Here is a 53,343-nt window from a genome sequence, read left to right as displayed (position 1 = left end):
CGGTGGTGGCGCCGAAGCGGCGCACCAGCCCCTCGGCGCGGATCGCGTGTGTCATCAGAACTCCGATCGTTATCGCTGGTCGCCCAACGATGCGCGAGGGGTCTGACGTTACGGCGACGGCCGCCCACATTCCGCTGATTTAGCTGCCGACAGAAACGCGACCGCCGACGCCGGTCACCCCGGCGGCGGCGGTCGCGGCGTCCTGGTCAGGCCAGGTTCGACGAGCGGGGGTACGCGTCAGCGGGGTCGGTCAGCACGTTGACCAGGTACGGCACCCCGGCGTCGAAGGCGCGGGACAGGGCCGGGCCGAGGTCGGCGGCCTTGGCCACCGTCTCACCGGCCCCGCCGAGCGCCTCGACCACCTTGTCGTAGCGCAGCTCCGGCTGCAGGTCGGCGGCGACGTCGTAGCCGTACATGGCCCGCATCGGGTGCTTCTCCAGACCCCAGATGCCGTTGTTGCCGACCACGATCACCACCGGCAGCTGCTGGCGGACCAGGGACTCCACGTCCATCAGCGAGAAGCCGGCGGCGCCGTCGCCCATCAGCACGCAGATCTGCCGGTCCGGGTGGCTGACCCGGGCCCCCATCGCGTAGCCCATGCCGGTGCCGAGGCACCCGTACGGGCCGGGGTCGAGCCAGGTGCCGGGCTGCGCCGGCTCCAGGTAGCGGCCGGCGTACGAGACGAAGTCGCCACCGTCGCCGATGGTGATCGCGTCGGGGGCGAGCACCCGGCGCAACTCGCCGTAGACCCGGGCCGGCCGGATCGGGTCGGTGTCGGCGGCCATCTCCTCGGCGTCGCGGGCCTTCGCGGCGTCCTCGGCGGTACGCAGCTGCGCGACCCAGTCGGCGTGGTCGACCCGGTCACCGGTCTGCCCGGCCAGCGCGGAGAGGATCAGCCGCAGGTCGCCGGCGGGGCCGGCGGCGGGCTGGACGTGGGTGGCCCGCTGGCTCGGGGCGTCGACGATGTGCACCACGGCCGCGTCGCCGAAGTCACCGAAGCTGAGCCGGAAGTCCAGCGGGGTGCCGATGACGACGACCACGTCGGCGCCCTTCAGGGCGACCCGGCGGGCCTTGGCGAAGGCGAGCGGGTGCTCCGGCGGCAGCGCCCCGCGCCCCATGCCGTTGGTGAAGACCGGCACCCCGAGCGCCTCGGCGGCCTCGCGGAGGGCGGCCACGGCGTCCCCGGCGTACACGTCGGAGCCGGCGATGAAGACGGGGCGCTGCGCGCCCGCGATCAGCCGGCCGGCGCGGGCCACCTCGTCCGGGTCCGGCTCGACCGGCGCGACGGCGACCGGCGCGGGCAGCTCGGCGTCGCCGACGCTGAAGACCGCCTCCAGCGGGAAGTCCAGGAAGGCCGGGCCCCGGTGCGGGGTGAGCGCGCTGGTCAGGGCGGCGGTGACGGCGCGCGGGATGTCGTCGACGCTGAACACCGTCTCGGCGTGCTTGGTGACCGGGGCGACCAGCGGCAGGTGGTCCATCTCCTGCAGGCTGCCCGAGCCCCAGCGGAACTGCGGTGCCCGCCCGCCCAGCACCAGCACCGGGGAGGCGTTGAAGAACGCGCTGGTCAACCCGGAGACGCCGTTGGTGACGCCGGGGCCGGCGGTGAGCACCGCCAGGCCGGGGCGGCGGTTCAGCTTGGCCACCGCCTCGGCGGCGAAGACGGCCGACTGCTCGTGCCGGACGTCGTAGATCGGGAACCCGTGCTTGTGCGCCGCGTCGTAGAGCGGGAAGACGTGCCCGCCGGAGAGGGTGAACATCTCCCGTACGCCGTTGGCGCGCAGCGCCGCCAGCGCCAGCTCCCCGCCGTGACCCTCGACCCGTTCCGACATCGCCGCTCCCCTCGTCACAGATGCGGTGTCACACGCTACTGGCCGGTACGGAGGATGTGAACAGTCTTCGCGTGACCGGCGACCCGGACGGGCCGCCGGTTTCGCGCGCGGCCTCAGCGGCCGGTGAAGTCCGGCTTGCGCTTCGCCACGAAGGCGGCCATGCCCTCGCGCCGGTCGTCGGTGGCGAAAAGCGCCGCGAAGAGCTGGCTCTCCCACGCCAGGCCGGAGTTGAGGTCCATGTCCAGGCCGCCGTCGACGGCGAGCTTCGCCGCGCGCAGCGCCTGCACCGGGCCGGTCAGGTACGGCGTCACCAGCTCGACGGCCGCCTCGTAGACCTGCCCGGCCGGGACGACCCGGTCGGCCAGGCCGATCCGCAGCGCCTCCTGGGCGTCCACCATCCGGCCCGACATGATCAGGTCCTTGGCGCGGGCCGGGCCGACCAGGCGGGCCAGCCGCTGGGTGCCGCCGGCGCCGGGGATGATGCCCAGCTTGATCTCCGGCTGGCCGAGCTTGGCGTCCTCGGCCACCACCCGCCAGTCGCAGGCCAGGGCCAGCTCGCAGCCACCGCCGAGGGCGTACCCGGTGATCGCGGCGACCACCGGCTTGGGGATCCGGGCGATCGCGCCGAGCGCGCTGGACAGGTCCGCGGCCCGCTCCGCCATGTCCACGTAGGACATGTCGGCCATCTCCTTGATGTCCGCGCCGGCCGCGAAGACCTTCTCCCCGCCGTACACGATGACGGCGCGGACGCTCGCGTCGGCGGTGGCCGCCGTGGCGGCGGCGCGCAACTCCTCCTGCACCTGGGTGTTGAGCGCGTTCATCGGCGGCCGCTCCAGCCGGATGGTGCCGATGCCGTCCCTGGTCTCCAGCCGCACGAACTCGCTCACGCTGCCCTCACTTCCTCGTCGAAGTAGCGTGCCAACCTTAACGGCGCGATCGTTGGGGTACGTAGGCTGGTGTCAGCCCCGCCACCGGGAGTACGCCATGATCACGTACTACGACGACAGATCGGTGCAGGTCACCTCCACCGCGATCCGGGTGGACGGGCGGACCTTCCCGCTCACCGAGATCGACATGGTCTGGCACCACCGGGGCAGCCGCTCGTGGCGGGTGCTCGCCGGGCGCGGCGCCCTCGGCGCGGCCCTGGCCGGTCCGCTGGTCGCCGCGGTGCTGGGCGTGGCGCTGGCCGTCTGGCTGCACCGCTCGCCGACCGTCACGATCGCCATCGTGGGCGTCTCGGTGCTGGTCGGGCTCGCCGTCGGCCCGCTCGCCGACTTCCTCTTCGAGCACCTCGACCGGTCGTACGCCCGGGGCAGCCGGCAGCTGGAGATGTGGGCCCGCTGGCGGGGCCGGCCGGTGCTGCTGCTGAGCATGGGTGACGCGCTGCGCTTCGGGCAGGTCTACCGGGCGGTGCAGCGGGCGATGGAGATCAACCGGCCCGCCCCCGCCCGTCAGAACTCGATCGGACCGTCGGGCAGCATCTCCAGGCCGCGCAGCAGGCCGTAGAGGTCCTGCTCGCCCCAGAACTGGACGATCCGGCCGCCGGCCAGCCGGTACATCTTGCAGGCGCTCTGCACCGCCGTGGCGCCGGTGGCGTCCCGCCGGTACGTCTGCGCCAGCGACACCACCACCCGGTCCCCGGCCGCGAAGAGCTCCCGGATCTCCTGGTCGAGCACGGTCAGCCCCGGCGCGGCCACCGCCTGCTCGACGAAGTGCCGGCCCCGGACCGCCCGGCCCGATCCGTAGATCTCCACGTCCTCGGCGACCACCGCGCGCAGCTCGGCCAGGTCCTTGCTGACGAAGGTCCCCAGGTAGCGGCGGACGATCTCGACGTTGCGCTCGCGGTCGGCCATGCGCCCGCACGCTACGCCGCCCCGGCCTGATGGCGGAATCTGCGGCGGTGGCAGGTGGTAGCCGGACGCTGTGGACCTGATGTCGTAGACGACTCAGCCGCAGCGACGCCCTCCACTCCAGACCGTGGACCGTCCCCGAGCCCCGCCCCCATTCCCCCGGTGCGACCCGCCCGGGCCACCGGTGGAACCACACGGCTGTCACCGACGCCATGTGACAGCCATGGCGTTCCACTCGTCGACGTCGACCATTCGCAGGACGCTTAGTCGTTGACGACATCAGATTCACAGCGTCCAGCACCCACCCCGGACCTGGGCGGCGCGGCGCGCGGATCGGAGGGCCGACCGGCCGCCGGAACGACGAGGACGGGTGCTGTCCACGGATGGTTAGGGTCTAGTGATGACCCTCTATTACCGGGACGACAGTGTCCAGGTGACCTCGGAGTCGATCCGGGCCGGTGGGCACGCGATCCGGATCGCCGACGTGACGTACGTCTGGCACGCGCGGGGGGCGACGACGCTGGCCGTCCGGGGCCGGGTGCTGGGCCGGGGCGTACTCGTGCTGCTGCTGTCCCTGCCGCCGCTGGTGGCGCTGGTCTGCGTGGTCTCGCTGGCCTGGTCGGCGCAGGACCGGGGGAACTGGAAGCTGGCCCTGGTCATCCTGGCCGGTTGCGCGGTCGGCGCGCTGGCCCTGACCCCGTTCCTGGAGCTGCCGCTGAGCTGGCTGGACCGCTCCTACGAGCGCGGCAACCGGGTGCACGAGCTGTGGGTGCAGCACCACGGGCAGGAGGTGATGTTGGTGCGCACCCCGGACGCGCTACGGTTCGGCCAGATCTACCGGGCCGTCCAGCGCGCCGTCGAGCACCAGGGAGAGCACCGATGACCACCCATCGCGGCGAGGCCGCCGCCCTGGCCGGTCTGCTGGCCACCGCCGGCGTCACGCACTTCCTCAGGCCCCGCTTCTACGACGCGATCGTGCCGCGCGCGCTGCCCGGGCCGGCCCGCCTCTGGACGTACGCCAGCGGGGTCGCGGAGCTGGCGGTGGCGGCGGCGGTCGCGCACCCGGCGACCCGTCGGCGCGGCGGGCTGGCCGCTGCCGCGCTCTTCGCCGCGGTGCTGCCGGCCAACGTGCAGATGGCCGCGGACTGGCGGGACCAGGGTCCGGCCCGGCGGGCGGTCGCCTACGGCCGGCTGCCGATGCAGGCGCCGCTGATCTGGTGGGCGCTGCGGGTGGCCCGTAGCCGACCATAACCCGCTGTTATTGACGAACCGGGTGGTGGGCAGCGACGCCGCCGAGTGGTCTCCTCAGTGGACAGTTCCGTCCATCGAGCTGGGGAGGCTGTCATGTTGAGAAGAATGGCCGTCGCGATCGCGACCGCCATCACACTGGTACTGCCCGTAGCCGGCACGACCGCCGCCGTGGCCGCCCCGACCACGGCGTCCGTCGCCGACCCGGCCAACCCCGGCGGGTACGCCGCCGGCTACGTCGACACCACCGTCAGCGCCGCCGGCCGGTCGTTCTCGGCCCGGATCTACTACCCGGCCACCGCCGCGGGCAGCGGCCAACCGGTGGCGGCGGGCCGGTTCCCGGCCGTCGCCTTCGGTCACGGCTTCTTCCAGAGCGTGTCGAAGTACTACTCGACCCTGGGGCACCTCGCTTCGTGGGGCTTCATCGTGCTCGCCCCCACCTCGCAGGGCGGTCTCTCGCCCAGCCACAGCGCCTTCGCCGACGACCTGAACGCGGCGCTGACCTGGGCGGTCGCCCAGGACACCACGGCCGGGTCGCGCTTCGCCGGGCACGTCCGCACCGACAAGCTCGGGCTCTCCGGGCACTCCATGGGCGGCGGCGCCAGCCTCCTCGCCGCGGCCCGCAACCCGAAGGTCGGCGCGGTGGCGAACCTGGCGGCGGCGGAGACCAACCCGTCGGCGAAGGCCGCGGCCGCGACGCTGACCATCCCGGTACGGCTGATCGCCGGTGAGCGGGACACCATCGCCGGGGTCGCCGACCATCAGCGGCCGATCTACACGGCGAAGCCGGCGCCCAAGCAGCTCCGGATCATCAAGGGCGGCTTCCACTGCGGCTTCATGGACAGCTCGTCGATCTTCTGCGACAGCGGCGGGATCACCCGGGCGGCCCAGCTGCCGATCAACAAGCGGCTGCTCACCGAGTGGTTCCTGCTCTACCTCAGCGGTGACACCAGCTACGACAACGCGGTCTGGGGTGCCCCGGCCCAGACCGACCCGCAGGTCACCTTCGAGGGCGTGCGCTGAGCCGGTGCCGGCACGGGACGAAGGGTCCCGTGCCGGCCCCACCGCCCACCGCGACAGGCCGGAGGCGACTCAACTCAGCGGCAGGGTGGTGGCCACCGGCCAGGCCAGCAGCGCCGTACCCACCAGGGCCGGCAGCCACCGCGGCGCACCGGCCCGGCGCAGCACCGCCGCCCAGGCCGCCTGCCAGCCGACCAGCACCGCGAAGAGGGGCACCACCAGCAGCACGAACCCGGGGGCCAGCCCCACCACGGCCGAGGCGGTCAGGGCCAGCACGGCGATCCCGCCGACGGCCGCGTACCGCCCGCTGCGCCGGGCCGACGCCAGCTCCGCGCCGGTGAGGAAGACCAGACAGCCGGCGGCCACCACGGGCAGCAGCCACCACCGGGCGCCCACCGGCAGCGCCGAGGTCAGCCCGAGGTGGATCGGCACGGCGACGGCGGCCAGCGCGTACCCGGTGAGCAGCACGGCGGCGATGGCGGACCGGGCGGTCGCGCGCTGGGCGACCGGCGCGGGCGCCGGGGGCGGCGTGGCGCCCGGCAGTGGCCACCAGCGTGCGGCGGCGCCCAGCAGCACGCCGGTGACCAGCAGGAACCCGGTGACGTGCCCGCCGACCGCGAGGGGGAGCCGGGCGGTCGGCGCGATCGCGCCGACCAGCGCGCCCAGGGCCGCCGCAGACGCCGCCACCGCCAGCACCGCCGGGACCGGGGCGGCCGGCCGGGACGGCCGGGGCCGGCGGCCGAGCAGCAGGGTTGCCAGCGGGACGAAGCCGAGCCCGGACCCGAGCAGCAGCAACCCGGCCGGCACGAGCCGGGCCAGGGGTCGCGGCGGGTCGCCGCCGCCACCCACCCAGGCCGCGACCTCGTCATGGGTACGACCGGCGAAGAGCACCGAGATGTGCTCGAACCCGGGTACGACCACCAGCCGCCGCCCGGCCCCTTGGCGCGACGCCGCCTCGGCGGCCTCCCGGAAGGCGGGAAACTCCGCGCCGCCGACGATCAGCAGCAGCCCCTCCGGGCGCCCGTCGGGCAGGTCGTGGTCGCCCGGCAGCGAGATCGCGACGGTCCGGGCGACGTCCGGGTGCCCGGCGGCGTAGCGGGTGACCGCACGCGCGCCCATCGAGTGTCCGACCAGGACGATCCGCGCCGGGTCGACGTCGGGCCGGGCGCGCAGGTGCCCGACTGCGACGGCCAGGTCGTGCTCCAGGGTGGCGTGCGAGTCGGCGACGTCCCGCCCGGCGCCGGGCAGCCGGGCCGGGTTGGCGCCGTGCCCGGCGAAGTCGAGCAGCAGCGCCACCGCGCCCTCCCGGGCGACCGTGTCGGCGATCGGGCGCATCAGCCGGGCCGAGCCGGCGAACCCGTGGGCGATCACCACCCCGGGCCGGCGGCCGGACAGACCGGTGGCCCGTACCTCGGTCAGCGGCACCCCGTCGACGGTGGTCTGCCGGGTGGTCAGCCCGGAGTCGGCGCGGGCCATCCCGTACCCGCCGAGGGCCAGGGCGAGCGCGGCGACGACCGTGAGGAGCGCGATCCGGCGCACGGCCGGCGGGGCGCCGAGGGGGCGGACCGACATGCCGGGCACCCTACCGCCCGCTCGCCAGGCCGTCGCCTGAGTGCGACGCCCGGCCGGGGACGTGACCGGCGCCGCCCCTCGCCGTCGGGCGCGGGTGGCCGGGCCGACGCACACTGGTCACATGGCTATCCCGCTGCCCCGGCCGACCGCCGTCGTCGGACTCACCCGCTCCGCCCTCGACCAGGCGTTCGGCTCGGCCGCCTCGTTCGCCGCCGTGCCGGCCCGCGCGTTCGCGGTGCTCGACGGCGTGGAGGCGCTGCTGGCCCGGATCAACGGGGTGGTGGACCGGATCGAGGGCACCCTGGACCGCACCGACCGGGTGCTCACCGACGCCGAGACGGCGGTCCGCGAGGTCGCGGTGATCAGCGCGGCGGCGACCACCGCGATCGAGACCGCCACCGAGGTGGCCGCGGCCGCCGCCGTGGTGGTCGGCGAGGCCGAGCAGGTCTCCGCCGCGGCGGCCGTCGTGGTCGGCGAGGCCGAGCAGGTGGCCCGGGCCGCCGGCACGGTGGTCGCCGAGGCGGACGCCGTCGCCGGCCGGGCCGCCGGCACGATCGTCGCCGCCGAGAAGGCCACCGCCACGGCGGCCGGCCTGATGGCGGAGTACGAGCCGGCGCTGCGCCGCGCCGCGCCCATGGCGACCCGGTTCATCGAGCAGCTCAGCCACGAGGAGGTGACTGCGGCGATCCGGCTGGTGGACGAGCTGCCCAAGCTCAAGCAGCACCTGACCGCCGACATCCTGCCGATCCTGGCCACCCTGGACCGGGTCGGCCCGGACCTGCACGACCTGCTCGACGTCACCCGGGACCTCAAGCTCGCCGTCGCCGGCATCCCCGGCCTCGGCATGCTGCGCCGCCGCGGCGAACGCCTCACCGACGACGACCCGACCGGCTGACGGCCCGGGCCGGGGACCGGTCAGCAGTCGCAGCGGGCGGTGGCGCGCGGCGCCGTCAGGTCGTCGACCGGCCGGCGCGTCTCCCCGGCCGGGGTACGCACCGGCAGCCCCTCCCGGACCCAGTACTCGTAGCCGCCCAGCATTTCCTTGACCCGGTAGCCGAGCCGGGCGAACTCCAGCGCCGCCCGGGTGGCGCCGTTGCACCCCGGCCCCCAGCAGTAGGTGACCACCGCCGTGCCGGGCGGCACCAGCTCGGCGGCACGGGTGGCGATCTCGGCCGTCGGCAGGTGCACCGCGCCGGGCAGGTGTCCCTGCCGCCAGGCGTCCGGCCCGCGGGAGTCGACCACCACCAGGCCGGGCATCCGGGCGGTCAGGTCGGCGTGCACGTCGCTGACGTCGGTTTCGAAGGTCAGCCGGTCGAGGAAGTGGGCGGCGGCGACGGCCGGGTCGGCCGCCGGCACGGAGAAGGTGTACGACATGCCTGTAGATCGTCGGCCGGTCGCCGCGTCGCCGGGAGTGGCGCAGACGACGTCCTGCGCTAACATCCCGCCATGCCCCGATCGGTGGCCGTGCTCGCGTACCCGGGGATGTCGGTCTTCGAGACCGGCATCGTCACCGAGGTGTTCGGCCTGCCCCGCCCCGAGCTCGACGTCGACTGGTACGCGCTGACCGTCTGCGCGGAGCGCCCCGGCCCGGTACCGGTGGTCGGCGGCGCCGCCCTGCACACCCCGTACGGCCTCGACGTGCTGGCCCAGGCCGGGACGGTGATCGTCCCCGGCGTGCCCGACGTGACCGCCGACCCGTCAGCGGAGCTGGTCGCCGCGCTGCGCCGGGCGCACCGGGCCGGCGCGCGGATCATGTCGATCTGCTCCGGGGCGTTCGCACTCGCCGGCGCCGGCCTGCTCGACGGCCGGCGGGCCACCACCCACTGGCGGTACGCCGACCTGCTGGCCCGGCGGTACCCGCGCGTCGACGTCGACCCGGACGTGCTCTATCTGGACGACGGCGACGTGCTGACCAGCGCGGGCAGCGCCGCCGGCCTGGACCTCTGCGTGCACGTCGTCCGCCGGGACTTCGGCGCGGCGATCGCCAACGCGGTGGCCCGGCGACTGGTGATCCCGCCGCACCGCGACGGCGGCCAGGCGCAGTTCATCGAGACACCGGTGCCGGCCGACCCGGGCGACGAACGGATCGCCCGCAGCATGGACTGGGCACTGGCCCACCTCGCGGAGCCGCTGACCGTGCAGCGGCTGGCCCGGCAGGCGCACATGTCCTCCCGCACCTACCTGCGGCAGTTCGCCCGGGCCGCCGGGACCAGCCCGATCCGCTGGCTGATCGAGCAGCGGGTGCGCGCCAGCCTGGTGTTGCTGGAGTCGACGGGACTACCGGTGGCTGAGGTGGCCCGGTCGGTCGGGTTCGACAGCCCGGTCACCTACCGGCACCACTTCGGCCGGGCGATGCGGACCTCGCCGTCGGCGTACCGCCGGGCCTTCCCCCGCGACGCCGCCTGACCCGGCGGGCGCGGCTGACCTCGCTCCGGGTCGGCCGGGCATGCGGGTGGGTGGCGTCAGGCGGCCGGCGGGGCGTAGAGCGCGTCGATTTCGTCCCGGCGGGGCAGCGCCACCGAGGCGCCGAGCCGGCGTACGCAGGCCGCGCCGGCCGCCGCCGCCCAGTGCACCGCGTCCAGCACCTCCCGGCCCTCGCCCCAGGCCACCGCGAGCGCGGCGGTGAAGGCGTCGCCCGCGGCGGTGGTGTCGACCACGTCCACCTCGACCGCCGGCACGGGCACGTCCGTACCGTCCCGGTCGCCGTACCAGGCGCCCTCGCCGCCGAGGGTCAGCACCGCGCGGGGCACCAGTTCCAGCAGCGCCCGAGGCTCCTCCCGGCCCCGGCCGGTGAGCGCCTGCGCCTCGGGCTCGTTCACCACCAGCAGGTCCACCGCGGCCAGCATCTCGGCCGGCACCGGCCGGGCCGGCGCCGCGTTGAGGATGACCCGGGTGCCGGCCTCCCGGGCCGCCACCGCCGCCGCGGTCACCGTCTCGACGGGGATCTCCAGCTGCGCGACCAGCACGTCCGCCTCGCGTACGGCGTCCAGCTCGCCGGCGGTGAGGCCGGTGAAGGCGGTGTTGGCGCCGGGGGTGACCAGGATGGCGTTCTCCCCGGCGGCGTTGACCATGACCAGCGCCACCCCCGACGCGCCGTAGACCACCCGCAGCTGGCCGGTGTCCACTCCGGCGGCGGTGATCCGGGCGCGCAGGGTGACGCCGAAGGCGTCGGAGCCGATCGCGCCGAGGAAGGCGCAGGACGCGCCGGCCCGGACGGCCGCGATGGCCTGGTTGGCGCCCTTGCCGCCGGGCACCGTCACGAAGTCGCTGCCGAGCACGGTCTCCCCCGGCCGGGGCAGCGCCGGGCCGGTGCCGACGAGGTCCATGTTCGCGCTGCCCACCACGACGACCCGGGTCTGCCGCACCACGACCTCCTGCCCACCTGCACGTTGCGGGGAGTCTAGGACCCGCCGGCCGCCGGGGACGGCGGGGCGGGGCGCCGGCTCAGGCGGCCCGGGCGGTGTACCGCTCGCCGCGCCGCTCGACCACCAGCGGCAGGCCGAAGGTCTTGGAGAGGTTGTCCCCGGTGAGCGTCTCGGTGAGCAGCCCCTGCGCGACCACCCCGCCCTCGCGCAGCAGCAGCGCGTGGGTGAAGCCCGGCGGGATCTCCTCGACGTGGTGGGTGACCAGGACCAGGGCGGGGGCGTCCGGGTCGTACGCCAGCTCGGCCAGCCGGGCCACCAGGTCCTCGCGCCCGCCGAGGTCGAGCCCGGCGGCCGGCTCGTCGAGCAGCAGCAGCTCGGGGTCCGTCATCAGCGCACGGGCGATCTGCACACGCTTGCGTTCCCCCTCGGACAGCGTCCCGTACGCCCGCTCGCTGAGGTGCCCGACGCCGAGCTGCCCGAGCAGCGCACGGGCCCGGGACTCGTCGGTGCGGTCGTAGCTCTCCCGCCACCGGCCGACCACCGACCAGGCGGCGGTGACCACCACGTCGCTGACCCGCTCCTCGGCGGGGACCCGCTCGGCGAGGGCGGCGGTGGAGAGCCCGATGCGCATCCGCAGCTCGTTGACGTCGGTGCGGCCGATCCGCTCGCCGAGCACGTGCGCCGTGCCGGTGGTCGGGTGCAGCCGGCCGGCGGCGAGGTTGAGCAGGGTGGTCTTGCCCGCGCCGTTGGGGCCGAGGACGACCCAGCGCTCGTCGAGCTCGACCCGCCAGTCCAGATCGTGCAGCAGCGCGGTGCCGGAGCGCTTGACGCCGACGCCGTCGAGGCTGACCACCAGATCCGCGTCCACGGGTGCGGGGGCGGCAGGGGCGCCTGCGGCGCCGGGGATCAGGTCACCAGTCACCGCTCCATCCAACCACGCAACCCGCGGGGTGCCCCCCACGGGCGAGGCCCCGGCCATAGGGTGAGGCGCCGTGTCATTGGTCACCACCACCGGAGGACGTGCGATGCCCGATCGAGGTCAGGAGCGGCGCGGATGAGCGCGGTCATCGAGATCGAGGGGCTGCGCAAGACGTTCCACACCGTCCGGCAGGGGCGCCGGGTGGCGGTGGACGGTTTCGACATGCTGGTCGAGGCCGGGCAGGTGCACGGCTTCCTCGGCCCGAACGGCTCCGGCAAGACCACCACGCTGCGCGCCCTGCTGGGGTTGGTGAGCGCCGACAGCGGCCGGATGAGCGTGCTCGGCGCGCCCGCGCCGGAGAAGCTCGCCCGGGTGGCCGGCCGGGTCGGGGCGATCGTGGAGAGCCCGCAGTTCTTCGGCAACTTCACCGGGCACCGCACACTGCGGCTGCTCGCGGTGGCCGGCGGGGTGCCGACCGGCCGGGTCGACGAGGTGCTGGAGCAGGTCGGGCTGCGCGACCGGGGCCAGGACCGGGTCAAGGGCTACTCGCTGGGCATGCGGCAGCGGCTGGCGGTCGCCTCCGCCCTGCTCAAGGATCCCGAGCTGCTGATCCTGGACGAGCCGGCGAACGGGCTGGACCCGGGGGGCATCCGGGAGATGCGGGACCTGATGCGGTCGCTGGCCGACGCGGGGGTGACGGTGCTGGTCTCCAGCCACATCCTGGCCGAGATCCAGCTGATCTGCGACCACGTCACGATCATCTCGCGGGGCCGACGGGTGGCGGCGGGCCGGGTGTCCGAGGTGCTGGCCGGCTACGACCAGCACGAGTGGCACCTGCGCGTGGCCGAGCCGGCCCGGGCCGCCGAGCTGCTGGGGGCGGCGGGCCTGCCGGTCACCGACGGCCCCGACGGGCTGCTGGTGGTCGGCGGCGCGGACGACCCGGAGCTGATTGCCCGCACGCTGGGTGAGCAGGGGCTCTGGGTGCGGGAGCTGACCCCGATCCGCCCGGACCTGGAGAGCGTCTTCCTGGAACTGACCGGCACCACACCGCATCCGACACTGCCGCGGCAGGTGGGCGAGGCTGCCCTGCCCGGGGAGGGACCCGCCGAACCGATGATCGACCTCGACGTCACCGCCGGCCGGGGGGTGGACGCGTGAACCTCGTCCGCGCCGAGGTGGAGCGGCTCGCCGCCCGCCGTTTCGTCCAGCTGATGCTGGTGCTGCTGGCCCTGGCCTTCGCCATCACCACGGCCACCACGCTGGTCGGGTCGCACCAGCCGTCGGCCCGCGAGCTGGCCGCGGCGGAGGCGCAGCTCGCCCAGGTGCTCGGCGGCATGGAGGCCGACCACCAGTACTGCCTGAAGGTCAAGGCGGGCGAGCTGCCGGTCGACGAGAACAGGTACCTGCCGGCCGACTGCAGCGAGGTGGACCCGGTGCTGCAGGATCAGCTGCCGGTGGCCGCCGACTACCTCACCGGTGTCTTCGTCTTCGGCCAGCAGGCGGGTCCGCTGCTGTACTTCCTGATCGCGTTCCTGCTGCTCTTCGGCTTCCTGGTCGGGGCCTCGTACATCGGCGCCGACCTGAACTCCGGCGGGGTGGTGAACCTGCTGCTGTGGCGACCGCGCCGGATGACCGTGCTCGGCGCGAAGCTGGGCACGCTGCTCGGGGTGGTGGCGCTGCTGTCGCTCGTGGCCACGGTGGTCTACCTGGGCACGTTCTGGACGATCGCGCAGACGGCCGGGCTGCCGGGCCGGCTCGACGCGGTGTTCTGGCAGGACCTGGCCGGCCGCTACGGGCGCGGCCTGTTGCTGGTGCTGCTCACCACCGCGCTGGGCTTCGGCATCGCCACGCTGGGCCGGCACACCTCGGCGGCGCTCGGCGCGGTGGCCGCGTACGTGGTGGTCTGGGAGCTGGGTGCACGGGTGGTGTTCGAGATCCTCGACGTGGCCCGCCCGGACCAGCTGATGCTCTCCACCTACGTGACGGCCTGGCTCACCGGCCAGTTGCAGCTCACCGACAACCAGGCCTGCCGGAGCGCGTCGGGCTTCGACATCTGCGACGGCACGTACACGATCACCTGGCTGCCGTCGCTGCTGGTGCTGCTGGCGCTCACCGGCGCGGTGACGGCGGCCGCGTTCGCGGTGTTCCGCCGGCGCGACCTGATCTGACCGGCGCGGTGCCGGGGCGGGCGACCGCCCCGGCACGGCCCGGCCGCCACCGGCCCACCCCCGGCGGGATCTTGCCGCGGGCAGGCCGGTGGTGAAGAATTCCTTCACATGGCGGGTTACGGACGGCGACGGGTGTCAGCCGACGGTCGACCCGAAGACCTCGTCCCGGACGGCGTCCAGCGCGGTGCGCAGCGCACCCCGCAGGATCGGCTCCTCGGTCAGCCCGGTCGGCACCACCCGGGGGCGGACCAGCGTGATCGCGGCGACCTCGTGCTGCACCCGCTCCGCCAGCGCTGCCCCGCCGGCCTGCCCCACCTCGCCGGCGAGCACCACCAGCGGCGGGTCCAGCACCACGCAGGTGCTGGCCACGCCGAGCGCCAGCCGCCGGGCCAGCTCGTCGAGCATCGGGCCGCCGGCCGTACCGGCGGCGATGGCGGCCTGCACCGCGTCGGCCGCGCCCCCGGCGTCGAAGCCGTGCTCCCGGGCCACCGCGCGGACCGCGTCCGCCCCGGCGAGCTGCTGGAACGCCGGCTTGGCCCGGCGGGAGACGTCGCGCGGGATCGGCACCCCCGGCACCGGCAGGTAGCCGATCTCGCCGGCCGCACCGCTGCTGCCGTGGTGCAGCCGCCCGCCGAGCATGATCGCCAGGCCGACGCCGGCACCCACCCAGACCAGGACGAAGTCGGACAGCCCCTGGGCCGCGCCGGACTGCGCCTCGGCGACGGCGGCCAGGTTGACGTCGTTCTCGAAGACCACCGGGGTGTGCAGGTCCTCGCGCAGCGCGGCGAGCAGGCCACGGTGCCAGCGCGGCAGGTTGAAGGCGAAGGTGATGTCGCCGGTGCCCGGGTCCACCAGGCCGGGGGTGCCCAGCACCACCCGCCGCACGCTGGACAGCTCCGCGCCGGCGCTGCTCGCCGCCCGCACCACCGCGGTGTGCACCACGCCGACCGGGTCGTCGGTGTCCCGGGTGGACTGCTCGACCCGGCCGATGACCGCTCCGGTGATGTCGGCGCACGCCGCCACCACCCGCTCCGCACCGACGTCCACGCCGACCACGTGCGCGCTGCCCGGGCGGACCGCGTAGAGCTGGGCGTTCGGGCCCCGCCCGCCGGCCTGCTCACCGACCCGGGTGACCAGCCCGCGCTCCTCCAGCCGCTCCACCAGCTGAGAGGCGGTGACCTTGGACAGGCCGGTCAGCTCGCCGAGCCGGGCCCGGGTCAGCGGGCCGCGTTCGAGCAGCAGTTCCAGTGCCGCCCGGTCGTTGAGCGCCCGCAACAGGCGGGGGGTGCCGGGCAGCCGCGTCGCACTCATGCCTCGTCCTCTAGTTTCCTTGAGCTTCTGCCAACCGAATCGACCTGCAGTTGGGTGCCCGTAGCGTATCGGCCACCCCGCACCGGAGTACTCGGACGACCGACCGCTCCGGTGCGACACTCGTGCCGTCCGGCACCGAAGGGGGAAGTCACGTGCGGCTGGATCCAGGATTGCGCCGGCTCGCGCTCGGCACGCTGCTCGCCGCGTATCCGGGGCCGGTGCCACCGGACTGGGCCGTCGACCTGATCGGCGAAGGGCTGGCCGGGCACACGCTGTTCGGCACCAACGTCCACGACCCGGCGCAGGTGGCGGCGAGCACCGCGGCGCTGCGCGTCGGCCGGCCGGACGTGCTGATCGCCATCGACGAGGAGGGCGGCGACGTCACCCGGCTGGCACACGCCACCGGCAGCCCGTACCCGGGCAACGCCGCGCTCGGCGCGGTCGACGACACCGCGCTCACCCGCCGGGTCTACGCGGCCATCGGCGCCGAACTGGCCGCCCTCGGCATCACGGTCAACCTCGCGCCCACCGTCGACGTCAACACCGCCGACGAGAACCCGGTGATCGGCACCCGCTCGTTCGGCGCCGACCCGGGCCGGGTCGCCGCGCACTCCGCCGCCGCCGTCGAGGGCCTCCAGTCGGTCGGTGTCGCCGCCTGCGCCAAGCACTTCCCCGGGCACGGCGCCACCGTGGCCGACTCCCACCACGAACTGCCCACCGTGGACGTGTCGCCGGCCCTGCTGCGCGAGCGCGACCTGCCGCCCTTCGCGGCGGTCGTCGAGGCGGGCACCCGGGCCGTGATGACCGCGCACATCCGGGTGCCGGCGCTGACCGGGGACGGACCGGCCACGTTCAGCCGGGCCGTCCTGGTCGACCTGCTGCGCGGCGAGTACGGCTTCACCGGCACGGTGATCACCGACGCGCTGGAGATGCAGGGTGCCGCGCTGGCCGCCGGCGGGGTCGGGCCGGCCGCGGTGCGCGCGCTCGCCGCCGGCGCCGACCTGCTCTGCATCGGGGCGAAGGTCGACGCCGCGCTGGTCGAGCAGGTGGCCGGCGAGATCGTCGCGGCGATCGGCGACGGCCGGCTGGAGCGCGCCCGGGTGGAGGAGGCCGCCGGCCGCACCGCCGCGCTCGCCGCCTGGACCCGGGCCGCCGGCGCGCCGTCGGCCGTCGCCACCGATCTCGGGTACGCCGCCGCGCGCCGGGCGGTCCGCGTCGAGGGCGACCTCACCGGGCTGGCCCGGCCGCTGGTGGTGCAGCTGCACGCCGCCTCCACCATCGCCGAGGGCCGGGTGCCGTGGGGCCTGGGCCCGCACCTGGCCGGCCTGGAGGAGGTACGCGTCGTCGCCACCGAGACCGATGCCGCCGCGCTGGGCCGGCTCGCCGACGGCCGGTCGATCGTGCTGGTGGGGCGGCACCTGCACCGGCTGCCCGGCGCCGCCGAACTGGTCGACGCGCTGGCCGCCGCGTACCCGGTGACGGTGGTGGAGATGGGCTGGCCGGGGCGCTGGCGGCCGACCGGAGCACGCGCCTTCGTCACCACCTTCGGGGCGAGCCACGCCAACGGACGGGCGGCTGCCGAGGTGCTCGGCCTGGCCGGCTGAGGCCGGACGCGCGGGCGCTAGGCGGCGGAGGCGTCGGGGTCGGCGGCGGGCGGCGCCTGGTGCCGGGGGGCGAGCCCGACCAGGCTGTCGACGCCGGTGATCCGCAGCACCCGGGCCACCACCGGCTGCGGGTCGACCGCGCGGAGGCTGGCGCCCCGGCCGACGGCCTCGGCGGCCCCGCGCAGCAGGGCGGCCACCCCGGTCGAGTCCAGGAAGGGCACCTCGGCGAGGTCCACGACCAGCTCCACCGTGTCCGGCAGGTCGAGTGCGGTGTCCACGGCGTCCTGGAGCACGGCGGCGGTGGCGATGTCGAGGTCGCCGACCGGCCGGAGGACGATCCGTCCGCCGTCCTCGCTGCGCCTGTCCACCCGCATGTCCGCTCCTCGTCGAGCTGCCGTCGTCGCGGCACGACACTACCCGCGCGACGGCCGGGCGGCCCGGTTCCGGTCGGCCACTCCCCCGCCGTGCACGCTGCGTCACCAGCGCCGCGGGTAGCGTCGAAGGCTTCCATCGCAGCTCAAGTCCAGTACCGGACACGCCGAAACGGCCGGTTGCCTCTTGCCCACGGGTCAATCCGTACGTAGCGTCACCATCAGCGGGACCGACCGGCGTACGCCGGCGGCACGGAGGGCCTGGGGGAAGGCTGCGGACCGTGGATTCGGCCCGGAATCCACGGTCCGCGCCCTGCCACCACGGCACCCCGCGCGGTCACCGGGGATAGACGCCGTACGACCGCCAGCCCCGGTCCGGAAAGCCGGCCGCGTCGGCGACCCGGGCGGAGGCGAGGTTGCGCGGGTCGTGCCGGTACGTCGGGACGGCACCCTCGTCGAGCACCCGCCGGGCGGCCTGGGCGACCAGCCGGCGCGCCAGACCCTGGCCCCGGGCGGCCGCCACGGTGCCCACCGCCAGCTCGTGCCCGTGGGCGTCGTGCCGCTTGATCCCGACTCCGGCCAGGAAGCTGCCGTCGGCGTCCCGGGCCACCAGCACCTCCCGGTCGAACAGGCGCAGCCAGGACGGGAAGGCCGGGTCGATCGGCGGGACCCACCGCCCCGCCTCGGGCAGCGGCGCCGGGTCCAGGCACCACCGAAAGGTGTCGTCGGCCAGCATCCAGTCCGGCTGACCGACGGCGGCGGGCAGCGCCGCCAGCAGCTCGGCCTCCGATCCGCGGGCCAGCGCGCGGATCGCCTCCACCCGGTCCGGCGGCACCGAGAGCACCGTGCTGCCGCGGGCCTGCACGGCGATCGCCGGGCGCAGCCGCCCGTCCCAGGCCGGTCGCCCGCGCCGCCGGGAGGCGACGACGTGCAGGCCGGGGCCGGCCGGCCACTGGCCCAGCCAGGTGGCCAGGTGCAGGTGGAGCCGGCGGTCGAGCACCGCGCACCTCCCTCACCCGCTCGGGTACGACCACCTCGTCGTGATCACCGTACGCCGCAGCGGCCCCGACGGCGTCCCGTTCGGCGGGGCATCGGCCGGTTGAAGGCCTGATCGCCGGGGTAGACGTACCGAACAACTCCGATGTCCGGGAACCCGAGACATCGATCGTCCGTCATATTCATTTCCATACATGTACAACTTCTTTTGGGACGGTAATGGTCATGCCGAATCAGCCGAATGACCGGTACCAGCAGGACACCGCGAGGATCTGGCGGGCGGCCGAGGCCGCCGGGCGGTTTCCGGCCCAACCGCCGTACAGGGAGGCACGGACCGGGCGCGGGGCGAACGCCGCGCTCTCCTGGGGCGACCTCAACAGCCTGCCCGCCGGCGTCTCCTCCCGGCGCGGCCTGACCGCCCGCTGACCCGCACCGGGGAAAGCGGCGACACACCCGGGGCGTCCAACCGGGGCTTTCGCACACCTGTCGGGTAGCGTCTCCTGGTCCGAAACTCGGCCTACGACAGGAGAAGCTCCGCGCATGGGCAAGAAGACGATCCACGTCTCCGACTTCAGTGGCACGCTGCTGGGGACCGACGACGAGGTGGTCAAGGTCGTCGTGCTGGACCACCCTGACCTGGTGGCCGGGCCCGTGCAGCTGGACGCCACCCCGGTCGAGGTGGAGAGCATCGACGACGCGGCGCTGGACGTGGCGGTCGTGCAGATTCACGACCGGCACGGCGGCGGCGAGCCGCGCCGGGTGGTGCTGACCGCCAGCGAGTTCGACGCGATGGCCACCGACGTGCCGATGGCCCAGCTGCTGCGCACCGCCGAGCGGGTCCGCCCGCCGAAGGCGCGCAAGAGCGCGGAGAAGATCGACTACGGCACCATCGAGTACGCCGGCCGGCCGCACCGGGGCCGGGTCACCGAGGAGGAGGCCCGGCTGGTGCGCGAGCAGCTGGACGAGGTGAACAAGCGCCTCGCCGACGCCGGGATCCGGCAGATCGACCCGGCCGACCCGGAGCACGCCGACCGGTACGGTTTCCCGGCCGCATCCTGACCCCGCGCGCCCTCAGCCCTTCTGGGCCGCCGACCGCACGGCGGCCTGGATCGCCGCGTTGATCGCCTCCTCGGCGGCGGCCTTGCCGACGCCGAGGCCGGTGAGCACGCCGTCGCCGTCCTCGTGCTCGATCAGGGCCAGCAGGATGTGCTCGGTGCCGACGTAGTTGTGCCCCAGCCGCAGCGCCTCGCGGAAGGTCAGCTCCAGCACCTTCTTCGCCGACGCGTCGTACGGGATCAGGGCGGGCACCTCGGCGCCGGACGACGGCGGCAGCGCGGCCGTCGCGGCCTCCCGCACCCGCTCCAGCGGCACGCCCGCCGCCACGATCACCCGGGCGGCGATCGCCTCCGGCTCGGCGAGCAGGCCCAGCAGGACGTGCTCGGGCCGGATCTCGGTGTGCCCGCCCGCGCGGGCCTCCTCCTGGGAGGCCATCACCACGTTGCGGGCGGGCAGGGTGAACCGGGCGAAGCCCTGCTGCGGGTCCAGGGGCGCGTCGGTGGACCGGGGGACGAAGCGCTTCTGCGCCGCCTGCTTGGTCACGCCCATGCTCCGGCCGATGTCGGTCCAGGAGGCGCCCGAGCGCCGGGCCTGGTCCACGAAGTGGCCGATCAGGTGGTCGGCGACGTCACCGAGGTGCTCGCCGACGACGACCGCGTCGGCGAGCTGGTCCAGGACGTCGGGGCGGGCCTTCTTGATCCCCTGGATCAGGTCGTCGAGGCGTACCGGGGTGCTCATCTGCACAGGATCCGTCATGCGTCAACCATAGGTTGACGCATGCGTCGCGTCAACCTCAAGTTGACGATCTCCGGGCACCCGCCGTCCGGTACGGTCGACGGCCGAAGGTGGAGAGCACGCGTCGTGGCGGGGAGGGTCGGAGCTGATGCGGCTGCACGTGGGCTGTGCGATGTGGACCCACCGGTCGTGGCAGGGACGCCTGCTGGCCCACCCTCTCGCGGCCCACCTGCGGCTGCGGCACTACGCCGGCTGGTGCAACGCCGTGGAGGGGAACACCACCTTCTACGCCACGCCGGCCCGGGACACGGTGGCCTCGTGGGCGGACCAGACCGATCCCGACTTCCGGTTCGTCCTCAAGATCCCCAAGCTCGTCACCCACGAACGCCGCCTCGCCGGCGCCGACGAGGCGCTCGGCGCCTTCCTGGACGCCATCGAGCCCCTCGGCCCCCGGGTGCACGCCCTCTGGATCCAGTTGCCGGGCTCCTTCGGCCCGGGCGAGGTCGCCACGCTCGCCCGCTTCCTGCACCGGCTCCCCCGGTCCCACCGGTACGCCGTGGAGGTCCGTCACCCCGCCTTCTTCACCGACGCCGCCGCCGCGCGGCTGCTCGAGGCGGCCCTCGCCGCCGTGGCCGCCGAGTGGGTGCCCTTCGACACCACCGCGTTCTTCGCCCGCCCGCCGACCAGCGACGCGGAACGGGAGGCCTGGACCAGGAAGCCGCGCCTGCCGCTCCGGTCGGCGGCGTCGACCGACCGGCCGATCGTCCGGTACCTCGGCCGCGACGACACCGCACGGACCATCGAAGGCTGGCAGCACTGGGTCGACGTGGTCGCCGGCTGGCTGCGCGAGGGGCGCTCGCCGACCTTCTTCGTCCACACCCCGGACAACGCCGACGCGCCCGTGCTCGCCCGCCGCTTCCACGACGACGTACGCGCCCGGGTGCCGGAGCTGGAGGCGCTGCCCCAGCCGCTGCCGATCGAGCCGCTGACCCTGTTCTGAGCCGGACCCGATCACCCGGCGACGACGACCGTCACGTCACCGCCTCGCCCGGCACGCAGTACACGTCGCCGGAGTTGGCGTCGTGCGGCAGCCCGGACAGGTGTGCCGCCATGTCGTCCGCGGAGATCCAGCGCTGGAACGTCATCGACTTGTCGTCGCCCAGCGCGACGTCGAAGCCGCCGAAGCCGAGCGCGGTCAGGCGATCGAGACACCGGTGGGCGACGGCCCGCGCGATCGTGGTGAACTCGAACGACAGGGCGGGCAGCGGGCGGCTCAGGCCGGCCAGCACCGCGTCCTCGAAACCCTCCACGTCGATCTTGGTGAAGGCCGGGACGCCGTACCGGTCGATCAGCGCGTCGACGGTGACGACCGGGACCTCGATCTCCGCGTCCCACACCTGGCCCGCACCCTCCGCCGCCCGCACGAAGTGCGACGAGGCGGTCGACACGGTGGGGTTGGCGGAGTTGACGTGGAACCGCACGCTTCCGGCGACCGCCCCGCACGCCGCCTCGACCAGCGTCACCTGATCGTCGCCGCCGTAGATTGCCCGCAGGGCGCGCAGGCAGAGTGGCTGCGGCTCCACGGCGACGACCCGGGCCCCGAGCCGGCGGAAGCTGCCGATGTGGTCACCCACGTGGGAACCGATGTCGAAGACGAGATCGCCACTGCTGACGAACCGGGAGTAGAAGGCGTCCATCCGCGCGTCGCGCTCGGGGTCGCCGTAGTAGACCTCCAGCGACCGGCGCAGGAGGGACGTGCCCGGATCGTTGCTGAGCGCCGCGATCCTGGCGGCGACCGTGTCCGTCATCTGTCTGTGGTCCAGTCCGTGAGGTGGGTGGAAGGTGGGCGGCGGACCTACGGTCCGAAGGCGGTCAGGAACCGGTCCCGGAAGGCGTCCATCCGCCAGACCGGGGCCTGCGGACCGGGCTTCAGCCCGTCCTGCCAGCCCCACCCGGAGATCCGGTCCAGCACGGCCCGGTCGCGGGTGACGATCGTGATCGGTACGTCGCGGCTGGCGTTCTCGCCGGTGATGACCGTGGCGGGCTGATGGTCGCCGAGGAAGATGAACACGAGGTCGTCGTCGCCGTAGGTCTCCACGTAGGAGATGAGCGTGCTCAGCGTGTACTGGATGGACTGCCGGTAGTCCGCCCGGATCCGGCTGCGGCTCCGCCGCTCGTCGCCCGTCGCGCCCCCACCGGCGGCCTCGTCGCGGAAGATCGCGCCGTCACCGACGTCCGCCCAGTCGATCAACCGCGGGACGGGCGTCCAGGGGGCGTGGCTCGACACCAGCGCGATTTCCGACATCACCGGACGGCCGTCCTGCTTCGCCTGCTCCAAGCGCCGCCAGCTCGACAGGGTGTACTGGTCGGGCATGGTGCCGAAGCTGAACTTCGGGCCCCGGTAGGCGAGCTTGCCGGCGTCGTAGAACCGGTCGTAGCCGTAGAAGGACCCCTCCGGCCACGCCCTGGTGACGGCGGGCATCACGCCCACGGTCCGCCAGTCCGCCCGCCGGAAGGCGCCGCCCAGGGTCATCCGGTCGCTCGCCAGCAGGGTGCGGTGGCGCTGGTCGTTGTCGATCCAGAGCCCGGAGAGCAACGTGGCGTGGGCCAGCCAGCTGCCACCGCCGAACGTCGGCGAGGTGAGGAAGCCGCTCCGCGCGTCGAAGCCGGCCGCGCGCAGCCGGCTGGTCCCGCCGTCGAGGACCGCGCCGACCTGCGGCGCGTACTCCGGGTCCTCGACTGCGTCCCGGCCGTAGCTCTCCACGAAGGCGACCACCACGTCCTTGCCCCGCAGCGCGGTGAGGAGTTGGTCGCCCGGTGTGTCCCGGAACGCGTCCGAATCGACCACGGTGGAGAACGTCCTGCGGTCCTCGAGGCGCAGGCGTACCTGGAAGCCGTGGCCGTTGGCCAGGCTGGTCGCGGACGTGTCGGCCACCGGTACGCCCGGGGCCACCCGCACGCCGAACGCGGCGCAGGCCACCCAGACGACCACCAGCGCCGCCACGACCCGGGTGGTGCCGGTGTGGTGCCGGACCACCAGGCGGCTCAGCCGCAGCACCGAGAGCGTGACGCCGACGGGCAGGGCGATCGCGACCAGTGCCAGGGCGACGGCGGCGCCGATCGCGACGGGCCGGCCGTACGACTCGGTGACGAAGCCGAACGCCTCGTCGAGCAGCGCCCAGTCGAGCACCAGGTCGAACGCCCGGCTCAGCGATGCGGAGAACCCCAGGTCGAGCAGCTTCAGCACGGCCAGCAGGCCGAGGGCCACCCCGGCGAGCGTCGCGACGAGCCGCCTGCCGCGGGGTGGCAGGGCGAGCAGCAGGGCGACGACCAGCAGCGCCTCCAGGGGGAGCCGCACGAACGCTGCCGGCGTGAGCCGGCCGAAGTCGTACGGCGCGGTGAGCGCGAGCAGCACGAGCAGCGCGGCCAGGACGGTCGTCAGCCGGGCCCAGCCGGGGCGCTTCGTCCGGCCCGAGGCGCCGGGAGCATCGAGCTCCCCGCCCACCACCGGGTCGTCCCGCACCGCCTGCCGTCGCTGGGTCGGTAGCCGACGTACCCGCGTCAAGAGCGACAACCTGGGCGTCCTTCCGGAACATCGTGGTGGTGCGGCATGCGGGGCGCGACTCAGTGGCGGGCCGCGGCGACCGTCGGGCGCTCGCGCCACGGCAGCCCGCCCGTCGTGCCCGCAGCCGGCCCGCCCCGCACCGCGTCGGTGCCGTGGTCAGCCGGCCTGCCCGAGTGCACCGGAATCCGCGCCCCGGCCGGGATGTCCCGGTCGGCCGGAGCGAGGCGGGCGCGACGGGTCGTCCACAGCCACCGGACGTCCCGGCCGAACGACTCGACGAGCAGCGCCAGCGCCACCACCAGCACGACGATGGTCAGCGGCCCGGCCAGCACCTCCGCCATCGCCACCGTCAGCAGCACGCCCTGGATCGCCGCGACGACCTTACGCCAGTAGCGCGGCGGCAACGATCCACGCATCCACGGCAGCACCCAGTTCGCGGCGACGAAGGCGTACCGCATCCCGCCGATCGCGAGCACCCAGCCGCCCGCCGACGGTGCCACGTGGACGCAGAGCACCAGCACGAGGAAGGAGTCGACCTCCATGTCGAAGCGCGCGCCCAGCTCGCTGCTGGTTCCGGTACGCCGGGCCGTGTACCCGTCCACCCCGTCGAGCGCCAGCGCCACGGCGGTGAGGACGACCATCAGCGCGATCGGCGCCGGCTGGCCGAACGACTCCGCCGCCAGTGCCGTCACGCCGCCGACGAGGATCGCCCGGCCGAGGGTCACCCGGTCGGCCGGGCCGAGACCGCGCGCCCCCGAACGAGACAGCCCCCGGTCGAGCAGGGCGCACAGGACCACCCCGTACCCCAGACCCGCCAGCCACCCGGCCGCGCCGAGGCCGACCGTCCCGGCCAGCGATGCCAGCAGGACGACCTGCGCGATCAGTCCGACCATCGGACCAGTACGAACCGTGGGCATGCTGCCTCCGTGACTGTGCTCTCGACCCTGACAGTCAACACGGAAAAACCGGCCGTTCGGTTCGCCCGCCAGGTGGGTCGGCACCGGTGAGATCCGCGGCAGAACCGCGTGCACCGGGACGGGGCAGAGGATCAGGCGGCGACCGGCTCGGTCTGCCGGGCCTGCAGCCGGGCGGCCCGCTCGGTGTCGTCGATGCGGGGGCAGGTGACGCAGACGGGCTGGTCGAGGGTGTAGTAGAAGCAGCAGTCGGCGCGTTCGCGAGTGGTCACCTTCGCGCCGCCGGGCAGCGGGAGGCGGCGGAACCCGGCACGGCCCCGCAGCGGACGAGCGGTGTCGGCCAGCAGGCTCTCGGCCAGGTCGACGCCGGCCTGCTCGTCGTCGAGCTGCCCGCCGAGCGTCCAGGCGGCGGTGGCGAGGGTGTCGGTCGCCGTGCGCCAGAGCGCGCTCGCCCGGCGGGAGCCGTGGCGGGCAGCGGCGTCGACCACGGGGCCGATCAGGGTGGCGAAGCTGTCACGGACGGCAGCCAGGGTCTCGGGAGCGCGGCGGTCGGCCCGACGGGCACCGGTGGCGCTGACCCGGACGCGCCAGCCGGGGGTCGCGGTCTCGTCGGCGGCGAACCAGGTGGCGACGCCGCCGGGAGCGGGGTGAGCCAGAGTGTCGCCCGCGAGCAGCGGCCCGACGAGGGCTCCCGCGACACACCACGAGTACTCCATCAGCAGCAGCGTGGTCGCCACGTAGTCGCGGGGCTTCCGGCCGGTGCGTACGGCGAGGTCCTCACTGGTCTGGGCGAAGGCGGCGGCGTACCCCGGGTCGGTGGCGAGGCCGGCACCGGTCCACCAGCGGGGGTCGCCGGGGTCCGGCGAGCCGGTTTCCTCCGCGAGTTCCCAGGTGAGGTACGGGGTCGACAGGTGCCGATACACCGCCGCGAGGTCCGATGCCGAATTCCGCTCCACGGTTGCTTAGGTTAGCCTAACCAAAAAAGCGTGATGTCGGAAGGACGAGGATGCGCACACCATTGCTGCGCCGCGGGATGTGGGCAGCCGTAGCGGCCACCGTCGTGGCGCTGGCCTCCGGATGCTCCGGGCTCGATCGTGACCCGGCCGGCACGCCGGCGGCGTCGGCGAGCGCGGGCGCCGCCTTCCCGGTGACCGTGACGGATGCCGCAGGCACCGCGCACACCTTCGCCAAGCCGGTCGAGCGCATCGCGTGCTACTGGTTCGGCTGCAACGCCATGCTCGCCGACCTCGGGCTGCTGCCCGTACTGACCTGGAAGGACGAGAGCCTGCGCTCGAAGGTCTTCCTCGGTGACGGCTACTCGCAGGTGCGCACCGTGGAGAACTTCAAGAACCCGGAGGAGGTCGCCCAGGCCGAGCCCGAGCTGATCATCGGGCGCACCCCGACCAGCGACGACTTCGACGCCCTGAAGACGGCGGGCACCACGTTCTACATGGACGGCGGGTTCGACAAGGGCATCGCCGTCTACGAGCAGAACCTGCGGTGGCTAGCCGCGATGACCGGCCGTACCGCCCAGGCCGAGCAGGCCATCGAGCGGTTCCGCGGCGTCCTGGACAAGGTCAAGGCCAAGGCGCCGGCCGACGCGAAGGAGACGACCTTCGCGGTGCTCAGCGGCTACGACACGGCCAAGTACGCGGTCTTCTTCGACAACGTCATCTTCTGCCAGCTGATCGAGGCCAACGGTCTGGGCGACTGTGTGCTCTCCGCTCCCCCCGGCGTGAAGGTGGAGGACGCCTACGGCGAGATCAGCGCGGAGTACCTGCTCAAGACGAACCCCGACTTCATCGCCAACCAGTACGACGGCACCCCGGCCACCTCGATCAGCCAGCGCAAGGACGCCGTCTGGCCGAAGATCCCGGCCGTCCAGCAGGGGCACGCCTTCGACACCGAGGCGCAGTTCTACTGCTGCTCGCTGCGGGAGCTGCAGTACTCCCTGGAGACCTACGCCCACAAGGTGTTCCCGGCTGCGGGCTTCGTCGACCCCGGGCGCATGCGCGAGTACGACCCGGCCGCCGGCGGCGTCAACCGGGGATGACCAGTCTTTCCCCGGCGCCTCCGGCGCGGCCGTCAGCCGCGCCGGAGGCGCCGCCGTCGATCGCCCCGGAGCTGCCTCGGCAGCGGCGCGCAGGCGGCCGGCGCCTCGCCGGCGTCTGCGTCGTACTGGCCGGGGCCGTGCTGCTGCTCGGGGTCGGCGCGATCACCCAGGGCGTCCCGGATGTCGGGGTGCGCTTCGCCCTCGACGCGGCCGCCGGCACCGTGGGCGACGACGTCACCGGCTACCTGGTACGGCACAACCGGCTGCCGCGCGTGGTCGCGGCACTGCTGTGCGGGGCCGCGCTCGGCGGGATCGGCGTCCTGCTGCAGGACTCGCTGCGCAACCCGATCGCCGAGCCCGGGCTGCTCGGAGTGGCGCACGGCGCGTCGCTCGTGGTCACCCTGCAGGTGCTGTTCGGTGTCTCGCTGCCCGGCATGGCCCGACCCACGGCCTGCCTGCTCGGCGGCCTGGCCGCCGGTGCGCTCCTGCTGGCGGTCAACCGGCGCATCACCGACCCGGTACGCCTGGTGCTGACCGGCTTCGCCCTGGCCACCCTCTTCTCGGCGGTGATCAGCGCCGCCCTCGTGCTCGCCCCGTCCACCGGCGGGCAGACCCAGGCGACGGTCAACCGCTACCTGTCCGGCTCACTGTCCGGGCTGACCTGGCCGGAGGTCCGGATCCTGCTGCTCTGGGTCGGTGCGGGACTGCCGGTCGCGCTGCTGCTCGGCCGGGTGCTCAACCTGCTGCAGCTCGGTGACGACACCGCCGCCGGCCTCGGCGTGCACGTCGGGCGGACCCGGCTCGGGCTGCTCGTGCTCGCCATGGTGCTGCTGGCCCCGGTGGTCGCCGTCGCCGGGCCGTTGAGCTTCGTCGGCCTGCTCGCCGCCCATCTCGCCCGGGGCCTGCTGGGCAGCAGCGACTCGCGGCAGGTGCTGCCGGTCGCCGTCCTGGCCGGCGCGCTGGTCACCCTCGCCGCCGACCAGCTGGGACGGCTGGCGTTCGAGCCGCTGGAGATCCCGGCCGGAATCTGGACGGTCCTGGTCGGCGGCCCCTTGGCGATCGTCGTCGCGACCCGGGCAGCCGCCCGGCGCAGGGCGGCCCGATGAGGACCGCCCTGCGTCACCGGGCGCCGCTGCCGGCCGTCCTCGCCACCGGCGCCGCCGCGGTCGCGGCGCTGCTCCTCGCCCATCTGGTCGCCGGCACGGTCACCGTCACTCCCGACCGGGTCCTCGCCGTGCTCGGCGGCGGCGACGCCACCCGGGCCGAGATCATCGCCGTCGACGTACGGCTGCCCCGAGCCGTGGTCGGCCTGCTCGTCGGGGCGCTGCTCGGCGCGGCCGGCGCGCTGCTGCAGTCCCTGGTCCGCAACCCGCTGGCCTCCCCCGACCTGACCGGCGTCGCGCAGGGCGCGACCGCCGCCGTGCTGTGCTGGATCGTCTGGGGCCCGGCGAGCGGCGGCGGGGTGCTGCCGCTGGTGGCCGCCGCCGGAGGCCTCGCCGCCGCCGCCGTGGTGCACCTGGTCACCCGCCGCGCCGGCGCCGACGGGGAACGGCTGATCCTCGTCGGCGTCCTCGTGGGCGGCGTGCTCTCCTCGGCCACCAGCATCGCGCTGCTGTTCAGCGGCGAACGGGTCAACACCGCCCTCGGCTGGCTGCTCGGCTCCCTGGAGCTGCGGGACTGGAACGACCTCAACCTGCTGCTCGGCTACCTCGCTCCGGTCACCGTACTGATCGTCGCCGCGGTACCGCTGGCCGCGCTGCTGCACCTCGGGCCCGACGTCACCGCCACCCTCGGCGCGCGCCCCGCCCGGGCGCAGGCACTCGTCCTGCTCGCCGCCGTGCTGGCCACGGCCGCCGCGGTGAGCATCGCCGGTGCCGTCGCGTTCATCGGTCTGGTCGCCCCTCACCTGGCCCGTCGCCTCGTCGGCGCCGCACCGCGGCGCACCGTGCCGGTGGCCGCCCTGCTCGGCGCGCTGCTGCTCAGCGGCGCCGACCTGGCCGCCCGCACCTTCCGGTTGCAGGCGATCCCCGGACTCGCCGACGTCGACACCGCACCGTTCGCCCTGCCCGTCGGCGTGTTCACCGCCCTGCTCGGCGTCCCGTTCCTACTCCACGTCATCCGGCGGAGGACCCCGTGACCACACTCGCCGACCCGCCCCGCACCACGAGCGCCGTCGAGGCCACCGGCCTGACCGTCGGCTACGGCACCCGACCCGTCCTGCACGGCGTCGACCTGAACGCGGTCCAGGGCAGCGTCACCGCTCTAATCGGCCCGAACGGCTCGGGCAAGTCGACGCTGCTCAAGACCTGTGCCCGCCTGCTGCGCCCTACCGGCGGGACGGTGCTGCTCGACGGGCACGACCTGGCGACCCTGCCGAGCCGCGACATCGCCCGACGGATGGCGGTGCTCCCCCAGGCCCCCACCGCGCCGGCGCACCTGACCGTGCGGGAACTCGTCGAGCAGGGCCGCTTCCCGCACGCCGGCATGCTGCGAATGCTGCGCCGCCAGGACCACGAGGCCATCGACGAGGCCGTTCGCGCCACCCGGCTGGAGAATCTGCTGCACCGCGACGTCGACACGCTCTCCGGCGGCGAACGTCAACGCGCCTGGATCGCCCTCACCCTCGCCCAGCAGGCCCCCATCCTGCTGCTCGACGAGCCCACGACCTTCCTCGACATCGGCCACCAGCTCGAAGTCCTCGAACTGGTCCGCCACCTCAACACCACCCGTGGCATGACCATCGTCATGGTCCTGCACGACCTCAACCAGGCCGCCCAGTTCGCCGACCACCTGATGGTCCTCGACGCCGGCCGCGTCGTGCGAGCCGGCGACCCCGCCACCGTGCTCACCGCGGACCTGCTGCGCGACGTCTTCCGCGTCGTGGCCCACATCAGCACCGACGCCACCGGCCGTCCCGTCTGCGTCCCGCTGCGCTCCACCAAGGCGGAGGCCGCCAACCCCGCGACCTCGTAGTCCCACCTCCCGGGTCAGCCCGAGCGGTCCACGCCGACCGGCTCGCCGCCGGTGCTCCGCTTCCCGCTACGCGAGCACGGCGTGCAGGTGCTTCCGGATCGCGTCATGGGCGACGGTGAGTTCCAGCCCGAGACGCTCGGCGCACTCGCGCTCGAGTCGTTCGAACAGGTCGACGGTCGCCCACAGGGCACGGGCGACCTCGTCCGCGTCGTAGCCGGCGTAGGCGCTGCGGAGGTCGTGCAGCGCCTGCCGGTCGGCCCACCGCTCCAGGAAGCGTCCGCCGTGCCACGTGTCCACCTGCGGCCGCGACGCCTGCGCGTGCCAGGCGAGCAGCCGGACCAGCAACGTCTTCAGGTAGCCGTCGCAGCACTCCTTGGCGGTCCACACCTCGCCCCGGCGTAGCTTCCTGGCGGTCCACAGCGCGTGATACCAGAAGTCGTGGGTCACGTGACCGAACGCGGCGGCGTCCGGCGGCGCCGGCCGCACCGGGGCGACGCCCGGCAGCTTCTCCGCCAGGTCGATCTTGTCGACCAGCACCCGGAACCCCCGGCCCCACACCGCCGCGGCCTCGGGATCCGTACCGATCCGCTCCGCGGCGCTCGACGGCAGCAGCACGAAGTCGACGTCCTGACCGGTGTCGAAGAGCACCCGCCGCTCGACGAACCCCCCGACCGCCGTGCGTTCGGTGAACGTCAGCAACGGCCGGCCGAAAGTCGCGAGCCAGTTGCCGTCGGCCGCGTAGGCCGCCGGATCGTCGACCACGAGGACGATGTCGATGTCGGACCACTGATCCGCCGGCACGTCGGCGCGGGCGTGAGATCCGACCACCAGCGCGGCACGGATGTCGGGTCGCTGCCGGGCCCACGTTGCGACAGCGGCCAGCAGGCTCTCGATGTCGTTCACCACGGCAGCGTCCACGATCGCCGCCGGCATTGACAATCCCGCGTACGTCCCGTCAGCGGTCGTGGCCGCGCGCCGCATCGGCGCGAACGTCGATGCTCAGGGCGTTGACGGCCATCCGGGTCAGCTCAGGAAGCTGGTCCTCGGTGAGGGCGACGCCCTGCAGGTTGTCCAGTGGTGCCGCGAAGGCGTGCAGCCGGCTGCCTCGCAGATCGGCGCCGTCGAGGCGGCAGGAGTCCAGTTCGAGGTCGCTCAGGTCGCACGACCGCAATGCGACACCAGAAAGCCGGCAGGACGACCAGGCGCCGTGGACGAGGGTGCAGTCGGTGAAGGCCACCGATCCGGCGGCGCTGACCCGACTCAAGGTGGCGTAGTCGAACCGGCAGTTGTCGAACAGGACATCCTTGAGACGTACGTCGGTGAGTCGGGTTCCGGTGAAGCGGGAGCCGGTGACCGAGCACCGCTCGATGCTGACGCCGGTGAGGGCCGCTCCGGACAGGTCCGTCCGGACGATCTCGCAGCCGTAGAGTGCGCCGCCCTCCCAGTTGATCTCACCGAGATCCGCTCCGGTGATCCGGCAGCCTCGGATGCTCAAGTCCGCGATCTGTTGACCCCGCCAGGAGGCGTCCTCCACGAGGCCGTCCCGGATGTCGTCGTCGGGTAGGCCGGTGACCTGGTCGAGGTCTTCCGGGTCGAGGTCGGGCAGGAGGATCGTCACGTCGCCCACGGTGGTCGTACGCATGTCATTCCCACCTGTTCGGGCGCGGGGTGGGCACCCCACCCCGCGCGTCGGCTCGAGCCGCCGGCCGGCGGACTACTTCTTTTTGTTCCAGTTGTCCCAGCCGGGGCGGCTGTCGAACTTCCCCTTGTTGTCCCAGGTCGGGCGGTTGTCGAACTTCGCCGCGTCGATCGACGCTACCGCCTGCTCCGGGTCGACGCCGAGGAGGGCGAGGCGGTCCGGCGGCGCGTCGAGAAGCGCGACGAGGGCGTTGGTCATGGCGGTCCTCCTGGAGGGGTGAGGTGATCCGCGGCGGCGCGGATCAGGGCTTGCCGGGTCGTGCGGCAGTACGCGGTCTCCCGGGCGGTGAAGGTGCCGTGTTCGAAGTAGCGGTTGCCGGCCTGGGCGCCGCGGCAGAAGTCGTAGAACACGCAGCGGTCCGCACAGTCGTTGAGCGCCGTGACAAACTCGATGACGTATTGCAGCTTCTGAGCGCGGGCGAGCATGTAGCCGATCGGCTCGCGAAGGACGTTGCCCGCGATGAAGTCGGCGTACCGCGGGCTTTTGATGCCGAGCAGTTCCGGTGACAGCAGGACCACCTGGCCGTCGTGGGCGACGGTGGGGATCGGTTCGTACGGGCCGTGGTCGGTGAGGCCGGCACGGGTGGCGCCGAGGTAGTCGGCCAACCGATCCAGGTCGCGGATCCGCAGCGGACTGCCGGCGAGCCGGTGCCGGACGAGTCGGCTCCAAAACCGGTACGCGGCTTCCTCCGGCACCGGCGTGCGCGCGGCGCCTTCCTGCTCCTCGATGTTGAAGCCCACCGACTCACATCCCGGCAGGGCGGTGAAGAACCCGACCAGGTCGTCGGCGTGGTCGATGGTCTCGGGTGTGACGACGCAGATTACCGAATACGGCAAGCCGGCCTCGGCCAATACCCGGGTGCCGCGGATCGTCCGGGCCGTCGTCGCATTTCCGGCCCGATCGAGCCGGTTCCGGTTGAGCATCCCGGGCCCGTCGATGCTGACGCCGACCTCAAAGTCATAGGCGACGAACAGATCGCACCACCGCTCGTTAATGAGCGTCGCGTTGGTCTGGATCTCGTGGCGAACCCGCCCAGCCCGCCGTAGCTCCTCGAAGGGAGCGAGCAACTGACGGAAGCTGTCGATCGGTGTGGCGGTGGGCTCCCCGCTGTGCCACACCACGCTCACCGGATGAACGCTGCCCTGCTGCTCGATCGACCGGGCGCAGGCGGCCGCAACGGAGACCGACATGAGCTGCCGCGAGCGCCGGTCGGGCAGGTAGCAGTAGCTGCAGTCCAGGTTGCAGAAGCTGGTGGGCTGCAGAACCAGGGTGTGGAAGGCCCCGGCGATGGCCGGCTGTCCTGTCGTGGCGATGATCCCGATGCCCCGGACGCTCATGTCTCCTCCGGTGTCTGCGGTTCGGCGGCGGACGGACGGCCGCTGCGGTGCCGGGCCGACCAGCCGAGGAACCGGTCGAACAAATCCCTGACGTCGCCCGTGGTTCGCGGGTTGAGTCGGTGCAGGTCGTCGATCGCCTCGTGCAGGCGGCCGGACAGGTAGAGCAGCAGGTTGAGCCGGCTGCCCTGGTAGCTGGTCAACAGGGCGAGCTTGGCCCGTCCACAGGGCCAGGGCTGACCACAGACCCGGCACAACCAGAGCGGACGCAGCGGCAGATGTTCCGGCGGCACCAGCGCGGGCTGCTTGCTGCTCATCGGCGACCGCCGTTCTGCACCTGCCGCTCGAAGAGCTGACGCCACACGTGGGTCAGCAATGGCGGATCCGCCCGTGGAGCCTGTGGCCACGCCGGATCCTCGGGGATCAACTTCTGTCGCCAGGAACGGTCGGCCAGCGCATGACGCGAGATGTACACCGTCACGCGAGCCTCCTTGAGCGGGCGGACGGGCGGTGGGCTCGCCGGAACACGGACGAGCCCACCGCCACACGCCGGCGGCTGGGAGCAGACCGCCGGTCACCCGCCCACGCAGCCCTCATGGCGGTACGCAAGCGGGGAAGACGTCGAGAGAGATCGCCCCAGGGCTGGCCGAGCCGGCGGCTCAGGCCGTCGTTGGCAGTGCCGTGCATCGAGCCCCTCCGCTCCCTGTCAGTGCTGTCAGCCACAGGCATCGACACACGTCGGTGACCTGGGGTGAACTGAACGTAGGGGCGGCCTGGCAGAGGAACCGGGAAAATCCGTACCGGGTCCGACGGTGATCAGCGGGCAGGGTGATGGTGTGCGAGGGATGACGGACGACATGACGATCGGCCAACGCGTCGCCTTCTACCGGCGCCGGCGAGGGCTCTCCCAGGAAGTGCTGGCCGGGTTGGTCGGCAAGACACAGGAGTGGTTGCGTAAGGTCGAGACAAATCGCGCCGACCTGGACCGGCTGTCAGTCATTCGCGCGATCGCCAAAGCCCTCGATGTGTCACTTGGGGACTTGATCGGCGCACCCAGCCTGTTCGAGTGGTCCGACGAGTCAGGCCGGGAGACCATTCCCGCACTGCGCGCAGCGCTCCACGACTACCGGCACCTCGCGCCCACGCTGGCCAGCCCGGCCGCTGTCGAGGCACCTGCCCTGCGCGAGATCGAGAACGACGTCACCGAGATTTGGACCGCCTACCAGCACTCGCGATACGGCACGCTTGCCCGCCGGCTGCCCTACCTCATCCACGACTGCCTCAGCGCCACGGAGGCGTACGACGGCGACGACGGCCAGCGCGCACACGCGATGACCGCTTACGCCCACCAGCTCGCCGCGTTGTTCCTCACCAAGCTCGGCGAAGGTGACCTCGCCTGGACCGCCGCCAGCCGAGGTCTCGCCGCCGCCAACGCCAGCCACGATCACGTCGTCATCGGCTCACTCAGCCGCTCTGCCGCACACTCGCTGGCATCCATCGGCGAATACGCGCAGGCACGCGGCCTCGCCGCCACGGCGGCGCAGTTCCTCGAACCAGGGCTCGCCAAGCCCACGCCGCAGCTGCTGTCGGTCTACGGCAGCCTGCATCTCGTCTGCGCCCTCGCTGCGGCCCGGGACGACGACCGTTCCTCTGCCGACACTCATATCGCCGAGGCCGACGCCGCAGCGACCCGGCTCGGTGCCGACGGCAACCACGTGTGGACCGCGTTCGGGCCGACCAACGTGACGATCCACAAGACGACCGTGGCGATGGAACTCGGCGACGTGCAACGCGCCATCGCCATCGGCTCTCCGCTCCACACCGGCGCCCTGCCAGTGGAACGGCAGGTTCGGCACGCCATCGAAACCGCCCGAGCCCTTGCCCGGTGGAACCGCATCGACGACGCGCTCGCCGCGCTTCTGGACGCCGAGGTCATCGGCCCCGACCAGGTGCGCTACCACCGGCTCTCCCGGGACCTCGTCCGGGACATCCTCACTCGCCCCCGGCCACCCCGACTGGCCGTCGAACTCAGCGACCGGATGGGCGTCCCGTCGGGAGGGCCGCGCTGGTAGCCGTGATCAGATCAGCCGGCTCGTGTAGCCGGCCGCCACCAGTCGCTCGAAGGCAGCCCTCACTTCGTCCGGCATCTCCTGCGAGATCGCGAACCCGCGCTCCGCGTACACCTCGATTCGCTGCGTGTCGCCCACCAGCATGTCCACCACCCGCCGCGGGTCGCCGATGCTGCTCACGTAGTCGTCCAGTTCGAGTGGGTTCGACGCGCACACCACATCGACCTCCGGCCACATCAGCCTGCAGGTGGCGTAGGCCCGGCGCTGTTGGTAGGGCCGCGACATGATCAGCACCGACCCCACCGGAATCTGGCGTTCGGCCAGGAGCGCACGGGAGAATTCGAGGTTCTCGGCGGTGTTCGTGGCACGCGGCTCCACGAGAATGGACTCCGCCGGAACATCGTGCTCAACCGCGTACTCGCGATAGTGCACCGCCTCGCCGCGGGGGAACCGCTCGATCGTTGTCGGCGCGTTCGCCCCGGTGAAAACGATCCATGGGAACAGCCCTGCTTGAAACAGCCGCGTGGCGATCACCGCAACGCCGAGGTCATGGCTGCCCAGCCCGATGCCTACGTCGCAAGGGCGCAGCTTGTGGTGCATGTTGTGGTATCGCCACAGCGTCTCCACGTCAGCCCGGACCTCGTCTGTGAGCACGTGAGTCGGCACCGCGGCCTGCCGATCCATCAGCGCCCGCCAGGTAGGGCAAGCGCCGGAGTTTGATTCACGCCCCGTTCCCTCATTAGGTCAGCGTAGGGCAGGCAGGGCCGACACCAGCAGCGCCATCGGCAGCCGCTCCCTGCATCGGCGCCAACTCGCGTACCTGAACCTACAACGCCATCTCACCGGCCTCACGGATGGCCGCACCGAGCACGAAGCGAGCCGCGCGATCTGCGGCACGAGAGCGAACCGGATCAAAGGTGGGTTGGTCGCCCGCGTATGCGCGCGGTTGGCGGCATAGCGTGTGCGAGTCCATTCTGGCAAGGCGAGTCAACGGCCGCCGAAAACTTGATCTTGCCAATCGCTCAGGACTTGGTCACTGATGTTCGCGCCGAACTGGCGAAGCAGTTGTTGCGTGATCTGCATGCCAACTCGGCGGGGATCCCCGATTAGGCGGGCCGATTCAAGGGTCTCGGTCGCCTCCAGCGTCGGAGCGTTCACGACGTAGTTGGCGTTCAGTTCGCGGTTAGGACTGCCAGATATCAGCTGCCTACCGCCAATTTGGGCCAACGCGACAGAGATGGTGACCGTTTCGCACTCCAGCTGAGTTCCAATTCGGGCGGCAAATTCGGCCACCTCAACCGAATAGAGAAGAATGTCCCAAACGGCAACAGCTCCAGAGGCGTTCGAAACATACGGCTTGAGGTATTGACTCTCCTCAAGGTCGGTAGCCAATGCGCGCCGATGTAGGAATTGGCCGCTCGTGCACGCACGCCACGCTTCGAGGTGCGGGACACCCCCCGGTCCTATATCTTGACCGATCCATGCTCCGTGTCTCATGATCGGGGTACCGCTATCCACGAAGGGAACGGGCCAGCCACGAAGTCGGACGACGTTCTGCAACACATATTCTTCAAGATTGACCGGAGATACGCGATCGCGCGTGTAAGGACCAGGCTGGATGGCAACGTCCGTATGGCCCAGGCGCAGCACTTGTTCTGCTACGGTTGTCGGATTGGCCCAAGCAAGCTCGGCTTCCTTTAGGAACTGCTCCTGTTCGGCTTCCTCAACAGTCCCAGCAGTCAAGTGGACCCCAGCCACGCCGGCTCTGCGGATGAACTCTCGTACGCCCTTGGCTTGCCGCGTGGACGTACGTACGTCATGCCTTTCTGCAGGATGCCTGGGTAGTCTCGCCGGCACAGGTGAGGAATATCCTCGAACTCCGCAACTTCAATCGCCACCACATCGATCCCGTTGACAAGTCGGATCGGATAGAGATGGAACGCGACTGGAGGGTCGGCATAGCGAGCCAGCGCGTCGTTGACGTTATCGAAGTCGGACCACCCGCTAAGTTGCGTGGCGCTCAGGCCGGGAAGCATATCGACCATGCGTGTGTCATCGATACCGACGCAGATCAACCCTCCATCTCGGAGGTTGCCGAGTGCAATCGCTGCTCGGGCAACTCTTGCACAGTAAGCCTTGTCGTCTAGGTCACCCGGGCCTTTGACCTCAAACGAACGAACTTCATGACCAAGGGCCAGGAGCTGCTGTACGTCATCGGGCGTGACCACCAGGTGAGGATACTCCGGGTCCACCGGATCACCGAGGCACGTGGGCGGCAGCGGCAGGAGCACGACCTCGCCGGAACCGCAGCACGCGATGGCCATGTTCCTCACCAAGATCGGCGATGTCAGCGCCGCACGCTTCGGAGATCCGCAGCTCGAGCAGGCCGACAGACGTAGTCGGCCGGCGGGTGCAGGAGGATCTGGTCGATTACGGGGTCGACAGTATCTTGACGCGCCGCAGAGGGTCGGGCGAGCGTTGTGTGCGGCATGGGAGCACCGCTTGCAGACTCGTTCGCCCGCAGAGGTGGCAAGCCGCCATGATTTGAAGAGGTCTGCCATAATTGGGGAATGTCTGAGCAGGTTAGCCGCGATCATCACACCGTGCCGAAGCTATATCTGCGTGGCTTTTGCGGAAGAAAGAAGCTCGACAAAGACATCCTGCTGGCGCGGCATCGCAATGGCACGGAAGAGCGCATGCCCATCAAAAAGGCAACCGTCGAAGTGGATTTTTACGATGTCGGCGAACTCGGTCAACCGGATGATTCCCTTGAGGAATGGTTCTCGCACTCGATCGAGAATCCGGTCGGGGAGGTCATGTACGCACTTCGAGACGGAGTCCTTCCGCCTCCGGGCCCAGGCCGGGCCACACTTGCCACTTTCGTCGCGACGCAGATGGTCCGCACTGTGGCTGTCCGCCGCACTATGCAGGAGGTGAACTCCCACGTGGGCCCGCTGATCTTCGCGAGCATGGTGCTTCAACGTGCCATCGAGATGGATCCCGCGGTGAAGGCGAGGGGGGACCTCCCGGCCATGTATCACGACATTGCCAGGCGCACCCCGGAGGTCATGCGCAGGACTGACACTCCGTCGATGCTGCGGACCATGGTTCGGGAGGCAGACAGGATCAAACGCCTCCTGCTCGATATGCACTGGCTGCTGACCTCCTCGCCGGATCCGGTGCTGGTTACAGGTGACGCTCCCGTGGTCACGATCAGCGCAACCGGTGAACTCGACTTCTCTAGCCCGGTACTCCTCCCGGATCTACACGAGGTGCACGTGCCGATCACGCCCTCGCGGTTGCTCACAATCACCCCCATTCTGCCGCTGGTCGCCACACAGACTAACTTGACCATTGAGCAAATCGCCCTTGTGAACCAAGCGATGGTGCGCAATTGCTGGGACATGCTTTTGCGTCCGCCTATGATGCCGTGGCCGGCATATCTCGTTCTCCCGCGGCAACGGGCCAGCATCAGGAAGCCTAAAATTACGGTTCGAGCAAACGAAGCCGGGTCGCCTACTCCCTTGTCCTTTCCGCCGGTCGTCGATTTGGCCTTGGCGGAGGCCCTGAAAATTCTCGGCGGAGATCCCGACCTGTCCGCGTGAACTGACCACTATTGCTACGCGAAATGGCCGGGAGAACGCGCTTAAATCGGCAGAAGCGGATACTCTATACGGGCCGATGCTTGCTCCTCAGGGTGCCCGACCCATGGCGGCTCCCACGCATTCACTTACTTTGGCCCGACTACCTTCGAATCAGCCGGGATAGCTCCAGATGGAGGAGAGAGGTCGATCAGCCGGTGACGTGCGTTGCCCGCCGCCGGGATCCTCCACACCTGCTCGTGCGGCCGGTGGTAGTGCAGCAGGTCGACAGTGGTGATCGCGATCGGCGCCCGCAACGGCCGGCTCACCAGATCAGCGACCAAGTTGCCTCCCGGGCCGCGTCCCCAGCGATGACCAGCACCACGCCGACCGGTATGACCGGGTCGGTGCGCCGATAGCCAGCCAGAACAATACCGAGCCCGGCAGTTGACCGCTCTCGTTCGGCGATCACCTCACCAACCGGGCCGGGATCGACGTGCACCAGGAACCGCAGACACCGGCCGTCCTGCAGCCACACGCCGTACCCGTCAGCACGCAGGTGCGCCCGGCCCCGCTCCCGCAGCCACACCGACGTGTCCAATGTCGTCAACCACTGGAACAGCCCACACACGATAGCTCACAACCACCGGCCACCCATCGATGATTCCCCACCCCGTCGACGCCCACCATCCCGGCGATCTGGCACCGCGATGACGCCCCCAAGGGAACTCCCGCACCGTCAAAACGGGATTTGTGAGACGTTTTCCATGATCACTGTTCACCGAGTCAGCCGAAGAGTTGACCATGAAACCCACAGAACCGGCATACCACGTTCCGCCAAGATCGCCGGGCCCCGACTACGAGCCCATTCGGGATTCGCCCACTAAGCCGATCCGGAACCACCGACTGCCGCAACCCCGGCCGCCCGACCATCCCGCGACAGCATTCACCGGCCGGCGTCCCGGAGCACCGCGCCGTGTCCCACCACCGCCACCCTGGTCCACCGGCTCCCGAGCACCCACCGAGCGACCACCCACCACCGCCGGACACGGAAAAGGCCCCGACCCGGTGTGAACCACCAGGTCAGGGCCTTGATCGTTGGTGCGCCGCCAGGGACTCGAACCCCGAACCCGCGGATTAAGAGTCCGCTGCTCTGCCAGTTGAGCTAGCGGCGCTCGCTGACAACGGAGAGCACCATACCGGCCCGGCCACCCAGGCCGACAACGGGGTCACCACCCGACAACGGGGTCACCACCGGCTGTCGGCGAGACGCGGCGGCAGGGCGGCGTCCCGCCCGCCCTGCCGTCGCACACCGATCCAACAGTCGCCGTCGGTTCCTCGCTACGACTGAGCGGCGTCGCGGATCATCTCGGCCACCCGCTGCGGGTGGGAGATCATGACGACGTGCGACGCGCCCTCGACCGAGACGGTCTCCTTGGCGCCGGCGCGTTGTGCCATGAAGGCGAGGGTCTGCGCGGGGATGTTCTTGTCGAGGGTGCCGTAGATGAACCACGACGGCTTCGACTTCCACGCCGGCTCCGCCTGGAGCTTGTCGTTGATCGCCGCCTCGGTGACCGGGCGCTGGGTCACCGCCATGATCTTGGCCTCTTCCTCGGGAACGTCGGCGGCGAACTGCTGCCAGAACTTGTCCTGGCTGATGTAGAGGTCCTTGCCTCCGCCCGGCAGCGGCGCGGGTGGCGCCAGGGACTGCACGAGCGTGCTGCCCGGGAACTTGGCTGACAGCGTCCCTGCGCTGTCGTCCTTCTCCGGCGCGAATCCCGCTACGTAGACCAGCGCCTTGACGTTGTTGTTGCCGTTGGCGGCAGCACTGATGACCATGCCGCCGTAGGAGTGCCCGACCAGCACGATCGGACCTTGGATCGTCTTGAGCACGCTGGCGGTGTAGTCCGCGTCGCTCTTCACCCCCCGCAGGGGGTTCGCGACCGCGACCACCCGGTAGCCGTCATCCCTCAGTTGGTCGATGACCGGATTCCAGCTGGACGAGTCGGCGAAGGCTCCGTGCACCAGCACGACCGTGGGCTTTTCCTGCCGCCCTGCCGCCTGAGCGGGATGTGCGGATGCGGGTCCCATTCCCACCGCGGATGTCAGCGTCAGTACGGCCAGCGCCATCCAGAACAGTTGTCGAACGGCGCGGCTCTGCTGCCTGCTTCTGCGCATGCGACCACTCCTGAAGATCGAGCGACGGGCCGCCTCAGCCCTCATGCTCCGGGTGCGGCTGTCGCTCGCACCGTGCTGTGGCCCGGCGGGGCGTCTGCCCCTCGTTCACGCTACGCTCGCCGCCCTCGCTACGGGCGGTGACGGCGGATGTCCGCGACCGGTGCGGCGTACAGCCTTCGAGCACCGCCACGCGCTGCGGCATCCGGCCGGCGCCAGGAACAGCAAAAAGCTCCGGCCGGTGGCAAACCACCAGGCCGGAGCCTTGATACCTGTGCGCCGCCAGGGACTCGAACCCCGAACCCGCGGATTAAGAGTCCGCTGCTCTGCCAGTTGAGCTAGCGGCGCTCGTTGGCAACGGAGAGAACATTAGCAGGTCCCTGAGCCGGGTTCCAATCCGATACCCGGCTCCCCTGTTCGGCCGAGCTTAACGGGCAAAAGCCCCGAAATCCCTCCGCCGGCCGCTCGGCGGGACCAGGACCGCGGCGTCGATACGGCACCATGTCGCCAGGCACGCGAGAACTGAGGTGGGAATGGGCAGGTTCACGCGGGCCGGGGCGATGGTGGGTGCCCTGGCCCTGGTGGCGTCGTTGGCACTGACCGGGTGCGGGGACGACCGGAAGAAGGGCGCCGAGTTCGTCGGCGGCACGGCCTCGGGTACGGAGGCGCCCACGGCGCCGCAGGAGGGCGAGAGCCCGGCACCGGCCCAGAGCCTGACGGTGACCCCGGCCGACGGGGCGAAGAACAAGCCGGTCAGCACCGAGATCAGCGCCAAGCTGCCGGGCGGCGGCACGGTGTCCTCGGTCACCCTCGCCGCCGCCGACGGCAAGCAGGTCTCGGGCAAGATGCGGGTGGACGGTTCCGCCTGGGTGCCGTCGGCCCCGCTGAAGTACGGCACCGAGTACACGGCCACGGTGACCGGCACCGGCGCCGGCGGGGAGACCCGGCAGGGCACCAGCACCTTCACCACCATGGCCAAGCCGAAGTCGATGATCAGCTCCGGCCTCTACCTCTTCGACGACCGGACGTACGGCGTCGCCATGCCGGTGGTGGTCGAGTTCCACCCGGGCATCCCGAAGAAGGACCGGGCGGCGGTGCAGAAGCGGATGTTCGTCAAGACCGACCCGCCGCAGCCGGGCGCCTGGCACTGGGTCTACAACGGCACCCAGGCCTACTACCGGGCCCCGGAGTACTGGAAGCCGGGCACCACGCTCGACGTGCGGATCGCACTGGCGGGCGTGCCGCTGAGCAACGGCCGCTACGGCAACGTCGACCGCACGGCGACCGCCAAGATCGGCCGCTCCTTCGAGATGAAGGTCGACAACGCCACCAAGAAGATGACGGTGCTCCAGGACGGCCAGGTGGTCCGCACCCTGCCGGTCAGCCTGGGCAAGAAGAGCACCCCTTCCTCCAGCGGCACCCTGGTGGTGATGGAGAAGAAGGAGAAGACCGTCTTCGACACCATGGACGAGCCCGATCCGGACAACCAGTACCGCACCGAGATCGACTTCGCCCAGCGGCTGACCTGGGGTGGCGAGTACATCCACGCGGCTCCCTGGTCGGAGGGGGTGCAGGGGCGGCGGAACGTCTCGCACGGCTGCGTCAACGTCTCGATGGCGATGGGCCGGTGGCTCTTCGAGCAGACGAAGATCGGCGACCCGGTGACCATCAAGGGCACCGAACGCCGCATCGCGCCCGGCAACGGCTGGACGGCCTGGAGCCTGAGCTGGTCGGAGTTCGTCAAGGGCAGTGCCCTGCCGGTGCCGGACGGCGGCTCCGGCCCGCTGCTGTAGCAACGGTTGGTCGGGCCGGCGGTCACGCCGGCCCGACCGGCGCAGAAGCGCGGCCGGCGCCGGCAGGCGGCGGCGCCGCCAGTAACTGAGCAGCACTCGTGAAAGCCGCACATTTTACCGGTTTTCGCATGCCCCGATCGGGGTGTTCCTGTTCACGACCGGCAACCGACCGGCGCTGTCCTGCGTCAGTGGTAGAGGATGGGGCATCGGGGACCAGGACTGTGAGGCAATCATGCGAGCTACCCACCACCGGCTGACCCGGCGTGCCGGGCGGCGCCGCGTACTGGCGGCGGGGCTCCTCGCCGCGACGCTGGCGTTCACCGCCGCCTGCACGGACTCCGGCGACGACAAGCCGTCGAGCTGGCAGGGCAACGGCGGCGAGAGCGCCCCGAAGGCCGCGGCCACCATCACCGAGCCCCAGGCCGACGCGAGCGACGTCCCGGCCTCCACCGGCATCACCTTCACCACGAAGGACGCCGAGGAGACCACCGTCGAGCTCAAGGACGCCAGCGGCAAGGCCGTCGAGGGCAAGCTCGCCGCCGACGGCAAGAGCTGGGTACCCGCGGGCGCGCTGGAGTACGGCGAGAAGTACACCGCCACGGTCACCGCGACCGGTGACGACGGCAAGCCGGCGACCGCGACCAGCGCCTTCACCGTGATGCCCAAGCCCGACAAGCAGGTACGGATCACCAGCTTCCTCGGCGACGACCAGGTGGTCGGGGTGGGCATGCCGCTGATCGTCCGGTTCGGCCGGGCGGTGCCGGAGGACTACCGCGACGACGTGCAGCGCCGGATGACGGTCACCGCCACCCCGGCGCAGGAGGGCATCTGGCACTGGGCCAGCCCCACCGAGGTCCGCTACCGCCCCAAGGAGTTCTGGAAGTCCGGCACCACCATCTCGTACCGCGTGCAGGCCGGCGGCCTGCCGATGGGCGACGGCTGGTACGGCCGCTCCGACCTGACCGTCGACATCAAGATCGGCCCGTCGGTGGTGATGCAGGTGGACAACAGGACCAAGCGGATGACGGTCACCCGGGACGGCAAGGTCGTCAAGACGATCCCGGTGAGCCTGGGCAAGAAGAAGACCCCCTCGTCCAGCGGGACCATGGTGGTGATCGAGAAGCTGCGCAAGACCGTCTTCGACACCATGGAGGAGCTGGGCCCCGAGGAGGGGTACCGGACGAAGATTGACTACGCCCAGCGGCTCACCTGGGGCGGCGAGTTCATCCACGCCGCGCCCTGGTCGGAGGGGCAGCAGGGCAGCGTCAACGTCTCGCACGGCTGCGTGAACGTCTCCATGGCCAACGGCGCGTGGCTCTTCGCCAACACCCGCGTCGGTGACCCGATCACGGTCAAGGGCACCGAGCGCAGGCTGCAGAACGGCAACGGCTGGACCGACTGGAACATGAGCTGGGACGAGTACGTCAAGGGCAGCGCCCTGCCGTACGAGGAGCCGGAGGCCACGCCGAGCGCCGAGGCCACCCCGGACGAGACCCCCAGCGTCGACCCCACCCCCTGATCGACCCGGCAACGACGAAGGCCCCCTCCGCGAGGAGGGGGCCTTCGTGTCTGGGGTGACTGATGGGAATTGAACCCACGACAACCGGGACCACAACCCGGTGCTCTGCCAACTGAGCTACAGCCACCATGCCTTCCGCGCCGGTCGCCCGGGCGGGTGCGGACTAATAATAGCCACACCCCCGCGGGCCGCGTCCAGCGGGTTGCGCACCCCCCGGCCGCCCGGGTCTACAGCTGCGCGGCGATCCCCTTGGCCGTCTCCACGTCCGGCCCCGGCAGGGGTACGAAGATGGTCCGGCGGTAGTACTCCAGCTCGCGGATGCTCTCCCGGATGTCGGCCAGCGCCCGGTGGGCGAGGCCCTTCTGCGGCTGCCCGAAGTACACCCGCGGGTACCAGCGCCGGGCCAGCTCCTTGATCGAGGAGACGTCGATCATGCGGTAGTGCAGGTGGGCGTCGAGGCGGGGCATGTCCCGGGCGATGAAGCCCCGGTCGGTCGCGATCGAGTTGCCGCAGAGCGGGGCGGTCCGCGGGTCCTTGACGTGGCTGGTGACGTACTCCATCACCAGGTCCTCGGCCTCGGCCAGGGTCACCGTGGAGCGCCGTACCTCCTCGGTGAGCCCGGACTTGCCGTGCATGGTGCGCACGATCTCCGGCATGGCCTCCAGCGCCGCCTCGTCGGCGTGGATGACCACGTCAACCCCCTCGCCCAGCACGTTGAGGTCAGGATCGGTGACGAGCGCGGCGACCTCGATCAGCGCGTCGCTGCCAAGATCCAGCCCGGTCATCTCACAGTCGATCCAGACGAGAAGGTCAGCCACCGGGACAGACTAGCCGCAGCCCCGGTGTCGCGCCTCGGCACCGCCGACGGGACGGACCGCTAGGGTTTCCCCGTGCCAGCAGAACCCGCCGCGCCACCCACCGTCGCCTCCGACGACCAGGGGGGCCGATCGGCCCGTCGGGTCGTCACGGTGCTGGCGCTGGCGGCCGTGCTGCCGGCGCTCTACCTGCCCGGCATGGTGCACGACTTCTTCGACCTGAAGATCTACATGCGGGCGATGGACTGGTGGTCCTCCGGGCGCCCGCTCTACGACTACGTCCAGCCGGACCGGGTCCAGGGCGAGCTCTACTTCACCTATCCGCCGTTCAGCGCGCTGCTGCTGCGGCCGTTCGCGGTGCTCCCGCTGGGCGTCACCATCACCGTCTTCACCGTGCTGACCGGGATCGGCGTGATCGTGACCACCCGCTGGCTGGTCCGCCCGGTCGTCGAACGGCACCAACTGCACCGGACGTTCGCCCTCACCGTGGCGGTGCTGCTGGTCTTCGCCGTGGAGAGCACCCGGGAGACGATCACCTTCGGCCAGATCAACATGCTGCTGGTGGTGCTGATCCTGGCGGACCTGCTCTTCGCCGTACCCGGCGGGCGGCGCTGGGCCGGGGTGGGCGTGGGGCTGGCGACGGCGCTCAAGCTCTTCCCGGGCATCTTCATCGCCTACCTGCTGGTGACCCGGCGGTGGCGGGCGGCGGTGGTGGCCGGCGTCACCGCGGCGGCCGCGACGCTGCTGGCCGCCGCCTTCGCCCCCCGGGACTCCTGGCGCTTCTGGACCCACGAGCTGTGGGCGACCGACCGGGTCGGGCGCACCGACTACACCGGCAACCAGTCGCTGTTCGGGCTGCTCAGCCGGATCGACGCGCCGGCCAGGCCGAACCAGCTGCTCTGGCTCGCCCTGGTCGCGGTCGTCGCCGGGTACGGCCTGTGGCGGGCGGCCCGCGCCGTCCGGGCCGGTGACGAACTCGCCGGGCTGGCCCTCGCCGGGCTGGTCGGTGGCCTGGCCAGCCCGATCACCTGGACCCACCACATCTACTGGTTCATCCCGGCGGTGGTGGTGCTGGTGGACGCGGCGCTGCGCGCCGACCGGGACACGGTGGCCGGGGTCCGGCGCCGCCGCCGGCTGCTGGGGTTCGCGGTCGGCACCGGGTTGGTGATCATCTACGGGGTGGTGTCCTTCTACGACTGGGGGGTGGCCCCGGCGCGTACCGACAACCCGGCGGAGTTCGTGGTGCGCAACACGTACGTGCTGCTGGCCCTGCTGTTGCTGGTGACCCTCCCGGTACGACCCCGGACCGCGCCGGCGGCGGAATGAGTTGCACCAAATGGACAGATGTTCCGTTGGGTTACTTTCGCCGCTAATCTGACCACATCTACCTCGGACGTCTGTCGGGTAGCACCGATCCCCCGGTGAGGACGGCCCTCCGCGTCGGCAGCGCGGAGGGCCGCCTGCAATCCCGGGTCAGTCCGTGCCGGCCGACCGGGAGCCACCGGGTACCGGATCGGCCGTCTCCTCCGGACGCTCCGGCGGCCAGGGCGGCAGGTCGGCGAGGGTGGCCGGGCGTCGGGCCGGCACCGCGCCGATGGCGGCCCGGGACCGCTCGGGCGCCCCGACCGACACCAGTTGCCGCTCCGGCTCCGGCGCGGCGCCGAGCCCGCTCAGCGAGCTGACCCCGAGCCGGCCGGCGAGCACCGGGACCTGGTCCGGCTCGACCACGAAGACCACCTCGCGCGGGCGTACCGGGCGCAGCAGCACCAGCACCGCCAGCACGATCAGCAGCAGGCCACCGGTCAGTGAACCCCAGGCCACCGGGCGGAACCAGTCCGAGCGCACCTCGGCCCGCAGGTCGAGGGCGAGGTCGGCGCCGCCGTCGGGGCGCATCACCACCAAGCTCAGCCGGCGCCCGGCGAGCTGCCCGGGGCTCCACTCCACGGCGCCGATCCCCTGGCGTACCCAGAAAGGGGCGTCGAGCGGGACGGCCGGGACCGCGCCGGCGGGCCCGGCGGTGGGCGCGGCGCCGGCGTCGGCCGACCGGACCGGCAGCGGCCCACGGGCCAGCGACATCCGCTGCACCGTGGCGTGCGGGACTCCGGCGAGCCACCGGCTCACCTCGTCGGCGGGCGCCAGGCCGACGAAGGCCGGCCCGTCCGGGGTCCGGGCGGTCAGCCGCAGCCGCGCCTGCCCGAGCCGGGTGAACGGGGCCTCGGCGCGCAGCAGCGCGTCGACGTCCGTGACCACGACCGCCCGGCCCGCAGTCCGCACCGGCTCGAACCGGGCGCCGAAGCTGCCGTCGGTGCTCGCATGCCGGGCGACCAGGCAGAGCCCACCACCCGCCAGCAGGGCCGGGATCCCGACGACCAACAGCAGCATTCCGACGAGCGCCCGCACGAACCGCATTCGTTCCGTCTCCTTCGGTGACCGGGTACCCGGCCGACCTTACCGACGGCACCGCCTTGATCTGCGCATATCGGCCGGGACGGACAGCCGCCGGCCCGCCGGACGGACGCCGACGGGCCGGGAGAGGCGGGAGCGGGTCAGGACTTCGGCGCCGGCTCCCGCCGGGTACGGGCGAAGGCCAGTCCACCGAGAAGCAGCCCGGCGAGCCCGGCCACCAGACCGGCGACGGCCAGCCCGGTCGCCGCCCCGTCGGAGTCCTCGTCGTCGTCCGCCTCGGCCTGCCCGGCCGGCGCCGCCTGCGCAGCGGGCGAGGCGGAGGCCGCCGAGGCCGCCGTCAGGGTGAGCACCGGCGCGGGGTGCTCCGGCTCCTCGCCACCCGGCGTCGGCTCCTCGATCCAGCGCACGACGTTGCCGTCCGAGTAGGTCTGCAGGCTCTTGAAGACCATCCGGTCGACCTGCGGCAGCGGCCCCATCGACACCGGGAACTCCTGGAACTGGCCGGGCTTGACCGCCGCGTCGCCGGTGGCCGTCCAGGTGAGCTTCGACACCGCCTCGGTGAGCTGGCTGCCGTGCACCTCGATCGGCGGGTCCACCTTGCGCTTCTCCACCGCCACCGTCCAGCCGGGCACGGGCATGGTGGAGACCGAGCCGACCGGCGCGTTCTCCGGCAGCACCACCTCGACCTTGGTGGTGGACGCGGTGTCGCTCTCGTTCGGCACCCGGAAGGCGAAGCGGCCGTAGGAGCCCTGGGTCGCCTCCTTCGGGTTGACGGTGACGTGCGCCGAGGCGGGCCCGGCGAAGCCGAGCACGGCCGTGGTGACGGCGGCGAGTGCGAGAGCGGCGGCGGTTGCGGGACGCCGGAGACGGATCATCTGTAGGAGAGCCTTTCTCGTTACCTGATCGGCACGGTGGCGGTCACCGTGGCCTGGTCGATGTCGGAGATGCGGACGGTGACGCGTAGCTGCCACTCGCCCGCCGCCGGGAAGCTGATCTCCCCGGTCGCGTGGTTGTCGGTCAGCGGCAGCAGCGGGACCTCGATCGGCTCGATGCCCGCCGACGGCAGCGCGGCGGTCACCTTCCACTCGGCCACCGGCTGCGGCCGGTTGTCCTTGGTGTACGCGTACAGGTGCATCGAGTTGTTGCCCCGCTCGGCCGGGTCCAGCTCCAGCTGCAGCGAGTAGATCGGGCTGGTCAGCGTGGTGGAGAAGAAGCCGGTGGAGGTACCGGCCGCCTCACCGGCGGCGACCCGGGCCGGGGTGGTCTGCACCAGGCTGGTCGTCACCCCCAGCACCACCGCGGTGATCGCCAGCTCGGCCCAGATGGCGCGCCGTACCGGCACCGGACGCTGCGCGGCGCTGCGCCGCCGCACCAGCAACCGGGAGTACGCGGCCACCGCCATCACCAGTGCGAAGAGTCCCACCTTGGCCAGCAGCAGCCGGCCGTACGTGGTGTCGACGAGGGGCCGTACGCCGCCCACCTCGATCAGCCCCTGCACGATGCCGGCGAGCAGCAGCGCCGCCACCGCCAGCGCCGCCCAGCGGGACCAGATCGGCAGGATCGCCCCCAGTTCCCGCTCGTCGGCGCGGCGCAGCAGGAAGACCGCGAGCATCACCAGACCGCCCAGCCAGACCGCCATGCTGCCCAGGTGCACCGCGTCGACGACGACCGACACGGCCGGTGCCGGGGAGGCCGCCGGGTGCCCGGCCAGCGGCCAGGTGAACAGCGCCGCCCCGCCCAGCACCGCCAGGATGAGCGCGTCGGTACGGCCGACCGGGCCCCGCGTCAGCGGGCGCAGCAGGAACGCCGCCGCCGCGAGCAGGCCCAGCCGGACCAGGTGTGCTGTGCCGTACGAACTGCCCAGCACCTCGGTGAAGCCGTCCCCGGTGACGTCGGTCAGCCCACCCCCGGCGGTGTACGGCACCTGCAGCCACAGCTCGGCCAGGGTGGCCAGGGCGAGCAGCCCCACCCCCGCCCAGGCCAGCCGGGCCGGGCCGCGCCGGGACAGCCGGTGCGGCCAGAGCGCGGCGAGCACCAGGGCCGGGCCCGCCACCAGCAGCAGACCCACGTAGCCCAGGTACTTCGCCACCTTGACCGCGTTCTCCACCACCGGGTTCGCCCGGCTCTCCGCCCCGGAGTCGGTGGGTGGCGCCGAGGGGGCGCCGACCGAGTAGGTGAACGCGCCGGAGACCGGGTGGCTGTCGGCGGAGATCACCCGGAAGCTGACCAGGTAGGTGCCGCGCGGCCCGGAGGAGTCCACCGGCACGGTCACCACCGGGCCCTCGAAGGTGGGCTCACCCCGGTCGGCCCGCGAGCCGTCCGGGGCGATCACCCGGATCTTGCCGGTCACCTTGCGCACGGACTCGCTGAAGGTCAGCACCACCTCGGCCGGGGCGCTCGGCACCACCGCCGAGGCGACCGGGCTGCTGCTGACCAGCACGGCGTGGGCGCTGGCCGGGCCGGCCGGGGCGAGCAGCAGCGCGACGAGGGTGACCAGCAGGCCGGCGGCGGTACCCAGCCGGACGACCCAGCGACGATCGACGACGTTCATGCCGGCCATGCTCGCCGACCCGGCGCCCCTGCGGCGACCCGGCCCCGCACCGGGACCGGGTTGGCGAGCGGACCCGGCGCCGCTGCGGCGACCCCGCCCCGCACCGCGGTCCGCCCGGCGAGCGGACCCGGCGGCCGGCCGGCGCGGACTGTCGGCCTCACCCGCGCCCCGCCGCGATCGCGCGCGACCAGGGCCGGTCGGCCTCGCCGCTGACCCGGCCGAGCGCCCAGAGCAGCCCCGCCTGGACCACGGCGGCCAGGTGGCCGACCTCGTGCACCAGCGCGGTAGTCGAGTTGGCGATGTCGACCGCGCTCGTCGCGGCCAGGCAGAGCGCCAGCACCAGCGCCACCGGCAGGAAGGCGCGGGCCCGCTCCGGCCGCCAGGCGGCCAGCGCGAAGCCCACCGCGAGCGCCACGTCGAAGGAGGCCATCTCCCGGCCGGTGTGCGGGTCGGCGGCCACGCCCAGCCCGGCCAGCAGGACCGGCAGCGCGATGGCGAGCTGGGCCACCGCAGCCACCGCCACGGCCACCCGCAGCACCTGACGACGGGCTGCCCGGACCGCAGCCGGCGAACGACCGGCCAGCACCGGGTCGGCGGCGACCGCGGCCAGCACCCGGGCGGTCAGGTCCGGCACCTGCACCGAGCGGACCCGGGTGAGCCGGGTCACCTGCTCGGCGCGGGCCAGCCAGGAACGGCAGCCGGGGCAGGTCGCGGTGTGCGCGTCCAGTGCCGCGGCCGGCGCCTGCGGGTCCTCCCCGTCCAGCCGCGCCGACAGCGCCACGCGTACGTCGTCGCAGTTCATGAGCAGGTAGTCGGGTGGCGGGCCGGGAAAGTTCCCGACGTGGGCCGGGCCATAGAAAGGGCCGAAGGGCCCTGCTCCCCCGGGGTACGCGGCGTAACCTCGGGTGACGTGATCCCCGCCCCGCGCGACACCGCCGCCGGCCGCTCCGACGCGGCCCCCGGCGCTGCGGGCGACACGGCGACGCACTGGGCGCTGACCGCCCGCGACGGTGATCCCCGCGCCCAGGCCGCCTTCGTCCGGGCCACCCAGGCCGAGGTGTGGCGGTTCACCGCCGCGCTGGTCGACCCGGACAGCGCCGACGACCTCACCCAGGAGACCTACCTGCGGGCGTTCCGGGCGCTGGCCGGCTTCGAGGGGCGGGCCAGCGCGCGTACCTGGCTGCTCGGCATCGCCCGCCGGGCCTGCGCCGACCACCTGCGCACCGTGATCCGGCGGCGCCGGCTCGACGAGCGGCTCGTCGCCGACGCGCACACCGGCCGCCCGTACCCGGACCCGGCCGGGCACCTCGGCGCCACCGACCTGGTCCGCCGGCTGCCGGCCGAGCGCCGCGAGGCGTTCGTGCTGACCCAGCTGCTCGGCCTGTCGTACGCCGAGGCCGCCGCCGTCGCCGGGGTCCCGGTGGGCACCATCCGCTCCCGGGTGGCGCGGGCCCGGCAGGACCTGGTCGACGCGGTCGGCGACGCGCTGGCCGGCTGACCGGTGGAACTAACCGGCCGGACGCGACGACCAATGACCGTGACCGCAGCACGCATCCGGGCCGGCCGCTGGCCCGCCGTCCGCCCCTGGATCGGCCTCGCCGCCCGCCTCGGCCTGGCCACCGTCTGGCTCGTCGCCGGGGCCGCCAAGGTCGGTGACCTGGCCGCCTCCGGGCGGGCCGTCAACGCCTACCAGGTGATGCCGTACGACGTGGCCACGGTCGTCGGCGCGGCGCTGCCCTTCGTGGAGCTGGCGCTCGGGGTGATCCTGCTGCTCGGCCTGGCCACCCGGCTCTCCGCCGGGGTCTCCGCCGCGCTGCTGGTGGTCTTCGTCACCGGCATCGTCTCGGCCTGGAGCCGCGGCCTGGCCATCGACTGCGGCTGCTTCGGCAGCGGCGGCCAGCTCGCCGCCGGGCAGGCCCCGAGCTACCTCCCGGAGATCCTCCGGGACCTGGGATTCCTGGCGCTGGCCGGATTCCTGCTGATCTGGCCCCGCACCCCCGTCTCGGTGGACGGCTGGCTGGCGGGCGAACCGGCCGTGGAGGACGACGATGAGTAGTCGCAAGGGGCAGCGCGACGCCGCCCGGGTGGTACGCGAACAACTGGCCCGGGAGCGCCGGCGCCGGCGCACGCTCTGGACCTCCGTCGGCGCGGTCGTCGTGCTGGTGATCGCCGGTCTGATCGGCTGGAGCCTCTGGTCCGGTCAGAAGTCGGACACCTTCACCGCGCCGCCCGGGGCCAACGACGCCGGCAACGGCATCGTCATCGGCGGCGGCCCGGTCACCATCGACCTCTACGAGGACTACCTCTGCCCGGCCTGCAAGCGGTTCCAGCAGGTCAGCGGGGCGACGATCGACAAGCTGGTCGCCGACGGCAAGGCCCGGGTGATCTTCCACCCGGTGGCCTACCTCGACCGCTACTCCACCACCGAGTACTCCACCCGCTCGTCGGCCGCCTCCGGCTGCGCCGCCCGGGGCGGCAAGTTCAAGGAGTTCACCGACGCGCTCTTCGCGCGGCAGCCGGCCGAGGGCGGCCCCGGGCTGAGCAACGACGAGCTGACCGACATCGGCGCGGGCGTCGGCCTGGACCGGGACGACTTCGGCTCCTGCGTGCGCGAGGGCACGTACCGGCCGTGGACCGACAAGGTGACCGAGGACGCCAGCCGGGCCGGCATCACCGGCACGCCGACCATCAAGGTCGACGGCAAGGACGTCGCCGACCCCACCCCGGCCGGGATCACCGCCGCGGTGGAGGCGGCCGGCAAGTGACCGCCGTCCTGCTCCGGCGGGCCGGCCTGGTCGCCACCGCCGCGCTGCTCACCCTGCTCGCGCTCGCCACGCCGGCCGCCGCGCACGGCGCGGACGCCCCCGACGGCACCGACTACCGCACCGAGGCGACCGGCCTCACCCCGGCCCGGCCGGGGCTGACGGTACGGGCCGTCGAGGCGGGCGCGCGGCTGGAACTGGTCAACCGCACCGGCCGGGACGTCGAGGTGACCGGCTACTCCGGTGAGCCGTACCTGCGGGTGGGGCCGGACGGCGCGTACGAGAACAGCCGCTCCCCCGCCACGTACCTGAACCAGACCCTGGCCGGCGACACCACGCTGCCGCCCGAGGCGGACCCGGCCGCGCCGCCGCAGTGGCGACGGATCGCCGACGAGCCGCGGGTGCGCTGGCACGACCAGCGGGCCCAGTGGCGGGAGGCCGGGCCGCCGGCCCAGGCCGTCGCCGACCCGACCCGCACCCACCGGGTACGCGACTGGACGGTGCCGGTCCGCGACGGCGCGGAGCAGCTCGAGATCCGGGGCACCCTCAACTGGGTGCCGCCACCGGACCCGTACCCCTGGTGGGTGGCCGCCACCCTCGGCTTCCTGGCCGTCTCGGCGGCCGGGCTGCTGCCGGCCGGCTCGACGGCCGGGGAGCGCGCGCTGCGTGCGGTCGGCGCGCTGCTCGCGCTCGGCGGGGCGGCGGCGGTGATCCTGGTCGTCGGGCGGGAGCTGGACGCCGGCGCGCAGGGCGTCGGCGGGGTGCTGGCCGGACTGCTCAGCGGGCAGATCTGGCCGCTGCTCACCGGGCTCGGCGCGCTCGCCGCGGGCGGCTACGCGCTGGCCCGCCGCCCCGCCGCGGCCGACTTCGCGCTGGCGCTCTCCGGCGCCTGCCTGGCGCTCTTCGCCGGCGTCGCCAACCTCGGCATGCTCTCCCGCGCGGTCGCTCCCGTCCCCTGGGCGGGTCAGTACGCGCGGCTGCTGCTCCTGGCGGTCCTCATCGGCGGGGCGGGCGCGGTCGGGGCGGGCGTGCTCCGCCTGCACGCCGCCTCCCGCACCGCCCCGCCGACCCGCACCGAAGTCCCCGCCTG

At 72.7% G+C, this 53,343-nt stretch carries 54 protein-coding genes, 3 tRNA genes and 3 pseudogenes (1 of these 60 only partly in view); 25 read left to right on the top strand and 35 right to left on the bottom strand.

Annotation, left to right across the window (positions count from 1 at the left end; genetic code table 11):
* The 3 genes from ACSNN7_RS10785 to ACSNN7_RS10775 all read right to left on the bottom strand — a co-directional run.
* Nucleotides 1-55 carry the 5' portion of an ATP-binding cassette domain-containing protein gene (locus ACSNN7_RS10785; protein ID WP_436680542.1) on the bottom strand. 917 nt of this gene lie to the left of the window's left edge, so the window shows 55 of its 972 coding nt (coding positions 1-55); its start codon is at nucleotides 53-55; its stop codon lies off the left edge, out of view.
* 151 nt (nucleotides 56-206) lie between these two features.
* Nucleotides 207-1,829, bottom strand: a complete 1,623-nt coding sequence (locus ACSNN7_RS10780; RefSeq protein ID WP_436680541.1) for an acetolactate synthase — start codon at nucleotides 1,827-1,829, stop codon at nucleotides 207-209.
* 113 nt (nucleotides 1,830-1,942) lie between these two features.
* Complete coding sequence (locus ACSNN7_RS10775; RefSeq protein ID WP_436680540.1) at nucleotides 1,943-2,716, bottom strand: enoyl-CoA hydratase-related protein; 774 nt, start codon at nucleotides 2,714-2,716, stop codon at nucleotides 1,943-1,945.
* Between the two features lie 97 nt (nucleotides 2,717-2,813).
* On the opposite strand from ACSNN7_RS10775, the gene ACSNN7_RS10770 reads away from it, so the two are divergent.
* Nucleotides 2,814-3,335 carry a DUF6232 family protein gene (locus tag ACSNN7_RS10770; RefSeq protein WP_436680539.1) on the top strand — a complete coding sequence of 174 codons (522 nt, stop codon included), beginning with the start codon at nucleotides 2,814-2,816 and terminating at the stop codon, nucleotides 3,333-3,335.
* Here ACSNN7_RS10770 and ACSNN7_RS10765 read toward each other — a convergent pair.
* The gene (locus ACSNN7_RS10765; RefSeq protein WP_436680538.1) at nucleotides 3,281-3,682 is read right to left on the bottom strand and encodes a nuclear transport factor 2 family protein; all 402 of its coding nucleotides are present in this window, start codon (nucleotides 3,680-3,682) and stop codon (nucleotides 3,281-3,283) included. The two genes, ACSNN7_RS10770 and ACSNN7_RS10765, sit on opposite strands and share 55 nt — an antisense overlap.
* Nucleotides 3,683-4,079: 397 nt before the next feature.
* Here ACSNN7_RS10765 and ACSNN7_RS10760 point away from each other — a divergent pair, with 397 nt between their 5' ends.
* The 3 genes from ACSNN7_RS10760 (at nucleotide 4,080) to ACSNN7_RS10750 (ending at nucleotide 5,950) form a co-directional block, all read left to right on the top strand.
* On the top strand, nucleotides 4,080-4,562 hold the full coding sequence (locus tag ACSNN7_RS10760; RefSeq protein ID WP_436680537.1) for a DUF6232 family protein: 483 nt from the start codon (nucleotides 4,080-4,082) through the stop codon (nucleotides 4,560-4,562).
* Nucleotides 4,559-4,930: a hypothetical protein gene (locus tag ACSNN7_RS10755; RefSeq protein WP_436680536.1), complete on the top strand. Its 372-nt coding sequence runs from the start codon at nucleotides 4,559-4,561 to the stop codon at nucleotides 4,928-4,930. Before ACSNN7_RS10760 ends, ACSNN7_RS10755 begins: the two co-directional genes overlap by 4 nt.
* Before the next feature lie 93 nt (nucleotides 4,931-5,023).
* Entirely contained in the window at nucleotides 5,024-5,950 is a 927-nt protein-coding gene (locus tag ACSNN7_RS10750) for an alpha/beta hydrolase family protein (RefSeq protein ID WP_436680535.1), read from the top strand.
* A 69-nt stretch (nucleotides 5,951-6,019) separates the two neighbouring features.
* Here the strand turns inward: ACSNN7_RS10750 and ACSNN7_RS10745 are convergent, their stop codons facing one another.
* Nucleotides 6,020-7,519, bottom strand: a complete 1,500-nt coding sequence (locus ACSNN7_RS10745) for a dienelactone hydrolase family protein (protein ID WP_436680534.1) — start codon at nucleotides 7,517-7,519, stop codon at nucleotides 6,020-6,022.
* Between the two features lie 121 nt (nucleotides 7,520-7,640).
* Here ACSNN7_RS10745 and ACSNN7_RS10740 point away from each other — a divergent pair, with 121 nt between their 5' ends.
* A complete protein-coding gene (locus ACSNN7_RS10740) occupies nucleotides 7,641-8,414 on the top strand; it encodes a hypothetical protein (protein WP_436680533.1) in 774 nt (257 codons plus the stop codon).
* Between the two features lie 20 nt (nucleotides 8,415-8,434).
* Here the strand turns inward: ACSNN7_RS10740 and ACSNN7_RS10735 are convergent, their stop codons facing one another.
* On the bottom strand, nucleotides 8,435-8,893 hold the full coding sequence (locus ACSNN7_RS10735; RefSeq protein WP_436680561.1) for a rhodanese-like domain-containing protein: 459 nt from the start codon (nucleotides 8,891-8,893) through the stop codon (nucleotides 8,435-8,437).
* A 72-nt stretch (nucleotides 8,894-8,965) separates the two neighbouring features.
* On the opposite strand from ACSNN7_RS10735, the gene ftrA reads away from it, so the two are divergent.
* Nucleotides 8,966-9,925, top strand: coding sequence for a transcriptional regulator FtrA (gene ftrA, locus ACSNN7_RS10730; protein WP_436680532.1), 960 nt, complete (start codon nucleotides 8,966-8,968; stop codon nucleotides 9,923-9,925).
* A gap of 56 nt (nucleotides 9,926-9,981) precedes the next feature.
* Here the strand turns inward: ftrA and ACSNN7_RS10725 are convergent, their stop codons facing one another.
* Nucleotides 9,982-10,884, bottom strand: coding sequence for a ribokinase (locus ACSNN7_RS10725; RefSeq protein ID WP_436680531.1), 903 nt, complete (start codon nucleotides 10,882-10,884; stop codon nucleotides 9,982-9,984).
* Nucleotides 10,885-10,963: 79 nt separating this feature from the next.
* A complete protein-coding gene (locus ACSNN7_RS10720) occupies nucleotides 10,964-11,863 on the bottom strand; it encodes an ABC transporter ATP-binding protein (RefSeq protein WP_436680530.1) in 900 nt (299 codons plus the stop codon).
* 75 nt (nucleotides 11,864-11,938) lie between these two features.
* Here ACSNN7_RS10720 and ACSNN7_RS10715 point away from each other — a divergent pair, with 75 nt between their 5' ends.
* A complete protein-coding gene (locus tag ACSNN7_RS10715) occupies nucleotides 11,939-12,961 on the top strand; it encodes an ABC transporter ATP-binding protein (protein WP_436680529.1) in 1,023 nt (340 codons plus the stop codon).
* A complete protein-coding gene (locus ACSNN7_RS10710; RefSeq protein ID WP_436680528.1) occupies nucleotides 12,958-13,971 on the top strand; it encodes an ABC transporter permease subunit in 1,014 nt (337 codons plus the stop codon). Before ACSNN7_RS10715 ends, ACSNN7_RS10710 begins: the two co-directional genes overlap by 4 nt.
* A gap of 135 nt (nucleotides 13,972-14,106) precedes the next feature.
* On the opposite strand, the gene ACSNN7_RS10705 is transcribed toward ACSNN7_RS10710, so the two are convergent.
* Entirely contained in the window at nucleotides 14,107-15,282 is a 1,176-nt protein-coding gene (locus ACSNN7_RS10705) for an ROK family transcriptional regulator (RefSeq protein WP_436680527.1), read from the bottom strand.
* A gap of 152 nt (nucleotides 15,283-15,434) precedes the next feature.
* Between ACSNN7_RS10705 and ACSNN7_RS10700 the strand changes: the two genes are divergently transcribed.
* Complete coding sequence (locus tag ACSNN7_RS10700) at nucleotides 15,435-16,886, top strand: glycoside hydrolase family 3 protein (protein WP_436680526.1); 1,452 nt, start codon at nucleotides 15,435-15,437, stop codon at nucleotides 16,884-16,886.
* Between the two features lie 17 nt (nucleotides 16,887-16,903).
* Here ACSNN7_RS10700 and ACSNN7_RS10695 read toward each other — a convergent pair whose 3' ends face one another.
* Together ACSNN7_RS10695 and ACSNN7_RS10690 are read right to left on the bottom strand one after the other, a co-directional pair.
* Nucleotides 16,904-17,260, bottom strand: a complete 357-nt coding sequence (locus ACSNN7_RS10695) for an STAS domain-containing protein (RefSeq protein ID WP_436680525.1) — start codon at nucleotides 17,258-17,260, stop codon at nucleotides 16,904-16,906.
* Between the two features lie 334 nt (nucleotides 17,261-17,594).
* Entirely contained in the window at nucleotides 17,595-18,257 is a 663-nt protein-coding gene (locus ACSNN7_RS10690) for a GNAT family N-acetyltransferase (protein ID WP_436680524.1), read from the bottom strand.
* Between the two features lie 221 nt (nucleotides 18,258-18,478).
* Here ACSNN7_RS10690 and ACSNN7_RS10685 point away from each other — a divergent pair, with 221 nt between their 5' ends.
* Both ACSNN7_RS10685 and ACSNN7_RS10680 read left to right on the top strand, forming a co-directional pair.
* Nucleotides 18,479-18,679 (top strand): DNA repair protein, encoded by a 201-nt coding sequence (locus ACSNN7_RS10685; RefSeq protein WP_436680523.1) that lies wholly within the window; start codon nucleotides 18,479-18,481, stop codon nucleotides 18,677-18,679.
* Between the two features lie 114 nt (nucleotides 18,680-18,793).
* On the top strand, nucleotides 18,794-19,312 hold the full coding sequence (locus ACSNN7_RS10680) for a hypothetical protein (protein ID WP_436680522.1): 519 nt from the start codon (nucleotides 18,794-18,796) through the stop codon (nucleotides 19,310-19,312).
* Nucleotides 19,313-19,324: 12 nt separating this feature from the next.
* Here ACSNN7_RS10680 and ACSNN7_RS10675 read toward each other — a convergent pair whose 3' ends face one another.
* Complete coding sequence (locus ACSNN7_RS10675) at nucleotides 19,325-20,065, bottom strand: Clp protease N-terminal domain-containing protein (protein WP_436680521.1); 741 nt, start codon at nucleotides 20,063-20,065, stop codon at nucleotides 19,325-19,327.
* Nucleotides 20,066-20,216: 151 nt separating this feature from the next.
* On the opposite strand from ACSNN7_RS10675, the gene ACSNN7_RS10670 reads away from it, so the two are divergent.
* Entirely contained in the window at nucleotides 20,217-21,044 is an 828-nt protein-coding gene (locus ACSNN7_RS10670; protein ID WP_436680560.1) for a DUF72 domain-containing protein, read from the top strand.
* 31 nt (nucleotides 21,045-21,075) lie between these two features.
* Here the strand turns inward: ACSNN7_RS10670 and ACSNN7_RS10665 are convergent, their stop codons facing one another.
* From ACSNN7_RS10665 to ACSNN7_RS10650, 4 genes and pseudogenes are all read right to left on the bottom strand, one after another.
* Nucleotides 21,076-21,852, bottom strand: a complete 777-nt coding sequence (locus ACSNN7_RS10665) for an FkbM family methyltransferase (protein WP_436680520.1) — start codon at nucleotides 21,850-21,852, stop codon at nucleotides 21,076-21,078.
* Between the two features lie 47 nt (nucleotides 21,853-21,899).
* Nucleotides 21,900-23,498: pseudogene (locus tag ACSNN7_RS10660) on the bottom strand (sulfatase-like hydrolase/transferase); the annotation flags it as partial.
* A 308-nt stretch (nucleotides 23,499-23,806) separates the two neighbouring features.
* Nucleotides 23,807-24,526 (bottom strand): annotated as a pseudogene (locus ACSNN7_RS10655) (CDP-alcohol phosphatidyltransferase family protein); the annotation flags it as partial.
* A 131-nt stretch (nucleotides 24,527-24,657) separates the two neighbouring features.
* Nucleotides 24,658-25,479, bottom strand: coding sequence for a hypothetical protein (locus ACSNN7_RS10650; protein WP_436680519.1), 822 nt, complete (start codon nucleotides 25,477-25,479; stop codon nucleotides 24,658-24,660).
* A gap of 50 nt (nucleotides 25,480-25,529) precedes the next feature.
* On the opposite strand from ACSNN7_RS10650, the gene ACSNN7_RS10645 reads away from it, so the two are divergent.
* The 4 genes from ACSNN7_RS10645 to ACSNN7_RS10630 are packed head-to-tail and all read left to right on the top strand — an operon-like array spanning nucleotide 25,530 to nucleotide 29,549.
* Nucleotides 25,530-26,576 (top strand): ABC transporter substrate-binding protein, encoded by a 1,047-nt coding sequence (locus ACSNN7_RS10645; RefSeq protein ID WP_436680518.1) that lies wholly within the window; start codon nucleotides 25,530-25,532, stop codon nucleotides 26,574-26,576.
* Nucleotides 26,573-27,682 carry a FecCD family ABC transporter permease gene (locus tag ACSNN7_RS10640; RefSeq protein WP_436680517.1) on the top strand — a complete coding sequence of 370 codons (1,110 nt, stop codon included), beginning with the start codon at nucleotides 26,573-26,575 and terminating at the stop codon, nucleotides 27,680-27,682. The genes ACSNN7_RS10645 and ACSNN7_RS10640 overlap by 4 nt, the downstream gene beginning before the upstream one ends.
* Nucleotides 27,679-28,713, top strand: coding sequence for a FecCD family ABC transporter permease (locus ACSNN7_RS10635; RefSeq protein WP_436680516.1), 1,035 nt, complete (start codon nucleotides 27,679-27,681; stop codon nucleotides 28,711-28,713). Before ACSNN7_RS10640 ends, ACSNN7_RS10635 begins: the two co-directional genes overlap by 4 nt.
* Nucleotides 28,710-29,549: an ABC transporter ATP-binding protein gene (locus ACSNN7_RS10630; protein WP_436680515.1), complete on the top strand. Its 840-nt coding sequence runs from the start codon at nucleotides 28,710-28,712 to the stop codon at nucleotides 29,547-29,549. The genes ACSNN7_RS10635 and ACSNN7_RS10630 overlap by 4 nt, the downstream gene beginning before the upstream one ends.
* Nucleotides 29,550-29,615: 66 nt before the next feature.
* On the opposite strand, the gene ACSNN7_RS10625 is transcribed toward ACSNN7_RS10630, so the two are convergent.
* The 6 genes from ACSNN7_RS10625 to amcA (ACSNN7_RS10600) all read right to left on the bottom strand — a co-directional run bounded on the left by ACSNN7_RS10625 (nucleotide 29,616) and on the right by amcA (ACSNN7_RS10600) (nucleotide 33,063).
* Nucleotides 29,616-30,482, bottom strand: a complete 867-nt coding sequence (locus tag ACSNN7_RS10625) for an aminoglycoside 6-adenylyltransferase (RefSeq protein WP_436680514.1) — start codon at nucleotides 30,480-30,482, stop codon at nucleotides 29,616-29,618.
* A 22-nt stretch (nucleotides 30,483-30,504) separates the two neighbouring features.
* Nucleotides 30,505-31,191, bottom strand: a complete 687-nt coding sequence (locus tag ACSNN7_RS10620; protein WP_436680513.1) for a pentapeptide repeat-containing protein — start codon at nucleotides 31,189-31,191, stop codon at nucleotides 30,505-30,507.
* A 72-nt stretch (nucleotides 31,192-31,263) separates the two neighbouring features.
* Nucleotides 31,264-31,446, bottom strand: coding sequence for a multiple cyclophane-containing RiPP AmcA (gene amcA / locus ACSNN7_RS10615; protein ID WP_436680512.1), 183 nt, complete (start codon nucleotides 31,444-31,446; stop codon nucleotides 31,264-31,266).
* The gene (gene amcB, locus ACSNN7_RS10610) at nucleotides 31,443-32,585 is read right to left on the bottom strand and encodes a cyclophane-forming radical SAM peptide maturase AmcB (RefSeq protein ID WP_436680511.1); all 1,143 of its coding nucleotides are present in this window, start codon (nucleotides 32,583-32,585) and stop codon (nucleotides 31,443-31,445) included. The genes amcA (ACSNN7_RS10615) and amcB overlap by 4 nt, the downstream gene beginning before the upstream one ends.
* Nucleotides 32,582-32,899, bottom strand: a complete 318-nt coding sequence (locus ACSNN7_RS10605; RefSeq protein ID WP_436680510.1) for a hypothetical protein — start codon at nucleotides 32,897-32,899, stop codon at nucleotides 32,582-32,584. Before ACSNN7_RS10605 ends, amcB begins: the two co-directional genes overlap by 4 nt.
* Complete coding sequence (gene amcA, locus ACSNN7_RS10600) at nucleotides 32,896-33,063, bottom strand: multiple cyclophane-containing RiPP AmcA (RefSeq protein WP_436680509.1); 168 nt, start codon at nucleotides 33,061-33,063, stop codon at nucleotides 32,896-32,898. Before amcA (ACSNN7_RS10600) ends, ACSNN7_RS10605 begins: the two co-directional genes overlap by 4 nt.
* A gap of 364 nt (nucleotides 33,064-33,427) precedes the next feature.
* Here amcA (ACSNN7_RS10600) and ACSNN7_RS10595 point away from each other — a divergent pair, with 364 nt between their 5' ends.
* On the top strand, nucleotides 33,428-34,654 hold the full coding sequence (locus tag ACSNN7_RS10595) for a helix-turn-helix domain-containing protein (protein WP_436680508.1): 1,227 nt from the start codon (nucleotides 33,428-33,430) through the stop codon (nucleotides 34,652-34,654).
* A 6-nt stretch (nucleotides 34,655-34,660) separates the two neighbouring features.
* Here the strand turns inward: ACSNN7_RS10595 and ACSNN7_RS10590 are convergent, their stop codons facing one another.
* The 3 genes from ACSNN7_RS10590 to ACSNN7_RS10580 all read right to left on the bottom strand — a co-directional run bounded on the left by ACSNN7_RS10590 (nucleotide 34,661) and on the right by ACSNN7_RS10580 (nucleotide 36,975).
* The gene (locus ACSNN7_RS10590; RefSeq protein ID WP_436680507.1) at nucleotides 34,661-35,335 is read right to left on the bottom strand and encodes a YdcF family protein; all 675 of its coding nucleotides are present in this window, start codon (nucleotides 35,333-35,335) and stop codon (nucleotides 34,661-34,663) included.
* Nucleotides 35,336-35,638: 303 nt separating this feature from the next.
* Nucleotides 35,639-36,409 (bottom strand): hypothetical protein, encoded by a 771-nt coding sequence (locus ACSNN7_RS10585; protein ID WP_436680506.1) that lies wholly within the window; start codon nucleotides 36,407-36,409, stop codon nucleotides 35,639-35,641.
* Nucleotides 36,391-36,975 carry an AlbA family DNA-binding domain-containing protein gene (locus tag ACSNN7_RS10580; protein ID WP_436680505.1) on the bottom strand — a complete coding sequence of 195 codons (585 nt, stop codon included), beginning with the start codon at nucleotides 36,973-36,975 and terminating at the stop codon, nucleotides 36,391-36,393. The genes ACSNN7_RS10585 and ACSNN7_RS10580 overlap by 19 nt, the downstream gene beginning before the upstream one ends.
* 246 nt (nucleotides 36,976-37,221) lie before the next feature.
* Between ACSNN7_RS10580 and ACSNN7_RS10575 the strand changes: the two genes are divergently transcribed.
* Nucleotides 37,222-38,256 carry a DUF4238 domain-containing protein gene (locus tag ACSNN7_RS10575; RefSeq protein ID WP_436680504.1) on the top strand — a complete coding sequence of 345 codons (1,035 nt, stop codon included), beginning with the start codon at nucleotides 37,222-37,224 and terminating at the stop codon, nucleotides 38,254-38,256.
* Between the two features lie 301 nt (nucleotides 38,257-38,557).
* Here ACSNN7_RS10575 and ACSNN7_RS10570 read toward each other — a convergent pair whose 3' ends face one another.
* The 4 genes from ACSNN7_RS10570 to ACSNN7_RS10555 form a co-directional block, all read right to left on the bottom strand.
* Entirely contained in the window at nucleotides 38,558-38,863 is a 306-nt protein-coding gene (locus ACSNN7_RS10570; RefSeq protein WP_436680503.1) for a hypothetical protein, read from the bottom strand.
* A 468-nt stretch (nucleotides 38,864-39,331) separates the two neighbouring features.
* Nucleotides 39,332-39,407 (bottom strand) — tRNA-Lys (locus tag ACSNN7_RS10565).
* 166 nt (nucleotides 39,408-39,573) lie between these two features.
* Nucleotides 39,574-40,410 carry an alpha/beta fold hydrolase gene (locus ACSNN7_RS10560; RefSeq protein ID WP_436680502.1) on the bottom strand — a complete coding sequence of 279 codons (837 nt, stop codon included), beginning with the start codon at nucleotides 40,408-40,410 and terminating at the stop codon, nucleotides 39,574-39,576.
* A 272-nt stretch (nucleotides 40,411-40,682) separates the two neighbouring features.
* Nucleotides 40,683-40,755, bottom strand: a tRNA-Lys gene (locus ACSNN7_RS10555).
* A gap of 185 nt (nucleotides 40,756-40,940) precedes the next feature.
* Here ACSNN7_RS10555 and ACSNN7_RS10550 point away from each other — a divergent pair.
* Together ACSNN7_RS10550 and ACSNN7_RS10545 are read left to right on the top strand one after the other, a co-directional pair.
* A complete protein-coding gene (locus ACSNN7_RS10550; RefSeq protein WP_436680501.1) occupies nucleotides 40,941-42,200 on the top strand; it encodes an Ig-like domain-containing protein in 1,260 nt (419 codons plus the stop codon).
* Nucleotides 42,201-42,432: 232 nt separating this feature from the next.
* The gene (locus tag ACSNN7_RS10545; protein WP_436680500.1) at nucleotides 42,433-43,719 is read left to right on the top strand and encodes an Ig-like domain-containing protein; all 1,287 of its coding nucleotides are present in this window, start codon (nucleotides 42,433-42,435) and stop codon (nucleotides 43,717-43,719) included.
* A 51-nt stretch (nucleotides 43,720-43,770) separates the two neighbouring features.
* Here the strand turns inward: ACSNN7_RS10545 and ACSNN7_RS10540 are convergent.
* Both ACSNN7_RS10540 and orn read right to left on the bottom strand, forming a co-directional pair.
* A tRNA-His gene (locus ACSNN7_RS10540) sits at nucleotides 43,771-43,846 on the bottom strand.
* A 100-nt stretch (nucleotides 43,847-43,946) separates the two neighbouring features.
* Complete coding sequence (gene orn / locus ACSNN7_RS10535; protein WP_436680499.1) at nucleotides 43,947-44,537, bottom strand: oligoribonuclease; 591 nt, start codon at nucleotides 44,535-44,537, stop codon at nucleotides 43,947-43,949.
* A gap of 72 nt (nucleotides 44,538-44,609) precedes the next feature.
* On the opposite strand from orn, the gene ACSNN7_RS10530 reads away from it, so the two are divergent.
* A complete protein-coding gene (locus tag ACSNN7_RS10530) occupies nucleotides 44,610-45,860 on the top strand; it encodes a glycosyltransferase 87 family protein (RefSeq protein WP_436680498.1) in 1,251 nt (416 codons plus the stop codon).
* Between the two features lie 147 nt (nucleotides 45,861-46,007).
* Here ACSNN7_RS10530 and ACSNN7_RS10525 read toward each other — a convergent pair.
* The 4 genes and pseudogenes from ACSNN7_RS10525 to ACSNN7_RS10510 all read right to left on the bottom strand — a co-directional run.
* Nucleotides 46,008-46,412: pseudogene (locus ACSNN7_RS10525) on the bottom strand (hypothetical protein); the annotation flags it as partial.
* Between the two features lie 668 nt (nucleotides 46,413-47,080).
* Nucleotides 47,081-47,815 carry a YcnI family copper-binding membrane protein gene (locus ACSNN7_RS10520; protein WP_436680497.1) on the bottom strand — a complete coding sequence of 245 codons (735 nt, stop codon included), beginning with the start codon at nucleotides 47,813-47,815 and terminating at the stop codon, nucleotides 47,081-47,083.
* Between the two features lie 20 nt (nucleotides 47,816-47,835).
* The gene (locus ACSNN7_RS10515) at nucleotides 47,836-49,500 is read right to left on the bottom strand and encodes a copper resistance CopC/CopD family protein (RefSeq protein ID WP_436680496.1); all 1,665 of its coding nucleotides are present in this window, start codon (nucleotides 49,498-49,500) and stop codon (nucleotides 47,836-47,838) included.
* A 148-nt stretch (nucleotides 49,501-49,648) separates the two neighbouring features.
* Nucleotides 49,649-50,293, bottom strand: coding sequence for a zf-HC2 domain-containing protein (locus ACSNN7_RS10510; protein WP_436680495.1), 645 nt, complete (start codon nucleotides 50,291-50,293; stop codon nucleotides 49,649-49,651).
* Between the two features lie 108 nt (nucleotides 50,294-50,401).
* Here ACSNN7_RS10510 and ACSNN7_RS10505 point away from each other — a divergent pair, with 108 nt between their 5' ends.
* From ACSNN7_RS10505 to ACSNN7_RS10490, 4 genes are all read left to right on the top strand, one after another.
* Nucleotides 50,402-50,989 (top strand): sigma factor-like helix-turn-helix DNA-binding protein, encoded by a 588-nt coding sequence (locus ACSNN7_RS10505; RefSeq protein ID WP_436680494.1) that lies wholly within the window; start codon nucleotides 50,402-50,404, stop codon nucleotides 50,987-50,989.
* A 33-nt stretch (nucleotides 50,990-51,022) separates the two neighbouring features.
* Nucleotides 51,023-51,547 carry a DoxX family protein gene (locus ACSNN7_RS10500; RefSeq protein ID WP_436680493.1) on the top strand — a complete coding sequence of 175 codons (525 nt, stop codon included), beginning with the start codon at nucleotides 51,023-51,025 and terminating at the stop codon, nucleotides 51,545-51,547.
* Complete coding sequence (locus tag ACSNN7_RS10495; protein ID WP_436680492.1) at nucleotides 51,540-52,256, top strand: DsbA family protein; 717 nt, start codon at nucleotides 51,540-51,542, stop codon at nucleotides 52,254-52,256. Before ACSNN7_RS10500 ends, ACSNN7_RS10495 begins: the two co-directional genes overlap by 8 nt.
* Nucleotides 52,253-53,343: hypothetical protein (locus tag ACSNN7_RS10490; RefSeq protein WP_436680491.1), on the top strand; the 1,091-nt coding region annotated here is incomplete at its 3' end. The genes ACSNN7_RS10495 and ACSNN7_RS10490, both read left to right, overlap by 4 nt.

This window comes from Micromonospora sp. URMC 105 (assembly GCF_051386295.1).
GTDB lineage: Bacteria > Actinomycetota > Actinomycetes > Mycobacteriales > Micromonosporaceae > Micromonospora.
This window is presented reverse-complemented; position numbering and strand designations above follow the sequence as displayed.

Excerpts from the sequence above, each read along its gene's own strand:
- ACSNN7_RS10780 (WP_436680541.1), bottom strand. The coding sequence starts at position 1,829 with ATGTCGGAACGGGTCGAGGGTCACGGCGGGGAGCTGGCGCTGGCGGCG.
- ACSNN7_RS10770 (WP_436680539.1), top strand. The coding sequence starts at position 2,814 with ATGATCACGTACTACGACGACAGATCGGTGCAGGTCACCTCCACCGCG.
- ACSNN7_RS10765 (WP_436680538.1), bottom strand. The coding sequence starts at position 3,682 with ATGGCCGACCGCGAGCGCAACGTCGAGATCGTCCGCCGCTACCTGGGG.
- ACSNN7_RS10760 (WP_436680537.1), top strand. The coding sequence starts at position 4,080 with ATGACCCTCTATTACCGGGACGACAGTGTCCAGGTGACCTCGGAGTCG.
- ACSNN7_RS10755 (WP_436680536.1), top strand. The coding sequence starts at position 4,559 with ATGACCACCCATCGCGGCGAGGCCGCCGCCCTGGCCGGTCTGCTGGCC.
- ACSNN7_RS10750 (WP_436680535.1), top strand. The coding sequence starts at position 5,024 with ATGTTGAGAAGAATGGCCGTCGCGATCGCGACCGCCATCACACTGGTA.
- ACSNN7_RS10745 (WP_436680534.1), bottom strand. The coding sequence starts at position 7,519 with ATGTCGGTCCGCCCCCTCGGCGCCCCGCCGGCCGTGCGCCGGATCGCG.
- ACSNN7_RS10740 (WP_436680533.1), top strand. The coding sequence starts at position 7,641 with ATGGCTATCCCGCTGCCCCGGCCGACCGCCGTCGTCGGACTCACCCGC.
- ACSNN7_RS10735 (WP_436680561.1), bottom strand. The coding sequence starts at position 8,893 with ATGTCGTACACCTTCTCCGTGCCGGCGGCCGACCCGGCCGTCGCCGCC.
- ftrA (WP_436680532.1), top strand. The coding sequence starts at position 8,966 with ATGCCCCGATCGGTGGCCGTGCTCGCGTACCCGGGGATGTCGGTCTTC.
- ACSNN7_RS10720 (WP_436680530.1), bottom strand. The coding sequence starts at position 11,863 with ATGGCCGGGGCCTCGCCCGTGGGGGGCACCCCGCGGGTTGCGTGGTTG.
- ACSNN7_RS10715 (WP_436680529.1), top strand. The coding sequence starts at position 11,939 with ATGAGCGCGGTCATCGAGATCGAGGGGCTGCGCAAGACGTTCCACACC.
- ACSNN7_RS10705 (WP_436680527.1), bottom strand. The coding sequence starts at position 15,282 with ATGAGTGCGACGCGGCTGCCCGGCACCCCCCGCCTGTTGCGGGCGCTC.
- ACSNN7_RS10695 (WP_436680525.1), bottom strand. The coding sequence starts at position 17,260 with ATGCGGGTGGACAGGCGCAGCGAGGACGGCGGACGGATCGTCCTCCGG.
- ACSNN7_RS10685 (WP_436680523.1), top strand. The coding sequence starts at position 18,479 with ATGCCGAATCAGCCGAATGACCGGTACCAGCAGGACACCGCGAGGATC.
- ACSNN7_RS10680 (WP_436680522.1), top strand. The coding sequence starts at position 18,794 with ATGGGCAAGAAGACGATCCACGTCTCCGACTTCAGTGGCACGCTGCTG.
- ACSNN7_RS10675 (WP_436680521.1), bottom strand. The coding sequence starts at position 20,065 with ATGACGGATCCTGTGCAGATGAGCACCCCGGTACGCCTCGACGACCTG.
- ACSNN7_RS10670 (WP_436680560.1), top strand. The coding sequence starts at position 20,217 with ATGTGGACCCACCGGTCGTGGCAGGGACGCCTGCTGGCCCACCCTCTC.
- ACSNN7_RS10665 (WP_436680520.1), bottom strand. The coding sequence starts at position 21,852 with ATGACGGACACGGTCGCCGCCAGGATCGCGGCGCTCAGCAACGATCCG.
- ACSNN7_RS10645 (WP_436680518.1), top strand. The coding sequence starts at position 25,530 with ATGCGCACACCATTGCTGCGCCGCGGGATGTGGGCAGCCGTAGCGGCC.
- ACSNN7_RS10640 (WP_436680517.1), top strand. The coding sequence starts at position 26,573 with ATGACCAGTCTTTCCCCGGCGCCTCCGGCGCGGCCGTCAGCCGCGCCG.
- ACSNN7_RS10635 (WP_436680516.1), top strand. The coding sequence starts at position 27,679 with ATGAGGACCGCCCTGCGTCACCGGGCGCCGCTGCCGGCCGTCCTCGCC.
- ACSNN7_RS10625 (WP_436680514.1), bottom strand. The coding sequence starts at position 30,482 with ATGCCGGCGGCGATCGTGGACGCTGCCGTGGTGAACGACATCGAGAGC.
- ACSNN7_RS10620 (WP_436680513.1), bottom strand. The coding sequence starts at position 31,191 with ATGCGTACGACCACCGTGGGCGACGTGACGATCCTCCTGCCCGACCTC.
- amcA (WP_436680512.1), bottom strand. The coding sequence starts at position 31,446 with ATGACCAACGCCCTCGTCGCGCTTCTCGACGCGCCGCCGGACCGCCTC.
- amcB (WP_436680511.1), bottom strand. The coding sequence starts at position 32,585 with ATGAGCGTCCGGGGCATCGGGATCATCGCCACGACAGGACAGCCGGCC.
- ACSNN7_RS10605 (WP_436680510.1), bottom strand. The coding sequence starts at position 32,899 with ATGAGCAGCAAGCAGCCCGCGCTGGTGCCGCCGGAACATCTGCCGCTG.
- ACSNN7_RS10595 (WP_436680508.1), top strand. The coding sequence starts at position 33,428 with ATGACGGACGACATGACGATCGGCCAACGCGTCGCCTTCTACCGGCGC.
- ACSNN7_RS10590 (WP_436680507.1), bottom strand. The coding sequence starts at position 35,335 with ATGGATCGGCAGGCCGCGGTGCCGACTCACGTGCTCACAGACGAGGTC.
- ACSNN7_RS10580 (WP_436680505.1), bottom strand. The coding sequence starts at position 36,975 with ATGGCCATCGCGTGCTGCGGTTCCGGCGAGGTCGTGCTCCTGCCGCTG.
- ACSNN7_RS10575 (WP_436680504.1), top strand. The coding sequence starts at position 37,222 with ATGTCTGAGCAGGTTAGCCGCGATCATCACACCGTGCCGAAGCTATAT.
- ACSNN7_RS10560 (WP_436680502.1), bottom strand. The coding sequence starts at position 40,410 with ATGCGCAGAAGCAGGCAGCAGAGCCGCGCCGTTCGACAACTGTTCTGG.
- ACSNN7_RS10550 (WP_436680501.1), top strand. The coding sequence starts at position 40,941 with ATGGGCAGGTTCACGCGGGCCGGGGCGATGGTGGGTGCCCTGGCCCTG.
- ACSNN7_RS10545 (WP_436680500.1), top strand. The coding sequence starts at position 42,433 with ATGCGAGCTACCCACCACCGGCTGACCCGGCGTGCCGGGCGGCGCCGC.
- ACSNN7_RS10520 (WP_436680497.1), bottom strand. The coding sequence starts at position 47,815 with ATGATCCGTCTCCGGCGTCCCGCAACCGCCGCCGCTCTCGCACTCGCC.
- ACSNN7_RS10515 (WP_436680496.1), bottom strand. The coding sequence starts at position 49,500 with ATGGCCGGCATGAACGTCGTCGATCGTCGCTGGGTCGTCCGGCTGGGT.
- ACSNN7_RS10510 (WP_436680495.1), bottom strand. The coding sequence starts at position 50,293 with ATGAACTGCGACGACGTACGCGTGGCGCTGTCGGCGCGGCTGGACGGG.
- ACSNN7_RS10500 (WP_436680493.1), top strand. The coding sequence starts at position 51,023 with ATGACCGTGACCGCAGCACGCATCCGGGCCGGCCGCTGGCCCGCCGTC.
- ACSNN7_RS10495 (WP_436680492.1), top strand. The coding sequence starts at position 51,540 with ATGAGTAGTCGCAAGGGGCAGCGCGACGCCGCCCGGGTGGTACGCGAA.